49 protein-coding genes, 1 tRNA gene and 3 pseudogenes (2 of these 53 cut by a window edge) are annotated in these 57,671 nt (G+C 62.3%); 27 read left to right on the forward strand and 26 right to left on the reverse strand.

Going from position 1 to position 57,671, the window contains the following annotated elements; translation table 11 throughout:
* Window positions 1-952 carry the 3' portion of a transcription initiation factor IIB gene (locus AB7C87_RS02545; RefSeq protein ID WP_369727831.1) on the forward strand. Its footprint begins 26 nt before the window's first position, so the window shows 952 of its 978 coding nt (coding positions 27-978); its start codon lies beyond the left edge, outside the window; it ends in the stop codon at window positions 950-952.
* Window positions 953-1,131: 179 nt separating this feature from the next.
* Here AB7C87_RS02545 and citE read toward each other — a convergent pair whose 3' ends face one another.
* From citE to glmS, 5 genes are all read right to left on the reverse strand, one after another.
* Window positions 1,132-2,184, reverse strand: coding sequence for an L-malyl-CoA/beta-methylmalyl-CoA lyase (gene citE / locus AB7C87_RS02550; protein WP_369727832.1), 1,053 nt, complete (start codon window positions 2,182-2,184; stop codon window positions 1,132-1,134).
* Window positions 2,185-2,302: 118 nt separating this feature from the next.
* The gene (gene mch / locus AB7C87_RS02555) at window positions 2,303-3,499 is read right to left on the reverse strand and encodes a 2-methylfumaryl-CoA hydratase (RefSeq protein ID WP_369727833.1); all 1,197 of its coding nucleotides are present in this window, start codon (window positions 3,497-3,499) and stop codon (window positions 2,303-2,305) included.
* Complete coding sequence (locus AB7C87_RS02560; protein WP_369727834.1) at window positions 3,492-4,805, reverse strand: methylaspartate ammonia-lyase; 1,314 nt, start codon at window positions 4,803-4,805, stop codon at window positions 3,492-3,494. The genes mch and AB7C87_RS02560 overlap by 8 nt, the downstream gene beginning before the upstream one ends.
* Window positions 4,806-6,245 carry a methylaspartate mutase subunit E gene (locus tag AB7C87_RS02565; RefSeq protein WP_369727835.1) on the reverse strand — a complete coding sequence of 480 codons (1,440 nt, stop codon included), beginning with the start codon at window positions 6,243-6,245 and terminating at the stop codon, window positions 4,806-4,808.
* Entirely contained in the window at window positions 6,246-6,686 is a 441-nt protein-coding gene (gene glmS / locus AB7C87_RS02570) for a methylaspartate mutase subunit S (RefSeq protein WP_369727836.1), read from the reverse strand. It abuts the gene before it with no gap.
* Window positions 6,687-6,837: 151 nt separating this feature from the next.
* Here glmS and mct point away from each other — a divergent pair, with 151 nt between their 5' ends.
* Both mct and ric read left to right on the forward strand, forming a co-directional pair.
* Complete coding sequence (mct, locus tag AB7C87_RS02575) at window positions 6,838-8,016, forward strand: succinyl-CoA:mesaconate CoA-transferase (protein ID WP_369727837.1); 1,179 nt, start codon at window positions 6,838-6,840, stop codon at window positions 8,014-8,016.
* Window positions 8,017-8,348: 332 nt separating this feature from the next.
* Window positions 8,349-9,044, forward strand: a complete 696-nt coding sequence (ric, locus tag AB7C87_RS02580; RefSeq protein WP_369727838.1) for an iron-sulfur cluster repair di-iron protein — start codon at window positions 8,349-8,351, stop codon at window positions 9,042-9,044.
* 321 nt (window positions 9,045-9,365) lie between these two features.
* On the opposite strand, the gene AB7C87_RS02585 is transcribed toward ric, so the two are convergent.
* Together AB7C87_RS02585 and AB7C87_RS02590 are read right to left on the reverse strand one after the other, a co-directional pair.
* The gene (locus AB7C87_RS02585; protein WP_369727839.1) at window positions 9,366-9,791 is read right to left on the reverse strand and encodes an HVO_A0114 family putative DNA-binding protein; all 426 of its coding nucleotides are present in this window, start codon (window positions 9,789-9,791) and stop codon (window positions 9,366-9,368) included.
* Window positions 9,784-10,065 (reverse strand): toxin-antitoxin system TumE family protein, encoded by a 282-nt coding sequence (locus AB7C87_RS02590; RefSeq protein WP_369727840.1) that lies wholly within the window; start codon window positions 10,063-10,065, stop codon window positions 9,784-9,786. The genes AB7C87_RS02585 and AB7C87_RS02590 overlap by 8 nt, the downstream gene beginning before the upstream one ends.
* A 171-nt stretch (window positions 10,066-10,236) precedes the next feature.
* Between AB7C87_RS02590 and AB7C87_RS02595 the strand changes: the two genes are divergently transcribed.
* The 6 genes and pseudogenes from AB7C87_RS02595 to AB7C87_RS02620 all read left to right on the forward strand — a co-directional run bounded on the left by AB7C87_RS02595 (window position 10,237) and on the right by AB7C87_RS02620 (window position 18,957).
* The gene (locus tag AB7C87_RS02595) at window positions 10,237-10,626 is read left to right on the forward strand and encodes a hemerythrin domain-containing protein (protein ID WP_369727841.1); all 390 of its coding nucleotides are present in this window, start codon (window positions 10,237-10,239) and stop codon (window positions 10,624-10,626) included.
* A gap of 467 nt (window positions 10,627-11,093) precedes the next feature.
* A complete protein-coding gene (locus AB7C87_RS02600; RefSeq protein WP_369727842.1) occupies window positions 11,094-11,438 on the forward strand; it encodes a DUF7344 domain-containing protein in 345 nt (114 codons plus the stop codon).
* A 278-nt stretch (window positions 11,439-11,716) separates the two neighbouring features.
* Window positions 11,717-15,843: pseudogene (locus tag AB7C87_RS02605) on the forward strand (Eco57I restriction-modification methylase domain-containing protein).
* Between the two features lie 71 nt (window positions 15,844-15,914).
* The gene (locus AB7C87_RS02610) at window positions 15,915-16,073 is read left to right on the forward strand and encodes a hypothetical protein (protein WP_369727843.1); all 159 of its coding nucleotides are present in this window, start codon (window positions 15,915-15,917) and stop codon (window positions 16,071-16,073) included.
* 2,211 nt (window positions 16,074-18,284) lie between these two features.
* The gene (locus tag AB7C87_RS02615; RefSeq protein ID WP_369727844.1) at window positions 18,285-18,464 is read left to right on the forward strand and encodes a DUF7836 family putative zinc-binding protein; all 180 of its coding nucleotides are present in this window, start codon (window positions 18,285-18,287) and stop codon (window positions 18,462-18,464) included.
* Between the two features lie 256 nt (window positions 18,465-18,720).
* Complete coding sequence (locus AB7C87_RS02620; RefSeq protein ID WP_369727845.1) at window positions 18,721-18,957, forward strand: UPF0058 family protein; 237 nt, start codon at window positions 18,721-18,723, stop codon at window positions 18,955-18,957.
* Between the two features lie 190 nt (window positions 18,958-19,147).
* Here the strand turns inward: AB7C87_RS02620 and AB7C87_RS02625 are convergent, their stop codons facing one another.
* The gene (locus AB7C87_RS02625; protein ID WP_369727846.1) at window positions 19,148-19,702 is read right to left on the reverse strand and encodes a DUF555 domain-containing protein; all 555 of its coding nucleotides are present in this window, start codon (window positions 19,700-19,702) and stop codon (window positions 19,148-19,150) included.
* 94 nt (window positions 19,703-19,796) lie between these two features.
* Between AB7C87_RS02625 and purM the strand changes: the two genes are divergently transcribed.
* Both purM and AB7C87_RS02635 read left to right on the forward strand, forming a co-directional pair.
* Window positions 19,797-20,795, forward strand: a complete 999-nt coding sequence (gene purM / locus AB7C87_RS02630; RefSeq protein WP_369727847.1) for a phosphoribosylformylglycinamidine cyclo-ligase — start codon at window positions 19,797-19,799, stop codon at window positions 20,793-20,795.
* Window positions 20,796-21,031: 236 nt separating this feature from the next.
* On the forward strand, window positions 21,032-21,340 hold the full coding sequence (locus AB7C87_RS02635) for a hypothetical protein (protein WP_369727848.1): 309 nt from the start codon (window positions 21,032-21,034) through the stop codon (window positions 21,338-21,340).
* An 18-nt stretch (window positions 21,341-21,358) separates the two neighbouring features.
* Here AB7C87_RS02635 and AB7C87_RS02640 read toward each other — a convergent pair whose 3' ends face one another.
* The 5 genes from AB7C87_RS02640 to AB7C87_RS02660 form a co-directional block, all read right to left on the reverse strand.
* The gene (locus AB7C87_RS02640) at window positions 21,359-21,898 is read right to left on the reverse strand and encodes a macro domain-containing protein (RefSeq protein WP_369727849.1); all 540 of its coding nucleotides are present in this window, start codon (window positions 21,896-21,898) and stop codon (window positions 21,359-21,361) included.
* A 261-nt stretch (window positions 21,899-22,159) separates the two neighbouring features.
* A complete protein-coding gene (tmcA, locus tag AB7C87_RS02645; RefSeq protein WP_369728375.1) occupies window positions 22,160-24,532 on the reverse strand; it encodes a tRNA(Met) cytidine acetyltransferase TmcA in 2,373 nt (790 codons plus the stop codon).
* Window positions 24,533-24,662: 130 nt separating this feature from the next.
* Window positions 24,663-25,499 (reverse strand): ABC transporter permease, encoded by an 837-nt coding sequence (locus AB7C87_RS02650; protein ID WP_369727850.1) that lies wholly within the window; start codon window positions 25,497-25,499, stop codon window positions 24,663-24,665.
* Complete coding sequence (locus AB7C87_RS02655) at window positions 25,496-26,626, reverse strand: ATP-binding cassette domain-containing protein (protein ID WP_369727851.1); 1,131 nt, start codon at window positions 26,624-26,626, stop codon at window positions 25,496-25,498. The genes AB7C87_RS02650 and AB7C87_RS02655 overlap by 4 nt, the downstream gene beginning before the upstream one ends.
* A gap of 350 nt (window positions 26,627-26,976) precedes the next feature.
* Window positions 26,977-27,501, reverse strand: coding sequence for a hypothetical protein (locus tag AB7C87_RS02660; RefSeq protein WP_369727852.1), 525 nt, complete (start codon window positions 27,499-27,501; stop codon window positions 26,977-26,979).
* A gap of 144 nt (window positions 27,502-27,645) precedes the next feature.
* On the opposite strand from AB7C87_RS02660, the gene rpl7ae reads away from it, so the two are divergent.
* The 7 genes from rpl7ae (at window position 27,646) to AB7C87_RS02695 (ending at window position 34,182) form a co-directional block, all read left to right on the forward strand.
* A complete protein-coding gene (gene rpl7ae, locus AB7C87_RS02665) occupies window positions 27,646-28,008 on the forward strand; it encodes a 50S ribosomal protein L7Ae (protein WP_369727853.1) in 363 nt (120 codons plus the stop codon).
* Window positions 28,009-28,019: 11 nt separating this feature from the next.
* Window positions 28,020-28,244 carry a 30S ribosomal protein S28e gene (locus tag AB7C87_RS02670; RefSeq protein ID WP_008894573.1) on the forward strand — a complete coding sequence of 75 codons (225 nt, stop codon included), beginning with the start codon at window positions 28,020-28,022 and terminating at the stop codon, window positions 28,242-28,244.
* 3 nt (window positions 28,245-28,247) lie between these two features.
* Complete coding sequence (locus AB7C87_RS02675) at window positions 28,248-28,712, forward strand: 50S ribosomal protein L24e (protein WP_369727854.1); 465 nt, start codon at window positions 28,248-28,250, stop codon at window positions 28,710-28,712.
* Window positions 28,709-29,173: a nucleoside-diphosphate kinase gene (gene ndk / locus AB7C87_RS02680; RefSeq protein WP_369727855.1), complete on the forward strand. Its 465-nt coding sequence runs from the start codon at window positions 28,709-28,711 to the stop codon at window positions 29,171-29,173. The genes AB7C87_RS02675 and ndk overlap by 4 nt, the downstream gene beginning before the upstream one ends.
* A 408-nt stretch (window positions 29,174-29,581) precedes the next feature.
* The gene (locus tag AB7C87_RS02685; protein ID WP_369727856.1) at window positions 29,582-29,962 is read left to right on the forward strand and encodes a DUF7344 domain-containing protein; all 381 of its coding nucleotides are present in this window, start codon (window positions 29,582-29,584) and stop codon (window positions 29,960-29,962) included.
* 283 nt (window positions 29,963-30,245) lie between these two features.
* Complete coding sequence (gene sod, locus AB7C87_RS02690; RefSeq protein ID WP_369727858.1) at window positions 30,246-30,848, forward strand: superoxide dismutase [Mn]; 603 nt, start codon at window positions 30,246-30,248, stop codon at window positions 30,846-30,848.
* A 172-nt stretch (window positions 30,849-31,020) separates the two neighbouring features.
* Window positions 31,021-34,182: an FAD-binding and (Fe-S)-binding domain-containing protein gene (locus AB7C87_RS02695; protein WP_369727859.1), complete on the forward strand. Its 3,162-nt coding sequence runs from the start codon at window positions 31,021-31,023 to the stop codon at window positions 34,180-34,182.
* A 3-nt stretch (window positions 34,183-34,185) separates the two neighbouring features.
* On the opposite strand, the gene AB7C87_RS02700 is transcribed toward AB7C87_RS02695, so the two are convergent.
* Window positions 34,186-35,907 (reverse strand): sensor histidine kinase, encoded by a 1,722-nt coding sequence (locus tag AB7C87_RS02700; protein WP_369727860.1) that lies wholly within the window; start codon window positions 35,905-35,907, stop codon window positions 34,186-34,188.
* Between the two features lie 282 nt (window positions 35,908-36,189).
* Here AB7C87_RS02700 and AB7C87_RS02705 point away from each other — a divergent pair, with 282 nt between their 5' ends.
* The 5 genes and pseudogenes from AB7C87_RS02705 to AB7C87_RS02725 all read left to right on the forward strand — a co-directional run bounded on the left by AB7C87_RS02705 (window position 36,190) and on the right by AB7C87_RS02725 (window position 41,680).
* Window positions 36,190-36,498 (forward strand): DUF5827 family protein, encoded by a 309-nt coding sequence (locus AB7C87_RS02705; RefSeq protein ID WP_369727861.1) that lies wholly within the window; start codon window positions 36,190-36,192, stop codon window positions 36,496-36,498.
* Window positions 36,495-37,400: pseudogene (locus AB7C87_RS02710) on the forward strand (ATPase). Before AB7C87_RS02705 ends, AB7C87_RS02710 begins: the two are co-directional and overlap by 4 nt.
* Window positions 37,401-37,423: 23 nt before the next feature.
* Window positions 37,424-38,602: a thiamine ABC transporter substrate-binding protein gene (locus tag AB7C87_RS02715; protein WP_369727862.1), complete on the forward strand. Its 1,179-nt coding sequence runs from the start codon at window positions 37,424-37,426 to the stop codon at window positions 38,600-38,602.
* 133 nt (window positions 38,603-38,735) lie between these two features.
* Window positions 38,736-40,592, forward strand: coding sequence for an ABC transporter permease (locus AB7C87_RS02720; protein ID WP_369728376.1), 1,857 nt, complete (start codon window positions 38,736-38,738; stop codon window positions 40,590-40,592).
* Window positions 40,589-41,680, forward strand: a complete 1,092-nt coding sequence (locus tag AB7C87_RS02725) for an ABC transporter ATP-binding protein (RefSeq protein ID WP_369727863.1) — start codon at window positions 40,589-40,591, stop codon at window positions 41,678-41,680. Before AB7C87_RS02720 ends, AB7C87_RS02725 begins: the two co-directional genes overlap by 4 nt.
* Window positions 41,681-41,777: 97 nt before the next feature.
* On the opposite strand, the gene AB7C87_RS02730 is transcribed toward AB7C87_RS02725, so the two are convergent.
* Complete coding sequence (locus AB7C87_RS02730; protein ID WP_369727864.1) at window positions 41,778-42,356, reverse strand: MBL fold metallo-hydrolase; 579 nt, start codon at window positions 42,354-42,356, stop codon at window positions 41,778-41,780.
* A 120-nt stretch (window positions 42,357-42,476) separates the two neighbouring features.
* Here AB7C87_RS02730 and AB7C87_RS02735 point away from each other — a divergent pair, with 120 nt between their 5' ends.
* Together AB7C87_RS02735 and AB7C87_RS02740 are read left to right on the forward strand one after the other, a co-directional pair.
* Window positions 42,477-43,703, forward strand: a complete 1,227-nt coding sequence (locus tag AB7C87_RS02735) for a helix-turn-helix transcriptional regulator (RefSeq protein WP_369727865.1) — start codon at window positions 42,477-42,479, stop codon at window positions 43,701-43,703.
* A gap of 92 nt (window positions 43,704-43,795) precedes the next feature.
* A tRNA-Glu gene (locus tag AB7C87_RS02740) sits at window positions 43,796-43,870 on the forward strand.
* A 60-nt stretch (window positions 43,871-43,930) separates the two neighbouring features.
* Here AB7C87_RS02740 and AB7C87_RS02745 read toward each other — a convergent pair.
* The 5 genes and pseudogenes from AB7C87_RS02745 to AB7C87_RS02765 all read right to left on the reverse strand — a co-directional run bounded on the left by AB7C87_RS02745 (window position 43,931) and on the right by AB7C87_RS02765 (window position 48,266).
* On the reverse strand, window positions 43,931-44,395 hold the full coding sequence (locus tag AB7C87_RS02745) for a PIN domain-containing protein (RefSeq protein ID WP_369727866.1): 465 nt from the start codon (window positions 44,393-44,395) through the stop codon (window positions 43,931-43,933).
* Window positions 44,396-44,698, reverse strand: coding sequence for a hypothetical protein (locus AB7C87_RS02750; RefSeq protein WP_369727867.1), 303 nt, complete (start codon window positions 44,696-44,698; stop codon window positions 44,396-44,398).
* A gap of 177 nt (window positions 44,699-44,875) precedes the next feature.
* A pseudogene (locus tag AB7C87_RS02755) lies at window positions 44,876-45,875 on the reverse strand (IS630 family transposase).
* 338 nt (window positions 45,876-46,213) lie between these two features.
* Window positions 46,214-47,431 (reverse strand): Tm-1-like ATP-binding domain-containing protein, encoded by a 1,218-nt coding sequence (locus AB7C87_RS02760; RefSeq protein WP_369727868.1) that lies wholly within the window; start codon window positions 47,429-47,431, stop codon window positions 46,214-46,216.
* A 1-nt stretch (window position 47,432) separates the two neighbouring features.
* The gene (locus AB7C87_RS02765; protein WP_369727869.1) at window positions 47,433-48,266 is read right to left on the reverse strand and encodes a phosphoenolpyruvate hydrolase family protein; all 834 of its coding nucleotides are present in this window, start codon (window positions 48,264-48,266) and stop codon (window positions 47,433-47,435) included.
* A gap of 232 nt (window positions 48,267-48,498) precedes the next feature.
* Between AB7C87_RS02765 and AB7C87_RS02770 the strand changes: the two genes are divergently transcribed.
* Entirely contained in the window at window positions 48,499-48,912 is a 414-nt protein-coding gene (locus AB7C87_RS02770; RefSeq protein ID WP_369727870.1) for a cupin domain-containing protein, read from the forward strand.
* A gap of 66 nt (window positions 48,913-48,978) precedes the next feature.
* Here the strand turns inward: AB7C87_RS02770 and AB7C87_RS02775 are convergent, their stop codons facing one another.
* The 6 genes from AB7C87_RS02775 to AB7C87_RS02800 all read right to left on the reverse strand — a co-directional run bounded on the left by AB7C87_RS02775 (window position 48,979) and on the right by AB7C87_RS02800 (window position 55,447).
* Window positions 48,979-50,238 (reverse strand): outer membrane protein assembly factor BamB family protein, encoded by a 1,260-nt coding sequence (locus AB7C87_RS02775; RefSeq protein ID WP_369727871.1) that lies wholly within the window; start codon window positions 50,236-50,238, stop codon window positions 48,979-48,981.
* 117 nt (window positions 50,239-50,355) lie between these two features.
* Entirely contained in the window at window positions 50,356-51,105 is a 750-nt protein-coding gene (locus AB7C87_RS02780; RefSeq protein WP_369727872.1) for an ABC transporter ATP-binding protein, read from the reverse strand.
* Entirely contained in the window at window positions 51,102-51,860 is a 759-nt protein-coding gene (locus tag AB7C87_RS02785; RefSeq protein ID WP_369727873.1) for an ABC transporter ATP-binding protein, read from the reverse strand. Before AB7C87_RS02785 ends, AB7C87_RS02780 begins: the two co-directional genes overlap by 4 nt.
* Window positions 51,860-52,939: a branched-chain amino acid ABC transporter permease gene (locus tag AB7C87_RS02790; RefSeq protein WP_369727874.1), complete on the reverse strand. Its 1,080-nt coding sequence runs from the start codon at window positions 52,937-52,939 to the stop codon at window positions 51,860-51,862. Before AB7C87_RS02790 ends, AB7C87_RS02785 begins: the two co-directional genes overlap by 1 nt.
* Window positions 52,936-53,874, reverse strand: a complete 939-nt coding sequence (locus tag AB7C87_RS02795) for a branched-chain amino acid ABC transporter permease (RefSeq protein WP_369727875.1) — start codon at window positions 53,872-53,874, stop codon at window positions 52,936-52,938. Before AB7C87_RS02795 ends, AB7C87_RS02790 begins: the two co-directional genes overlap by 4 nt.
* Window positions 53,875-54,085: 211 nt before the next feature.
* Complete coding sequence (locus AB7C87_RS02800; protein WP_369727876.1) at window positions 54,086-55,447, reverse strand: substrate-binding protein; 1,362 nt, start codon at window positions 55,445-55,447, stop codon at window positions 54,086-54,088.
* A 2,177-nt stretch (window positions 55,448-57,624) separates the two neighbouring features.
* On the opposite strand from AB7C87_RS02800, the gene AB7C87_RS02810 reads away from it, so the two are divergent.
* Window positions 57,625-57,671, forward strand: partial view of a GAF domain-containing protein gene (locus AB7C87_RS02810; protein ID WP_369727877.1) — the beginning only. The gene runs 856 nt beyond the window's last position; 47 of the gene's 903 nt are visible here — the first part of the coding sequence; its start codon is at window positions 57,625-57,627; its stop codon lies beyond the right edge, outside the window.

The following is a 57,671-nucleotide window of genomic DNA, read 5'->3' on the forward strand; positions in this document are numbered from 1 at the left end:
TTCAAACGAACGGGAAGCAGAGGACGAAGAAACGACAACGCGATCGACGGAACGAGAACAGTGCCCGGAGTGTGGCGGACGACTCATCAGCGACACCGAACACGCCGAAACCGTCTGTGAAGACTGTGGTCTCGTCGTCGAGGAAGACGAGATCGACCGCGGCCCCGAATGGCGTGCGTTCGACGCCGCCGAGAAAGACGAGAAGAGCCGCGTCGGTGCGCCGACGACCAACATGATGCACGACCAGGGACTCAGCACGAACATCGGCTGGCAGAACAAAGACGCCTACGGCAAGGCCCTCTCGAGTCGCCAGCGCCAGAAGATGCAACGGCTTCGCACCTGGAACGAGCGCTTCCGAACGCGAGACAGCAAAGAGCGCAACTTAAAACAGGCACTCGGCGAGATCGATCGCATGGCCAGCGCGCTGGGCCTCCCCGAGAACGTCCGGGAAACTGCAAGCGTCATCTATCGGCGCGCACTCGAGGAGGATCTCCTGCCGGGGCGATCGATCGAGGGTGTCGCGACCTCGGCGCTGTACGCCGCCGCTCGCCAAGCGGGCACCCCGCGAAGCCTCGACGAGATATCGGCCGTCTCCCGCGTCGACAAGATGGAGCTGACCCGCACCTACCGGTACGTGATCCGGGAACTCGGCCTCGAGGTCCAGCCGGCCGACCCCGAGAGCTACGTCCCGCGGTTCGTCAGCGACCTCGACCTCTCGGACGAGACCGAGCGCATGGCCCGCGAACTGCTCGACTCGGCCCGCACGGAGGGAGTCCACAGCGGCAAGTCGCCGGTCGGCCTCGCCGCCGCCGGCGTCTACGCCGCCGCACTGCTGACCAACGAGAAGGTCACCCAAAACGAGGTCAGCGAGGTCGCCAGCATCTCCGAAGTGACGATCCGCAACCGCTACAAGGAACTGCTCGAGGCTTCGGATACGGCGGCACCCGCGTGAACCTCCGCTCTTTTCTCACCGGCCGCTCGTAACTGACGATTTCGTTTACCCCGCCTCGAGTTGGGTCGACGACGAACCGTCCGGCCGCGAGTCACTCGTACCTCGAGTTGGGTCGACGACGAACCGTCCGGCCGCGAGTCACTCGTACCTCGAGTCGACGCTTTCTTCCCTCGAGTCACTCACTCGTCGTAGCGTAGTTCGAGGTCGAGTGACCGACGGAGCAGTTCGTCGTCGTAGTAGTCGTCGGTCTGTTCTGGCCGCGTCCGGTGGATCGCACGCACCGTCCGGATCGTGTTCCGGAACACTTTGAACGTCGCCTCGTCGACCATCTGGCCGTCGATGGTGACCGCGCCGGTCCCCTCGCGTTTGGCCTCGTCGAACCGCTCGATTCGGTCCACGTCGCGTTCGAGTTCCGCGGGCGTCGGCATATGGATGGTGTTGGCCTGGACCGTCTGTTTCGGGTAGAGCGACCAGGAGCCGTCGAGGCCGAGTCGGGCTTCGTGTTCGACCTGGTCGGCGTAGCCCTCGGCGTTGTAGTAGGTCAACCCGGCACGTTCGGTGAACAGGTCGTCGAACGGGCCACCGATCGCGAGCAGGTCCGTGGCGCTGGCTTCGTTCGAGAGTGCCTCGAGCAGGCCGTTCCAGCGCGGCCGGCCGTCGCCGAGGTCGCGGCCGCCGAGTTCGGCGGTGTAGTCGACGGGGCCGAAGACGAGCGCGCCGAGTCGCGAGTTCTCGCCGAATCTCGCGATCTCGCGCAGATCCGAGCGGGCACGTCCCGTCTCGACGATCACCGCGAGTTCGATTTCGCCCTCGTCGTAGCCGTGGGTCGTCTCGGCCTCCGCGACGACCGCCGCGGCGCGTTCGACGTCCTCGAGTCGTCCCACTTTCGGGACGACGACGCCGTCGATCTCGTCGCCGAGCTCGCTCACGAGGCGGTCAATCTGGTGGCGTCCGTTCTCGCGGTACGTTCGATCGGCGTAACTCCACTCGACGCGGGGCCAGATCTCGCCCGCGAACTCCGCTTGCGGGACTTCCTCGAGGACGTTCTCGAGTCCCTCCGCCTTCGCGTCGGGTGCGGTGCCGTCCTCTAAGTCGGGGACGAGCCAGTCGGGGGCTTCGAACCCCTCGGACTCGAGGCCGGAGACGAGGTACTTCGCCGACTCCGCTCGGGGGACGGCGGCCGGTGCGGTCTGGAACGTTCGACAGATTCGTGGTTCGGGCGTTGGTGTCATCAGTTGGAGTTTTAGTTTCGTTCGTTTCGGTTATAGCCAACGGTTTTAGTCGTGGCGCCGTTCGTGCGATCCGCTGTCGACCGGCCCTCGAGAACGGAGTGGGTTCCGAGGTCGAAACTCACGACGTCCGCCTCCGTATCTCGGCCGTTCTCGTTCCCGAGTAGACCGGCTCGTGGCGCTGGTTGAACGCGACGTGCTGGAAGCGAACCGTTCCGGCCCGGTCGTCCGAGGCGTCGCCGTCGGCCTCGAGGACGCGGGTGAACGCGTAGACGGTGTCGCCGGGCGTCACGAAGTCGTGGAACGTCTCGTCGTCGAAGCCGACCTCGCGCCACGTTCGTTCGTCCGAGCGAGCGTGTCCCAGCGCGGTCGAACGGGTGACGTCGCCGTAGCTGACGACGTCGCCCGAAGGGGCATCCGCCATGACGTCCGCGTTGTGGTGCTGTCCTGCCGTGTTGAGCGTCGCAAGCGGCAACGCCGCGACGGTGACGTCGTCCTGGGTTCGCCCGCGTTCGTGTCGGTAGGCGACGGCGGCGTCGCGGCCGCTCGCCGCCTCGAGTGCCTCCACGAAGTCCTCGAAGAACCCGCCCTCGGGCGCGAGCAGGTCCGCGGGGAGGCCGTCTTCGTCGGCTGAGAGGCCGCCTTTGGATCCGGGTTCGTCGTCCGCGGCGGGCTCTCCTCCGTCGCCGTTCCTCGCGGATCCGTTCCCGTCGGCGTTCGTGGATCCGCTCCTGTCCGTCTCGACGGGGTCCCGGCGAGGGATCATGTTCGTCCGCTCGTACGTACAGAGAGGTTCGTCAGTCTCGGCGTCCATCCCCCGGGTCCGCCACGTGACGATCCCGTATTCGGGGCGAGAACTCGAGGTCGCAGTCGAGACGACCTCACTCTCGACGCGGAGTTCCGTCCCGGGATAGACGGGTGCTCCAGGAAATCGGAGACCTGTCCGACCGAGGAAGTAGCCGCCTTTCTCGCTCAAGTCCTCGACGGTGATCCCGAGCGTGGCCGCCGTGAGGTAGTCGGGGTGGATGGGCGGCTCGTCGAACCCGCGCGAAAGAGCGGCGTCGGTTCGCCAGTACGCGGGGTCGTGGTTGAGCGTCTGGCTCGTCCAGGCCTCGCTCCCCCACCGGGTGAGCGTCAGGCCGGGATCGTGCTCTAAGACGTCGCCCTCCGCGAACGCCTCGAAGGTGTTTCCCTTCGATCTAGTTTCGGCGCGTTCGAGGACTCGAGCGAACGTGTCGGGGTCGGTCCACTCGACGGACTCGCATCGGTTTCGGGCTCCGTGTTCGCCGTTGCCGTTCGAGCGCGGCCCCTCAGTCATCGGCGCTCACCTCGCCGGAGTCGCGGTCGGGTTCCGTGCCGGCCGTCCCATTGGCGTTCGTCCGGTCGGCCCCACGGTTGCGCCGTGCGACCGTTCGTCGCATCTCGTTTTCGACGATCATGTACCCCTCGTCGAACCCCATGCCGGGTTTCGCGAGCGTCTGGGCGGCGTCGGTCGCGAGCGCGAGGTGGGCACACGCTCGCGCCGAAGTCGCGGTCTCGTTGCAGGTTCCGCCGAGGTAGGCCTCCGTGTCGGTTCCCTCGCAGTAGCGGACGGCTCGTCCGCTTCGATGGATCCCGCCGAGGTCGGGCGTCTTCACCTGCACGAGGTCGGCCGCGCCGGCGTCGACGAACGCTTGCACGTCCGCGAGGGTGTTACACCACTCGTCGGCGACGATGGGGACGTCGACGCCGGCTTCGGAGAGTCCGTCCCGGAGTTCGGCCATCGCATCGATCTGTTCCTCGCGGCTCCCGGCGTCTATCGGCCCCTCGATCTGCATCGGGAACGGCGCCGCGGCCTCCTCGAGCGCGTAGAAGTAGTCGACCACCTCGGTTCGGTCGTACGGCGGCCCGAACAGGTCGCCGATCGTCCCGTAGACGTCGACGTGGAACCTGGGCTCGTAGCCTTCGGATCCGAGTTCCAGCGTCCGCCCGGCGAGCCAGCCGACGTACTCGAGCAGCCCCTCCCCGTCCGGGCCGAGCTTCTCGGCGCTGTTGATCAGGCCGTGGGGGAGGACCGGCACGCCCTTGACGATCATCTTCTCGGCGTTGGCGTAGCGGTCGTCGCCGGACTGGCCGAAGACCGGGATGGGATCGGTTGCGGGCTCGGTCTCGAGGGCGTCGGCGAGGACGTCCGTTTGGGTCGTCCCCTCGGCGCGGGCCGCGGCCGAAAGAAGTGCCTGCGAGACGCCGTAGCGGATGGCCGTGTGGAGTCGCCTCCCGTCGATCCGGAGGCGTTCGATCGCCTGGGCGTTCTCGAGGAACTGTCCCGCGTCGCGCCCGCGGAGCTCGTCGGCGACCGGCCCCCTCAGGACGGGTGCGTACTCGTCGGCCCGAAAGAGCGGATCGCGCCCGCCCGCGCCGGAGTACTGGACAGCGGCGCAGTCGCCCCGTGTGAGAGTGCCATCCGCAAGTTCGACGTCGACGATCAGCGCCTCGCCGGCCTGACGAATCGACTCGAAACCGTCGGTGACGGGCTCGCCGTCGTAGACGAAGCCGTCCGAGTTCGCGCCGCGTTTGATCGCCCGCTGGTCGTCCGCGAAGAAGCCGGCGTAACCCGGCGTCGCGTAGATCGCCTCGATCTCCATCTACGCGTCACCTCGCGGCTCCGGGCGGCCGATGAGCTTGCCCTCGCTGATCGCGTCGACGTCGTCGGCGACCATTCGGAACGACCGGTCGCGGCCCTCGGTGTCGGCGCGCTGGGAGAGGCGGGCCTGGTGGATCTCTTTGATCTCGTCGTCCATCGCTAGCTCGCCCCACTCGAGGATCCGAACGCGGCCGTCGTCGTCTCGCGCCGGGAGGACGGCCCCTTTCGCGCTGTCGCTCGGGGCGAAGGGGACGTCGAGGGCTCCGGAGTCGAACGCTTCGAGCGTTCCCCGGACGACGTCGCCGTTGCCCGCCTCGAGGACGGCCTCGAGGAGGTGGCGGGTCTCGCGTTCGATCAGGTCCTGTTCTCGGTCGATGCCGTCGATGTCGATGTCCTGTTCGATTGCCATATCGATAACCTGCCTCGTGGTGCGGAGCCCCGCGGCGTTGGCCTCCTTCGTGGGCACGCCCTGGAACTCCTGGGGGGATTTGGTGATCACCTTGTCGGGCTGTGCGATGGCGGCGGTCAGCCCGCCGAGGCCGATAACGCCGTTCGCGCGGGCCTCGTCCGGCGGGAAGCCGCCCATCCACTCGTGAAAGACCGTCGTGACGCAGACCTCGTCGGGGAGGTACTCCTCGCCCAGCTTCTTCAGGGCGTTCAGGGCGGCGACGTCCTGGACGACGTTGCCGACCTGTCCGTAGCCGAGCGTCAACGACCGCACGCCCTGCGTGGCCGCGAGTTTCCCCTCGATCAGCATGATCACGATGGCGATCGACGGGGGGACGAGCGTGCCGGTGAGGGGACCGAACGGCTCGCGGTTGATCCGGACGCCGCGTTCCGTGTACGCGCCCGCCAGCCGGTCGACGAACTGCCAGTTCTCGATCGTCTCCGCGAGGCCGTGACGGTTGGTGTAGGGAATGTTGTAGGAGATCGGCCCGCCCTCGAAGCTCTGGAAGCCGCCCGCGAAGGTGATCGCCGCGAGCAGGCGGGCGTCGGGCGTTCCGTGTCGAACCTCGATCGGTGCGTCGATCGCGTCGATCAGTTCGCGACAGCCGTCGACGCCGTGGTTCACCGCGGGAAACCCGTTGAGCGTATCCTCGTCGGTCTCGCGGGCGTTCTCGAGACCCTTCCGGGCTTTCTCGTAGGCGTTGTCGCGCGTGTAGGAGTCGATCGTGGTCGGAAGGAGGTCGGCTCCGCCCGACTCGTGGAGATACTCGAGGAGGTCGATCTGATCCTCGAGGCGCGGAACGCCGGCTCGAGGCTGGAGCAGTGGGATCTCCGCAGACTCGAGAACGTCGGCGAAGCGCTTGCGCCTCGGGAGCGATTCGTGGTAGGCCACGGCGTCTTCGAAGTCGACGGCGGCACCTGTCGGCCACTCGCCCCTGATCGTCTCGTCGAGACGCCGTAGCTCGTCGGACGGCAATCGTTGGTCCCGAATCATCTACGTGTTAGCCGTCACCCGGTCGGTTTCGGGCGGTGTGATCCGGAGGTCTCGACGAAGCGCTGCGATCGCCTCCTCGGGGTCGGTCTCGGAGTCGAAAACCCGATCGAAGCCGAGTTCCTCGAACGTCTCTCGGGTCCGCTCCCAGTCGTCCTGGCCGACCGCGAGGTTGCCGCCGATGTAGGTGACGGCGTCGACCTCGGCCGCCTCCAAGACGTCGTGAAAGCCCCGACAGTCCTGTTTGGCGTGGCCGTACAGCGAGGAGACCAGTACGGCCCCGGCGTCGTGTGCTACGGCTGCCTCGGCGAACTCCTCCTGGGAGGTCTGGACGCCGAGGTTGACGACGTCGAAGCCTGCTGTACTGAACGCCTGCTCTAGGATCGTGATCCCGACGACGTGCGCGTCGGAGCCGATCACGCCGAGAACGACCGTGTTCGACATGCATTTTCGACCCACGTGGAAGCGGGTGATAAACTTAATGATCTTCCATGATAATATTCTTTAATTGCGTTTAGCGAGCGGGTGTGGCATACAGCCACAAATATAATAATTAATCATAATAGTTTTGTAGCCACGTCGGGTGCCCCGAGCCATGGGTGCGCTCTCGAACCTGCGCGTGTTGGATCTGACACAGGTGCTCGCCGGCCCGTACTGTACGATGTTGCTCGCGGACATGGGCGCGGACGTCGTAAAGATCGAGCGACCCGGCGGGGACCTCATCCGGTCGAACCCGCCGTATGCCGTGGATGGTGACAGCGAAGCCTACGGCGGCTACTTCCAGAGCGTCAACCGCGGGAAGCGAAGCGTCGAACTCGACTTCGGCGACGACGCCGACCGCGAGGCGTTTCTCTCGCTGGTCGAGGCGGCCGACGTGGTCGTCGAGAACTACCGCGCGGGGACGATGGAGAAGTACGACCTCGACTACGAGACGCTCGTCGAGCGTAATCCGGGGCTCGTCTACTCGTCCATCCGCGGGTTCGGCGATCCGCGCACGGGCGAGACGGATCGGCAAGGACAGCCCTCCTTCGACCTCGTCGCACAGGCGCTCGGCGGCGTGATGGAGATCACCGGCCACCCGGACGGGCCGCCGACGAAAGTCGGCCCCGGCATCGGCGACCTCTTTACCGCGACGCTCAACTGCATCGGCATCCTCGCGGCGATCAACCACCGCGAGCGTACCGGCGAGGGCCAGTACGTCGACACCGGGATGTACGACGCGATGATCAGCCTCACCGAGCGGGCGATCTACCAACACTCCTACACGGGCGAGGCGCCAACCCGACGGGGCAACGCCCACCCCACGCTGTTTCCCTACGACGCCTTCGAAACCGCCGACGGCTACGCCGTGATCGCCGCCTTCGGCTCCAACCACTGGCGGGGCCTCTGTAGGGCGATGGACCGCCCGGACCTCGCCGCGGCCTACCCCACCGCGGCCGATCGCCTCGAGGCGCGCGAGCACCTCCGAGACGAGATCGCCGCGTGGGCCGAGGGCCTCGAGACCGATCGGCTGGTCGAGACGCTCGAGGGCGCGGTGCCGGTCGCACCGGTCCAGACGACCGACGATATTTTCGCGGACCCACACGTCCGCAAGCGAGAGATGCTCGTCGCCGTGGACCAGCCGGGTGCCGACCGCACGGTCGAGATCGCGGGCAACCCGATCAAGATGACCGAAACGCCGCCCGAACCGCGGGGACGGGCACCGTTGCTCGACGAACACCGCTCGGAAATCCTCGGCGAGCCCGAGAACGTCGAACGGGCGGCCGACGACTGATCCGTATTACTGTGACGGTTTAGCGGTGCAACGGCCGGCCGGGCCGCGGTCGTGCCGGAAACGACTGACAGTAAACCGCCTGGCTCGTCGGTTCCGAACCGATGGCGACGTCGGCGTTCGCTGTGCGGGCCGTACGGAACACGTTCGGGAGAACTGGCTTCCGCCGAGGGACGCTCGTTTCGAACGAGGGAGGCGAGGTTCCCGTCTCGGTGATTCGGTCTCGAGACGGTGCGACGCCACGCCTCGAGCCGCCGTGGTTCGAGGCGTATCGATTCCGCGCCGCGTATCCATTCCACGCCTACCGCGGACCCTCCCCAGGAGATTAGAGAGACATGTCGACAGCAATCGATCCAGAAACCCAGCTCGGAACGCTCGTCAGGGAGAACCCGCAGTTCGCGCCGGTGTTCGAATCGTTCGGCATCGACTACTGCTGTGGCGGGGACGCCGCCCTCTCGCAGGCGTGTACCGAACGCAACCTCGAGGTCGAAACCGTCCTCGAGGCGCTTTCGGCGGCCGAACCCGGCGACGGCGAGGCCGTCCCCGATACGCTCTCGGGGCTCGTCGACGACATCGTCGAGAACCACCACGACTACCTCCGGGCGGAACTCCCGTCACTCGAGCGGGTCGTCCGAAAGGTCACCCGCGTCCACGGAGATACCCACCCCGAACTCCACGGGATCGAATCCGATTTTCTCGACCTGAAAGCCGAGGTCGAAGCCCACATCGTCGACGAGGAGGAGAACGTCTTCCCCGTCGTCGTCGCCCTCGAGGAGGAGTCGTCGGCGGCCAGCTCCGCGGAATTGGTCGAGGCGTTCGACCACCTCGAGGACGAACACGAGGCCGCGGCGTCGCTGCTCGCGGACATTCGGGCGAAAAGCGACGATTACGCGATTCCCGAGGACGCGTGTACGAGCTATCGGAACGTGCTCGACCGACTCGAGATGCTCGAGGGGGACATGCACCGACACGTCCACACGGAGAACAACGTCCTCTTTCCGGAGGCCGAAGCGTTGCTCGAGACGCGGTGATCGGCGGTCCGACGGCGTCTCGAGGGTAGTACAGATTTTCAGAGGATTTCCCGTAAGATCGCCTCTAGCGGTCGTCGCTGAATCGAGACTCGCTGTTGTGCTCCTATAGTAACAACTGAAACGATTTACACACCGCTCGCAGTCATTGTCCGGAGACCGACCCGATTGGGCGGTCTCCGGACGGATTATCGCGAGCGAGTGTGCAATGACTTTCAGTGGCTACTATCTTTCTTTGTAGATGATTGCCGGGTAGGTGATTGTGGTTTCGGATCTCCAACGAGAAAGCGCGCGACAGCACCCTGTTCAACACGGGACTTGACCCTACGCTGATGCACCCCGTCGCTCGCCGTCTTTCGCGGGGGGAAACTGAATCGAGACGTCGATATTGTCGACACCGCCGCGAAGGATCGGCTTTTTGCTCCGGCCACTGGTTTCGAACTCGACGACACCTAACGACTCGAGTTCTTTGAGATTCCGGTGGACTTCCCGATAGTCGCGGTCAACGATCGACGCAGTATCCCGGATACTCTCGGGTTCGTGTTCGGCAATCGCCTCGACGAGTTCGAGATTCGACGTGCGCATAAGACGCTCGACGTCGCCGAACTCCTCGAAGTTCAGAATTCGGCGCACTTCCTGTTCGATTACCTCGCCGCTCTCGCCGGCTTCAGCACGACGCAATCGCTCTCGAGCGGTGTCGCGGTGTTCGTCGGCCTGGCGGAACGTAATTTTGAGCGTGTTTTCAGTCATGGTGTTCGACCTCCTCGATGAACCGGTCCCGGAGTTCCATCATCCCCAGAAACTCGATTTCTTCGACTCCGTCAGGAGTGTGGCGTTCGTGCCGTCCGACCGTCCGATTCTCGTTGTCGTAGCGAAGGATGGTGCCACGGCCATCGACATATCCGTAGTGCAACGAGTAGCGGTATCCGCTCGGATACTGCTCGTCGTCCGTCTCGATGATTTTTCGCCGGATAACCCGGTCTTCGACGCGGTCCTCGGCGTCTTCGATGACCGTGTGGCCCATCCCTGTCCTATGGTATGAATCCCATCAATATAAGTATGGGGTTTGCCCCATAGATGGAGGAGACTATTCGCTCCAGTGTTTGTGTCGGCTTCCTCGAGCCGACTGGCTCCTTCATACGCTTTACTGTCGGTCAGTTCCGGCGCACCCGCGGCCCGGACGGCGGTTGCGACGGTGGACTCGCTGCACTCTTCCACCGAGACTCGTCTCACACGGTTCGACTCACTGCCGGTACATCGGCACAGTAATCCGTGTCAGTCCCACCCGCGGTACTCACAGGTCATTCTCCCCGCTCGCGCCCTCGAGGACGACCCGTCGACGGTCGATTCCGGGGCGCTCTCGGGGGCGTTCGAGCACCTCGAGGACGAACACGAGGCCGCGGCGTCGCTGCTCGCGGACATTCGGGCGAACAGCGACGATTACGCGATTCCCGAGGACGCGTGTACGAGCTATCGGAACGTGCTCGACCGACTCGAGATACTCGAGGGGGACATGCACCGACACGTCCACACGGAGAACAACGTCCTCTTTCCGGAGGCCGAAGCGTTGCTCGAGACGCGGTGATCGGCGGTCCGACGGCGTCTCGAGGGTAGTACGGTCGAGGCGTCTGCTTGGAAGCCAGATCGACAGCGCCGGAGACTCGCATTCGCTTACGGTCCAGTACTCTGTTACCGATGATCAGTTGGACCAGATCGACGAGTATCGGTCAAACGCCACGACGTTCCGTATGAGACGCCGAATCGACACCCAGCGCATCCCTTCATACGGTTGAGCGTGCCATAGAATCGTTCGCAACGATCAGTCGAGATGATGCAGTGGCCGATAGAGAACGTCTCTTTTCATTGGGGTTACACTTATCCGTCTATGGCTCGATGTTCTATTACAGAACCAGTCCACTCACTGTGCCCGGCCCCGATTATGGAGGGGGCGCTTGAACCGGTTTCCGCCGGTCGATCACTAACACCTTGTTCACTTCGCGTGGCAGTCACGCGGGACACACAGTAGATTCCCCAACACGAGCCACGCTACTAATGATTCCTAAAACAACCGAAATCGAACCAGACACCGCCCTTGATGAACTGCTCGAAGTCCTCAGTCACCCATCCCGACGACGCATCCTCTCGACACTCGCCAACCAGAACCCTCGTGACGAAGAAGAGTTTCAGACGGAGGAATTTACGTCCGATAATGACGATCTTGAACAGTTTCTTCTCCAACTTTCCCATCTGCATCTGCCGAAACTGGCTGAAGCAGAGTTCATCGATTGGGATCGTGAGACGAATACCATCACACGTGGATCACGCTTCGAGGAGATTCAGCCCCTTATCACATTGATGCAAGAGCATCAAGATGAGCTACCTGACGGTTGGCCATAACGCTTCCATTGATCCGTTCGCATCTGTACTGATCATTTCGAGATCGGTGTGAAGCTTTCTATGACACGCTATACGGTTTGCTGTAACGATTTACCGGTGCGACCGCAGGATGGGCCGTGGTCGCACCGGAAATGACTGACAGCAGACCGTATCACTCAGCAATTCGAGTTCGAAACGCCACCAGCACCGTTTTGCGCGTCGGCTGTCGGATCGAATCAGACCACACCGCCGAATCGACCAGAGGTTTCTTATCCTGACAATTCGAGGAACCGTGTATCATGAGTCAGGCGACGCTGTCGGATCGACCGTACGCGAACTCGAATCTCTTCTCCGGGCACTATCTCGACGAGCGCGTACAGGATCGCGACGAGTGGGACTGCGACGACGCGGCGCGGGAGGCCATGTCGGAACTGCAGTCGCTTTACGAACTCGAGTCCGGTCTCGTCGACGGTTACAAGGAAGATCCGCTGGTCGACAACTGGATCGACGAAGTGCTCGACGTCCTCGGGTTCGGGACGAACGTCGAGACGACGCTTCCCGGTGGGGGCGGCTACGTCGACGTTTTGCTGTTCGAAGACACCGAAGCACGACGGGACGCGGCCGAGGTCTACCTGAGTAGCGAGGACACGACCGACCTGTTCGACCGCGGGATCGGCCTCGTCGAGGCCAAGCAGTGGGACGCCGATTTTACGACCCGCTTTAGCGAGCGACGGCCCTACCGGAACGCCTCCCACCAGATCAAACACTACCTCGAGCGAACGCCCGAGTCGATCCAGTGGGGCGTGCTCACCAACGGCCGGAAGTGGCGACTCTACGGGACGAAAGACTACGAAACGCAGACGTACTTCGAGGTCGACCTACCCGAATTGCTCGAGCGGGGGAACCTCGAGGCGTTCAAGTACTTCTACGTCTTCTTCCGGCCGGAGGCGTTTCGTGAACGCGGCGGGACGACGTTTCTCGATTCGGTCTGGTCCGAAAGCGAGACGGTCGCACAGGAACTCGGCGAGGACCTCCAGGACAACGTCTTCACCGCCGTCCGCGTCCTCGGGCGCGGGTTCGTCGAGACGAACGACCTCGAGATCGATCCCGACGACGACGCGGCCCTCGAGGAGTTAAAAGAGCAATCGCTGGTACTGTTGTATCGTCTCATGTTCGTCCTCTACGCCGAATCGCGGGGGTTGATCCACCCCGAGGGCGAGGGCCAGAACGCGATCACGGAGTACGAGGAGAACTTCAGCCTCGACGAGCTCCGTCTGGAGATTCACGACGAGATCGGCGAGGTTGACGACGGCTTCACCGACGCCTACAGCGAGTACTCGACGACGATGTGGAGTCGACTCGAGGACCTGTTCCGGTTGATCGACGAGGGTGAGGAAACGCTTGGGATTCCGCCGTACAACGGCGGGTTGTTCAACCGCGAGCGCCACGAGTTTTTGACCGACCACGAGGTGAGCAACCGGTATCTCGCGGAGGTGCTCTACCGGATTTCGACGACCGAAAACGACGAGGGGCGGTACGTGCTGGCCGACTACGCCGACCTGGATACGCGCCACCTCGGGAGCGTCTACGAGGGACTGCTCGAACACCAGTTCCGGATCGCACCCGAGGAGTACGCGGCGGTCGCGGACGACGGCGGGCAGGTCTGGAAGCCCGCGACGGAGGTGACGGTCGCGGAGGCCGTCGAGCGAGTCGACGAGGGCGGGCTGTACGTCGTCAACGACGAGGGTGAGCGCAAGGCGACGGGGGCGTACTACACGCCGGATTACGTGGTCACGTACATCGTCGAGGAGACCGTCGGGCCGCTGGTCGCCGAGATCAAAGCCGACCTCGAGGAGCAGGGATTCGAGCCGGGAACCCACGAGTACCTGGGGGCGTTTTACCGCCGGGTAACGGACCTGAAGATCCTCGATCCGGCGATGGGGAGTGGACACTTCCTGACGCGGGCGACGGAGTACCTCGCCGAGGAGGTGATGACCGAGGTGCGCGAACTCGAGGAGGCGACGGCGTTCGACGAACAGCGGGTGCGCCGTGACGTCGCGAAGGAGTGTATCTACGGCGTCGACTTGAACGGGATGGCGGTCGAACTCGCGAAGCTGTCGATGTGGCTCGAGACGCTGGCGGCGGATCAGCCGCTTGCGTTTCTGGACCACCACCTGAAAGCGGGCAACTCGCTGGTCGGCTCGGACGTGACGGACGTGCTCTCGAGTGAATCTGAAAACGGCGACGGGCAGTTGACGCTCCAGCAGGCGCTTGCGCGAGTGCGCCAGGATACGCTCGAGCACGTCATGGAGCGCATGCAGGAACTCCTCGAGATCGACAACGAGACGCTCGACGACGTCAAGTCGATGGAGGAGATCTACGCCGAGGTTCGGAGCGATCCGTTCTATCAGCGCCTCTTCGAGTTGACGAACGTCCACACGGCCGAACGGTTCGACCTCGACGTTCCCGAAGGGGCCTACGAGCGGATGGCTCGAGCGATCGACGACGAGGACGAGTGGCTCGAGGTGCAAGGCGAAGACTGGTTCCAGACTGCGCAGGTGATGTGCGACGAGGAGGCGTTTTTCCACTGGGAACTCGAGTATCCGGAGGTCTTCTTCGACGACGACGGGGAGAAGCGGGCGGATGCTGGATTCGATGCGGTGGTTGGGAATCCGCCGTATGTTGGTACCAGTTCTCTTGCAGCAACTGAACAGGGTTATTTCGAAACAGAATACGAGTCAGCCACCGGTCGTTGGGATCTGTACCTCTTGTTCACTGAAAAAGGTGTGGAAATATCTTCGGGATATCTATCTTATATACAACCGATAATGTTTATGAGGCGACCATATGGAAAAGGACTACGTACATTCCTATCTGAGAACTCCACGGTTACATCTATTGTAGACTTGTCAGAGATACAGGTTTTTGATGGAGCTACCAATTATACTTGTATTTTCACCGCATATCCACACACAACACAAAGCAAATCATTTCTAGTCAATACACCGTCTTCAGAGAATTTGCCAGACTTGTCTGTGGAAACTATGGAGAGTTATAAACTCAATAACGAAGAGCTTGGGTCAGGACCATGGGATATTATACCACCGCATATTTTACAGCTTATTGAAACCATTCCCGATCATTTTTGTAACTTGGGTGAAATAACAGAAACGATCTCGGAAGGCGTACACACTGGTTGCAATGAGGCGTTCTTCGTCCAAGAAGATGAAGTAGAACGTAAAAGCCTTGAAATGGATTTGATACAACCAGTACTTAAAGGAAAAGACGTAAAACGTTATTCAAGCGTCAAATCTGACTTGTATTGTATCTACCCATATGACGATGATGGAGATGTCTATTCCGAAGAGAGTCTCAAATCCTTGTATCCGAATATATGGCAGCATCTCTGTGAACATCAAGATATGCTGAAAGACAGGACCTACTTGATGGATTCTGATAAAGAATGGTATGAAATCTGGTGTGAGCGTAATCCAGACATATATAAGAACCCCAAAATCTTAACCCCTGATATCGCTGATAGAAATCAGTTCACCATCGATATAGGTAACACAGAACACTATTTTAACACAAAAGTGAAAAGTATACGTCTATCTACAGACTCTGATGAAGAATATTTCGGATTATTAGGTATTCTAAATTCAAGTCTCCTTGAAGTCATTTACCGAGGAATAGCGCCCCCAAAACAAGGAGGATTCCGGTCCTATAAACCAGGGTTTGTTTCACAACTCCGAATTCCCCCCGATATACCCAATAGCGTCATGGAAATGTCTGGGAAATGACAGAGTTGGAACTAAAACGGCAAAATCTAAATCTCTCATTACTTGATTACTTCGGGAAGTATTCTGAGAAGCAATCCCTCTCCGAGATCGGCCTCGCCCAACCCCCAACGGGAGCCGCCGACTCCATCCTCACCGACACCGCCGAGGACCGCGAGAACCTCCGCGTCGGCTCCGTCGAGGTCGTCCGCGAGTCCGACTCGAGTCTCGAGATCCAACTGACCGCACGCTACAAGCCCGAAAACGAAGACGAGTTCGAGACCGACCGCTGGGGGTACACCGAAACCGAGTTCGAACCCGCACTCCGGATTTCGGACCTCACCGAAACCGAAGCCGACCTGATCGAAGCCTTCGTCCCCGTCGCCGTCGAGGAAGCCGGCGGCTTCGCGAACTTCCGCGAGACCGCCACCAAGACCAACTCGCTGGTCGACCGCCTTCGGAAGCTCACCCTCCCCGCCGTCGCAGACGTCGAAGACGGCCTCGAGAGCTACCTCGAAACGAAGGCTCGAGCCGAGGAACTCGAGGAGAAAATCGAGAAGACCGACGACCTAATCGATGAGATCGTGTACGAACTGTACGGGCTGACCGACGAGGAAATCGAGATCGTCGAAGAGGCAGTCGGAGAGTAGCACCCGCGAGCGAGGAACGGAGTGACGAGTGAGCGGCCCTTTTTTGCTCTCTCGCTGAACGAAGTGAAGCGATGGTCAGCGAGAGCGGAGCTCTCGCCGGACAGATTTTTTGCGTGAGCGGTGAGCGAAGCGAACCCGAGCGGAAAAAAGGTGGGACTGAGATCGTGTACGAACTGTACGGGCTGACCGACGAGGAAATCGAGATCGTCGAGGACGCCCTCGAGGACTGACAGCCGCGAGCGACCGAGGGAGGACCGTCTCCGGCTCGCCTCGAGTGATCTCGAACGGGGTCCCCCACTGAGGACGACTCGTGACGATAATCCCAACCGCGAGACGGGTGTCCAACACACCGAAAGCCCCCGGTCGCCTCGAGTCGGGAGCCTCGCTGTGCGCTTCGCTCACTGCGTTCGCTCCAGTGCTTGCGTCGGCTTCCGTCCTCGAGGCGACCGGCCCCTTTCAGTCCCACCCGCGCGCCGCGGCCGGGAACGCGGCTCCGCGCAACGCGCGCGGAGTCGCCTGACTCGGGGGAGGGCAGGCGGCGGAACGGTCCTGGCGGACTGAAAGGGCGAGAGGTGCGTGGCGGCGGAGCCGCCACCCAGCTCGCGCCGTCGGGGAGTCGCTCCGGCGGCCCTATCCGACCGAAGGGAGGATATCCGTCGGAGCGGCCGCGAGCCGCTCGAGGGCTTTCGAAACGTGAGTCACTGCGAGCGAGTCATCTCGAGCAGATGATTCGTATGAAAGTTATTTGAACGGGTTCTTCGAGCAACCGATTCGTCCGATTGGTGGACTCTCGAGACGCGTTTACGGGCCGGACCCGCGTGTGCGATCGAGAGGGTGGGTGGTTTCGAGCGCGAGGTGGTCCCGATCACACCCGGACCCGGCTGGCCGCCGCGACTCGAGTCCGTTACTCGAGTCCCGTCGGGTTATCCAGTCGTCTCAGCCACTCGAGTCGCCACGTCGTGTCGATCGCGCGAGTCCCCCGTCGCACTGATGGCTCGAGTCTCCGTCGCACCGATCGCTCGAGCAATGTTGTCGCACCGATCGCTCGAGCAACGCCCATCGCCGACCCCCAACCGAATCCGTCCTCTCGAGTGAGTCCGAATTCATACCGCGGCCTCGCTCCCGACCGCCGGGACTGGCGAGACGCGCGGACACCCCTACACCGCAGGTTCGGCGACAGTCGCGGCTCATTGGCGAAACAACGGCTCACACCGACACCGAAACCGCTCGTTGTCGCGACGAACCCGACGGCTCACCGCCGCGGGCCGGTTCGGGTCCGACGGCGCATACGGCGATCCGCCGTCGACACGCGTGGCTCCTCGAGGCGGGCGATTCTCCGGTCGTGCGGGACGTTTATATCCCGGTAGAATGTACGCAATCATTGCTTTCAAATCCCTGGTGTGGGATTTTGGAAGCATCGTCTCGGGTGTCCTAGCACCCGGGGCATTTCCATGCCCGTTCGGAACGGTGCTTCCGTTCTAGTTGTTGACGCGTGGTGACTTATATCTACTGCTAATATCGTGTATCGAGACCGGAGATGCCGGCCCGAAGACTGCATCGGTCCCACTCGACCACCGTGTCCGACCGACTCGAGCACCAAAGAATCGAACACTACAGACGACTCGAGAACCGGAGACCCGAACACCGAAAACTCGAGCACCGGAGACCCGAATACCGCAAACTCGAGGACCGGAGACTCGAGGAACGAACGCACCGACCCGGATATCGAGCGACGAGAGGGGACAAGCCCCCATCCCCCTCTCGAGGATCGAATTCGTCTCGGCGGCGAGGTCACGGGTCAACCGTTCGAGCGGATACCGTCGACGCCACCGGTCGGCAGTCGGCCGAATCCACGACAGACCGGCCGGCCGGCGTCGCGACGGAATCGGTTCAGGTGTGGCAACGACTGTCCGCCCGTCCTCGCCAGCGTGACCATATCCCGCCGCGAGGATATACCTATCGGCCACCTGGGAAGTCTGCTACTCCACCAACCAGTCAACCGAAGAATACGGGGGTTTCGAACACCACCGCAGTGAAATATTGCGAATAGAAATCCAACAGACGTATTCACCACATCTGAAAATACCATTTTAATTTCTGATAACGGACTCGAGTCTCCCTGTAACGCCCGTCGGCTCGAGGCTACACACGATGGCCCAGAATAAGCACGATGGCCCAGAACGACGTGCTCGAGCCCAACAATCGTCCGCGGCCACTGCCTCAGCCAAACAATCGCCCGCGGCCACTGCATCCGCCTGCCAGTCGTCCACAGGGATCGTAACGACTGAAACGGGTTACACACCGATCGACGATTCGTCTGGAAATTAGGTGCACAACGACGTTCTGTGGCTCCGATAGCCACTCGAGCCCATCCAATCTTTCGTCTCCGGCCGGCCATCGTGTTGGCAAGGTTTTTCACGAGTGGTGTGTAATCACATGCCATGGACGAAACGAGCGTTCGATTGTTGTGTCCAGAATGTGCAAAAGATTGGCAGGTTTCTCCGGGGGACCTTCCGGCCTCGAGCGATATGTTTCACTGTCCGAACTGTCACGCCTCCCGTCGAACGGCGGAGTTTATGCGAACCGATCGAGACCTTCAGACGCTGAAACAACTCGGGTAGCCTGAACGTACCGCCGCCGTGACTCCGAATGCGGCGGTCCTCGCTTTGGCGGCGTTCGACGACGAATTCGGAAAAGAAAGGAGAGATTTCCCGGGCGTCACGACGGATAACGACGCCTTGGACGACGGTTTCACTCGGTTAGGTATCGTTTCGAATTAGCTCAAATTCCCGACAATCACGGCGGCACGGTATAGGATATATGGTAACGCGACTCAAGATAATAATATAACCCTGCAGTGGGTAGGACTGGATGGTTATGAAGAAGCAGGAGCTCATTCACCTTCACGGCCTTCTCGCGGAGGTATCGAACCAGTGTGCGGAGTGGAACAACTGTCAGATCGACCTCGAGGAGTACGAATCCCGCGGTATTCGACCGACGTCGATTCATAAGTCGAAAACAGACCACAAAGCAGCCGTCTTCGCGCTCGCCGGCGGAATCACGACCAATATGCGTGGGGACGAACAGGAAGTCGTCGCCCCAACCGCTGACTGAAACTTCGCGTCGTATTCTCGAGCGAACGATCGACTACTGGAGAGACTGTCTCCATCCGTCTCGTCGACGTATCGTCGAGCGGGTCACACCCAGCGAGAACTCTCACTCGCCCAGAGTTAGCGCACGTAAACTCTCACTCGCCCAGAGTTAGCGACCGTGAACCCCGACTCGAGCCGTCAGAAACGACGGCTTACTCGACGAGGTCCTCGAACTCGGGGAGAATTTCGTCCGAGTCGTCGTCTTCCGGTTCCGAACCGCCATCGGACGACCGCGTGTCGTCGTCACCCACTGATTCTTCGTCTCCAGCCGCAGATTCCTCGTCCTCGCCCGCCGATTCCTCGTCGTCGGCCGATCGATCGTCTGCCTCCGTATCGTCTTCCGCATCCGCATCGTCGTCACCCTCGTCTTCGTCTTCGATCGTCTCGATCGTCGTGACCTCGAGTGGGATGTTCTCGAGGCGTTGACCGATCTCCTTTCTGGCGATACGCGAGGCGTGTTCCTCGCGCTCGACGTTGAAAACGGTCATCTCGAGTTCGAGGGCGACCAGGGCCTCGTCGGCCGCGATGAACGCGGGCGGGAGCTCTTCTCCCGACGGGGAGGTCCGTTCGCCCATGTTGATCTCGACGTAGTTTAAGTCAGGGTTCAGCATCTCGCCCGTCTTCGAGATGGCGATCCGGATCGCCTCGTCTTCCGTCTCCACGTCGAACACCGGCACAGCAGCTTCGACGACAACCCTGCAGTCCATACCCAAACGTTGTGTCGCCTACAGTATGAAGGTTCGCCCCATACCCCTCCGGCGGACCGGTGATCTTTTGCTCGACCCACGCGGTCGTTCGCACATGACCGAGACAGCCGACGACGAGCGCGAGGAGGGCGAGAGACTCACGTACGCCGAAACCGGCGTCGACATCGAGGCGAGTGAGGACGCGACCGCCGCGTTGCTCGAGGCCTTTGGCAGCGATCTCCGGACCGAGTACGCCGGCTTACTCGAGATCGGCGACCGGTATCTCGCACTCGCGACCGACGGCGTGGGTACCAAACTCCTGGTCGCCGAGGCGATCGAGGAGTTCTCGACGATCGGGATCGACTGCATCGCGATGAACGTCAACGACCTCGTCGCCGCGGGCGTTCGGCCCGTCGCGTTCGTCGACTACCTCGCGATCGACGACCCCGACGAGGAACTCACCAACCAGATCGGCGAAGGGCTGGCCGTCGGCCTCGAGACGGCCGACCTGACGATGCTCGGGGGCGAGACGGCCGTCATGCCCGACGTCGTCACCGGGTTCGACCTCGCGGGAACCTGCCTCGGCGTGGCCGAAACAGACGACGTCATAGAGGGTGAAGCCGCCGTCGGCGACGTGCTCGTCGGCGTTCCCTCGAGTGGCATCCACTCGAACGGGCTCACGCTCGCCCGCGAGGCCGTCACGCGAAACCACGAGTACACCGACCCGTTCCCCCACGACGAGAGCCGGACGATCGGCGAGGAACTGCTCCGCCCGACGCGGATCTACACCGACCTGCTCGAGCCAATGGGCGACCACGGCGTTCGGGCGGCGGCCCACGTCACGGGCGGCGGCTGGACCAACCTCCTTCGGATGGGCAAGCGCCGCTACGTGATCGACGATCCCCTCCCCGCTCAGCCGATCTTCGAGTTCGTCCAGACGGAAGGCAACGTCACCGAGGAGGAGATGCACCGCACGTTCAACATGGGGACCGGCTTCGTCGTTGCACTCCCCGAAGACCGGGCCGCGGCGTTCGTCGACGACACTGACGGGGAGGTCATCGGTCGCGTCGAAGCCGGCGAGTCGGTCGAGATTCGTGGACTCTCCCTCGAGTAGGCACGCGGAACGGACCGGCGAGGAACGAATCAGCTCGGAACGGATCGGTGCGAAACAGACCGGCGCGAAACAGACCGGCGCAGAACGGACCAGCGCGGAACGGACCGGCTTGGAGTGGATCGGTCCCTCGATCGATATCCGAGATGTTTTGTATCGAGTTCGAGAGTAAATACAATATTCCCAGCGACCACCCGTATCCGCCGATCGACCGACGACGATTCCTCGGGCTCTCAGTTATGGCCGCGGTAGGAACGACCGCCGGCTGTCTCGGCGCGGACGACGACGTTATTCTGTCGACGGAAGTGTTCAGAGACGAGAGCGAAACGTTCGAAACCGGAACGGGAACCGAGTACGAGGTGACGGCTGTACCGGAAAGTGACCGACCGCGATTTCAGAGACGAGAGGACGCATTCCCCTCCCCATCGCCGGTGTTTCGGGAAACGGTCGACAGCGAAACGACGTTCGACCTCGAGTTGAAAGCCAAAGCGGAGTACGAACTCAGGGCCCTCGGCGACACGACCGACGTCACGATCCGCGAACGATAGCGTTCGGCCGCCTCGGCTTCACCGATCCGCTTCGCCAGCGTCCGTCATCTCGGACGTCTCCGCACGTCCCGTCGCGGCGCGGATCTCGTCGTACTCCTCGTCGCTGTAGGCGATGAGTCGGACGTCCTCGAGCGTCTCAGGCTCGTAATCGTCGATCACCTCGGCGATAATCGCCGCGCCCTCGGCGACGTCGAAGCCGGCGACCCCACAGCCAAGCGCCGGCAAGACGAGCGACCGACAATCGAGGTCGTCTGCCGTCTCGAATGCGTTCCGGGTCGCCTCCCGGACGCTCTCCGCGGTTGCCTGTCCGTCTCCGTAGTGGGGCATCGCGGCGGCGTGAATCACGTACTCGGCGTCGAGGTCGTAGGCGTCGGTGACGGCGGCCTCCCCGAGATCGACGGGGCCCTTCTCCATCGCCTCTCGGTTGATCTCCTCGCCGGCTTCCCGTCGGAGCGCACCCGCGACGCCGGAGCCCATCTCGAGGCTCGTTCCGGCGGCGTTGACGAGCGCGTCGGCGGACTGTGCGGCGATGTCTCCCTGGACGACGTCGAACTCCATACGTGCCGGTACGCACTCGAGGAGGTTGAAACTGAGGCCGACACGACGGTGGTTCGGAGATCGATCGACGCCCGTTAGGCAGTCGTTTGGGTCACCTGTCGATAGTCGATACGGCTGTGGTGAGCGAGGATCGGCGCCCGCCACGGCGGTATCCTGCCCCGCCACCGTTCAGCCGCCCACCACGACAGTATCCAGCCCCGCCACCGTTCAGCCGCCCGCCACGGTGACAGGCGACTCGTCTCCGCCGGATCGCACTCCGCCTCACTCCTCGAGAAAACGCTCGCGTACCGAAAGCGCCGCGTCGGTGCCGTATCGATCGACCAGGGGTTGGAACGTCTCCCCGAGCGCCTGCATGCACTGTCTCGTCGAGTGGTACTCGAGGCGGTCGGCGACGGCCGCCCACGGTCGACCCTGGAGCACCCGCAGGACGAGCAGGCGCTCCTGGCGGCTCTCGAGTGCGACGGGATCGGGGTCCTCGAGCAGGTATCGGACGGCCAGCGCGCGAAACGGACCCGGGTCGACGTCGAACAGCCCGGGGCCGTATGCCGCCCCGGCGACGACTCGCCACTCGTGATCGGAGAGTTCGAGCGGAGAGAGTACACGCTCGTCGACGCTTCGCAGAACTGCGCGGACGGTATCCGGCTCGAGGTCGGCGAGAGCGTCGGTCGCGAGTGGGACGATTCGTCGGGCGAACCACGTCGCGTGTCGATCGTGAAGCGCCCGGCCGGCCTCGCTCGTCGGTCGAAGCATGAGCGCCGAGTGTTCCCCGCTGGCGTCGTTTCGAGTGCTCGAAACGTGGACCGTCCGGTACCCGTTTTCACGCCAAAACGAGACCAATCCCGGGGTCGCGCCGAAGCCGGTGCCGAGCCAGTCGACGGTTTCGTCCCCGTCCGCGAACTCCGCGGCGCTGTCGTGTTCACCCGCGAACTCCACGTTGGGGCCGTCCGCGTCGGTAAACTCCGCCTCGACGAACTCGAGTAGCCGCGAACCGAGACCCCGCCCACGCGCGTCGTGGTGTGTCGCGATCCGGACGATCCTGATTCCGCGAGGGCGCCCCGCCTCCTCGTCTCGAAGCTGGCTCGTGAACACGTCGGGAAGCATGTTCCCGCGTACGCGCCCGCCCCCGTACATCTCCGTCCGCGTCTCCGCCGAAAGCCCGCCTTCGCGTGCGAGCAGGGCGACGCTCGTGACGTGGCCGTCGGAGACCAGCGCCCGAGTCTCGAGGTTCGGCGCGTCGAGCAAGCGCGCGAGATCGTTGGGCTCGGTTCGATAGTGTGCGAGGACGAGCAGGCCAAAGGCCTCCCGGAGGAGCGACTCGTCGGCGAGCAGGTCGTCGGGCTCGAGGCGGCGGTACTCGACGGTTTCCGGCTGTGCGCCCGCGACGAGGGGAGCCACCGGCGGCCGGGCGTCGAGCAACAGCGCTCGAAAACCCCAGACCTCGAGCGGATCGCCCGCGGCGTAGCGGATCGGCTCGACGAGCGTTCGATCGACGACCTCGTGGTCGCTGTCGGCGAGTCGGTCGCGAAAGCGCACCGAGAACCCTCGGCCGGCTCCCTCGTAGCCGTGGATCGTCGTCGCGAACGCGACCCGATCGGCCTCGAGAAAATCCTCGAGGCGGGAAACGGGGAGCGCCGCGGCCTCGTCGACGATCACGACGTCGGCGGAGCCGAGTCCCGAGACGGCATCGGCGGGATCGAGGTATCGAACGCACCCGCCGGAGTTCGTCTCGATCCGCCGCGTGTCGACGACCGTCGCCGCCTCGAGGCGCTCACAGAGTTCGCCGGCGCGGTCGAACACCTCCCGTGCGTTTCGCCGGTCGGGTGCGGTGACGAGGACGTCCGCACCCTCGGCGGCGAACGCCCCCGCCGCCAGCCCGGCGGCGCTCGACTTTCCGCGGCCGCGGTCGGCCTCGAGGACGACCGCTCGCTTCGACTGCTCGCCGCCCGATCCGCCTGCGTCCCCGCGGCCGTCGCTCGCCGGAAGCACCGACTCGAGCGCCGAGACGGCGTCCGCCTGATCGACCGTGTGACACGCCTCGTACGCGTCGGCGGGGAACCGGGCGTCGGGCGGAACCTCGATCCCCTCGCGGGCGTCGCTCCGCGTCGGGGCCGGACGCGTCAACCCGTCGGCCTCGATCCGCCCGCCATCGAGGTCGACGATGGCGATCCCGCGGTGTGCCCGGAGCGTCTCCACGAGTCGCCGCCGAAAGCGGCCGGTGACGTCCGCGAGTTCGAACGGCGGAACGGCCAGCGACTCGTCGAACGCGCCGCGGCGGTCCGGCCAGTCCTCGAGGGACGGCGTAAGCAAAACGAACAGACCGCCGCCGTCGACGGTGCCGAGGATGCTCCCGAGCGCGTTCGGACGGAGGCCACGGTGAGCGTCCAACGCGACCGCGGTTCGCGTCGTCCCGAGGAGTTCGCCTGCCCTCGACTGTGAAACGCGCTCACAGCGCAGTCGATCCTCGGGGCCGACGAGCGTCGTGTCGGTGATCGGAATCGCAAGCGCCTCGAGGACCGACTCGAGGGCGTCGTACCCTCGCTCCCGGTCGCCCGAAAGCACCAGCGATCGCCGCTCGTTCGTTCGCCGCGCTTCCTCGAACAGCGACTCCGCGAGGGCAACGGCGTCCGTGTGCATGTCCTCGAGTTGGTGTCTCGAGAGTAATAGCCACCGGGACACGTCACTCGATTCGCCTCACCACGACGCGCCCCTCGATTCGCCTCACCACGACGCGCCCCTCGATTCGCCACACCGCCACGACGAGATTCTACGTCTCGCGACGGAAGAGAAACATCGTCACGGGTCCGAACACCGCGACGAAGACCGCGGACATGAACAGGACCACGCCGATCTCGCCGGCGGTCGCGCTCCCGTGCATCAGCCCGCGCATCGCCGTCACGAGGTGGCTGAAGGGGTTGACGGCGACGAACGCCTCGAGCCAGCCGGGCATCGTCTCCGGATCGACGAAGACGTTGCTGACGAACGTCAGCGGGAACAGGACCAGCATGCTCGCGCCCATGAGCGACTCGGGGGTTCGCATCACGAAGCCGAGTGCGGTCCAGATCCACGAGAGACTGAAGGCGAACACCAACAGGAGCGCGACCGCCGCGAGTACGCCGATCGCGCCGCCATCCGGCCGGAAGCCGAGTAACAATCCGAGGACGATGACGATCGTCGAGGCGATCGCGTACCGGACGGCGTCGCCCAGCAACGCGCCGACGATCACCGAGGGTTGCCAGACCGGAAGCGTCCGGAACCGGTCGAAGACGCCCTCGTCGATGTCGTCGTTGAGCGTCACGCCGGTGTAGATGGTGATGAACACCACCGTCATGGCGAGAATGCCCGGCAGGAGTTCCTGTAGGTACGCGCTCGTCGACCCCGCCAGCGCGCCGCCGAACAGGTAGGTAAACAATAACAGGAACATGATCGGAAACGCCGTCACGTCGAACAACTGCTCGGGGACGTGCTTGATCTTCAACAGCGCTCGCCAGCCGAAGGTGAGCGACGCCGACAATGCACTGGCTCGCGGCGGCCGCGGCTGGTCCGTAACCACCGATTGCAGGAGGTCGGTGTCGGGCTCGGTGCCGTTCTCGTCGGTACTCATCGGGACACCTCCGCGCCCGTCTCGTCAGCCCCATCGGCTCGAGGCGGCCGCTCGGTCAGCGCGAGGAACACCTCGTCGAGACTCGGCTGGCCGAGTGCGAACTCCGAAACCGCGATCTCGGATCGGGAGAGTTCGACGAACGCGTGTGCGACGCGATCGGTCTCCGAAATCCGAGCCGACAGCGCGGACGGATCGGACTCGAGCGCCACGGGCGTGTCGAGTACCCGCATCAGAGCCCGTCTCGCCTCCTCGCGCCGGTCGGGATCGCGAACGCGAACGTTCAACAACCCAGAACCGGTCGAGGACTTGAGCTCGCCGGGGGTCCCCTCGGCGACGATCCGTCCGTCGTCGATGACGGCGATCCGATCCGCGAGCTGATCGGCCTCTTCTAGGTACTGCGTCGTCAGCAACACCGTCGTCCCGTTCGCGACGAGCGCCCGGATGATCTCCCAGACCTGCGTTCGGTTCCGGGGGTCGAGACCGGTCGTCGGCTCGTCGAGAAACAGCAGATCCGGCGTGACGACGATGCTCGCCGCGATGTCGAGTCGGCGGGCCATTCCGCCCGAGTACGTCTTCACCTGTCGGGACGCCGCCTCGAGCAGTCCGAACCCCTCGAGGAGTTCGTCGGCCCGAGCTTTCGCCTGTGCCCGCGAGTAACCGAGCAACCGCGCTAGCAGGACGAGGTTCTCGCGGCCGGTGAGGTCCTCGTCGACCGACGCGAACTGGCCGGTCATGCTCACCCGGCTCCGGACGGCGTCGGCGTCGTCCGTCACGTCGCGTCCGAACACGCGGGCCGTCCCCGAGTCGGGGGCCAACAGCGTCGCGAGCATCCGAATGATGGTCGTCTTGCCGGCGCCGTTCGGGCCGAGCAGGCCGTAGATCCCGCCCGTGGGGACGGACAGATCGACGCCGTCGACGGCCGTCGTCTCCCCGAAACGCTTGACGAGGCCGGTCGTCTCGATGGCGAGCGGGTCGCCATCGGTCTCCCCGGCGTGTGTGGTATCGGTTCGCCCCTGGTGGGCTCGTATCGGCGCCGGCCCAGCGGGATCCGATCCCCGCGTGGTCGGTTCGACGCTCGAGGCGTCGGCGACCGCGCCGCCGTCGTTTCGCGGTCGACGGTCGCTCATCGGCTCGCCCTCACGGATTCGTCTCGGTGCTCGTCGCGGACGTCTCGACGTACCGTCGTCTCGTCTATGATGGTGTTCGACATGAATCTCCCCTCGAGAATCCGTACGCGTCTCGAGGGTATAGCCCTGCGCCAAGCGTACGGCGAAAGTAGTCGAGCGGTGTCTCGAGAGCCCCGAATTTCGGGAGTACGACGCTCGAGAATTTACTTTCACCGGCGCCGCTCGAGACCGCGCCGTCGAACGAGCGGCGTTCGTTTCGTCGGGCGAACGTGGTCCGCATCGTCGAATGGAATCCACGTTGTCGAACGTGGGCCACGCTGTCGACCGAAGGCCGCGGCGACGACGATCGGTCACTCCCGGGGATGAAAGAGGCGTCGCCGTGCGAGCAGGTACCCACACACCAATAGCGAACAGTAGACGGCGACGAGTGCGGGGATCGTGACGATACCGGCGATGACGGCCCAGACCAGTAGCGCGAGCGCGATGGCGCCCGCGCCGAGCCATCCGATCGGTCGTCGCTGGAAGAACGCGGTCGCGACTGCGAGCAGGAACACCCCAACGGCGACGTACGTCACACCGGCGCGAACCTGCGGTGGAACGCCGCCGTCGACGACCGGGCCGGCGAACTGCGCGAGGACGGCGAGCCAGAACGCACCGCCCGCGACGCCGACGAGAGCGAGCGAGACGACGATAACGTCGAGCGGCGGCGTTCCGTCGTCTGCTCGCGCGAACAGCCGTTCGATCCGGTACTGTTCTAAATATGACAGTAAGGACGACGACGTTCGTCGAGGACATAAAAGTCGGTGGTGACGAGCGCCACCGTGTGTGGGGGTCTCACGGCTCCGATAGTTTGAACACGCTTTTAAGGGGGGCAACGCTACTCGATACTACACCCTACGCGGGGTTGATGATGCTCCTAGCCTCACAGGACTTCCGCCGGCTATCGCGCCGGCACGGGATGCCCAGCGTCCCGGACGGCAGGGGAGCGCGAGCCCACGCGTAGGAGAGGTGAACAACCAATGTCAGTCTACGTAACCACCGACATCCCAGCCGACCTCGCAGACGACGCCCTCGAGGCGCTCGAGGTCGCTCGAGACACCGGACGAGTAAAGAAAGGAACCAACGAAACGACGAAGGCGATCGAGCGCGGCAACGCCGATCTCGTCTACGTCGCCGAGGACGTCTCCCCCGAAGAGATCGTGATGCATCTCCCCGAACTCGCAGACGAGAAGGGGATCGCGGTCGTCTTCATCGAGACTCAGGACGACGTCGGCCACGCCGCCGGCCTCGAGGTCGGCTCGGCCGCTGCGGCGATCGTCGACGCTGGCGAGGCCGACGGCGACGTCGAGGACATCGCCGACAAGGTCGAGGATCTCGACTGAGGTGACCGAAGATGAGTGCTGAAGAGGAAGAAACCGGATCCACGCCCGCCGAGGTCATCGAGATCGTCGGCAAAACTGGAATGCACGGCGAGGCCATGCAGGTCAAGTGCCGCATTCAGGAGGGCGAGAACCAGGGACGAATCATCACCCGAAACTGCCTCGGGCCGGTCCGCGAAGGGGACGTACTCCAGCTTCGCGAGACCGCCCGCGAGGCCGACTCCATCGGAGGTCAGTAACCAATGGTCGAGAAACGCACGTGCGACTATACGGGCGAGGAGATCGAGCCCGGCACGGGCATCATGTACGTCCGCAACGACGGCACCGTGCTCCACTTCGTCGACTCGAAGGCGGAGAAAAACTACAAGCTCGGTCGCGAGCCCCGCGATCTCGAGTGGACCGCCGAAGGCCGCGCCGGCAAGGGCCCCGCCGAAGCCGAGACCCCTGCCGACGAGACGGCCGACCAGGAGGAAGTCGTCGAAGACGACGACGAGGACGCCGAAGACGCCGAGGACGACGATCTCGAGGCCGAAGAGGAAGCTGTCGCCGAGGACGAAGCCGACGACGCCGGTGACGACGCCTCAGAGGAAGAGCCCGAGGACGTCGAAGGCGAAAGCGAAGACGCCGACGACGAGTCCGACGCCGCTGAAGCGGCTGACGACGAGGAGTCCGACACCGACGAGGAGTCCGAGGAGGAGGACAAATGAGCGATCACGAACGCACGTTCGTGATGGTCAAACCCGACGCCTTCGCGCGCGGCCTCGTGGGCGAAGTGATCTCCCGACTCGAGGAACGCGGGCTCAAACTCGTCGCGATCAAGGTCGAGAACATGCCCCGTGAGCGGGCCGAAGAACACTACGGCGAACACGAGGACAAGCCGTTCTACGACGGCCTCGTCGACTTCATCACCTCGGGTCCGGTCGTCCCGATGGTCTGGGAGGGACAGGACGCGACCCGTCAGGTCCGCCAGATGATCGGTGAGACCGATCCGCTCGAGGCCGAGCCCGGAACGATTCGCGGCGACTACGCACTCGACCTCGGTCGGAACGTCGTCCACGCGGCCGACCACGAGGACGAGGGAGCGAACGAACGCGAGATTTCGATCCACTTCGACGACGACGAGCTGATCGACTACGATCAGCACGACGCCGGGTGGCTCTACGAGTAATCCAGTTCGCTGGATCGACTCTCACAGAGACGCTTATAAGTCGTTACCGGTGAAACCACAGGCGGATCGTGGTTTCGCCGGTAAATCGTTTCAAGAGCGATAGTAGCCACTGCAGGTCTTGTACACCCGATCGCCAGACGGATCGGTGACCAGTGTGTGATACGGTTTGCTGTACCGATTTACCGGTGTAACCGCAGGACGGGTCACGGTCGCACCGGAAATGACTGACAGCAGACCGTATGAATCGTTTCAGTTGTTACGATACGATATCAGCCGCTATTCTACTCGCTGTCGAAAACTACAGATATAATACAGGTATCCGTTTCGGTAGACGTAACATCTAATGTGGCGGCTGAAGAACGGGGTGTTGGTGGTTTCGAATGGTAACTTACGGTAGGTGGTCCGTGAATGCGTGAAACAGAGCGGGAGTCGACGCGACTATCGACCGATACGTCACCGTCACTCGATCTCGTTTTCGACCTCCTTTCGAATCGCCGCCGCCGTTACGTACTGTACTTTCTGTACGACCAACCCGACGGTGTCGCAACGCTCGACGACGTCACGGACAACGTCGTCGCCCTCGAGAGTCGAGCGGAAGATCCCGAGTCGATGTCCGAGATCGACGAACAGAAACTGCAAGTTCGAACGGAACTCCAACACGTTCACGTCCCAAAACTCGAGGATTCGGGGATCCTCGAGCACGACCGCCGGAGCGAAACGGTCAGATACTGGACGCAGCCGACGCTCGAGGAGTGGCTCGAGCACGCCTACCACAAGGAGTTCGCCTGAGAGACTGTGAGAGGCCCGGTGTACCGACGTGTCGGTGAACGTAACGACCCGCGACGCGCCTGCGGGTGTGACGGGAAATCGAGTACAGTCGCCCATCGGAACGACCGGTGATCATCGAGACGCGCATTTGCGGCCCGAATCGGTTGAAAGGTTTAACTTCGCGTTCGTAGTGGCTCCGTACGGAGTCGCCCAACCACCACGACGGCAATTATGAGGTGTGGTATCGTTTCACTCCTCAACACTTAACAGGAGAGATAGCAATACAACGAACAGGTGTTTACCAATGACTGACCACGAACTTCCACCACTACCGTACGACTACGATGCGCTCGAACCGTCGATCTCGGAGCAGGTCGTGACCTGGCATCACGACACGCACCACCAGGGCTACGTCAACGGACTCAACTCCGCTGAAGAGACCCTCGAGGAGAACCGCGAATCCGGCGACTTTGGTTCGTCGGCCGGAGCGATGGGCGGTGTCACCCACAACGGCTGTGGACACTATCTCCACACGCTGTTCTGGGAGAACATGGCACCGAACGGCGGCGGCGAACCCGACGGCGAACTCGCGGACCGAATCGAGGAAGATTTCGGCTCCTACGACGCCTGGAAAGGCGAGTTCGAGGCCGCGGCGGGCGCCGCCGGCGGCTGGGCACTGCTCGTCTACGACCCGGTAGCGAAACAGCTGCGTAACCTGGCGGTCGACAAGCACGACCAGGGCGCACTGTGGGGCGCACACCCGATCCTCGCACTGGACGTCTGGGAGCACTCGTACTACCACGACTACGGGCCGGACCGCGGCTCGTTCATCGACGGCTTCTTCGACGTCGTCAACTGGGATTCGGTCGCCGAAGAGTACGGCAAGTGCGTCGACCACTTCGAGTAAGCGACGACTACGTCGATCTCGATTTTTCTTGAACCGTTCGGAAAGCGACTGCCACACCGACGATCCGTGTGCGGCGGCGAACTGAAACAGAACGTCGGTATCGATTCACACGCACTCGATAGCTGGTAACTACTCACATGATTTATTGTTGGGGACGACGAGAGGGCGTGATATGGCTGTCGAGGGCGGCGACACGATTGGGACGGATCGGCCCGGACGAGATCAGGACGGAGCGTCCGGCGACGTCGGCACACGACTGGCCGCGGATCTCTCGTCGACCTGTCGCGGCGACGTTCGGTTCGACGAGTACACGCGCGTGCTGTACGCGACCGACGGGAGCATCTACGGTGCCCAGCCCGCAGGCGTCGTCTTCCCCGTCGACGTCGACGACGTTCGCGCGGCAGTCCGCGTCGCGGCCGACCACGGCGCGCCCGTCCTTCCTCGAGGCGCGGGCTCGTCACTGGCTGGGCAGACGGTCGGCCCGGGCTGTGTCGTTCTCGATCTGTCCCGACACATGAACGACGTCCGCGAGATCGATGCGGACGCAAAGCGGGCCGTCGTCCAGCCGGGGGTGGTCCAGGACGACCTCGACGCCGCCCTCGCGCCGGACGGACTCAAGTTCGCCCCCGATCCCGCCTCGTCGAACCGCGCGACGATCGGCGGCGGAATCGGCAACAACTCGACGGGGGCACACTCGGTCCGGTACGGGATTACGGACGCCTACGTCGACGAGTGCGAGGTCGTCCTGGCCGACGGCTCGGTAATCCGCACCCGCGACGTGGCGATCGACAGCGACGAGTGGGATCGAATCCTCGAGAGAGACGACCGCGAGGCGAAGCTGTACCGGACGGTTCGCGGCCTCGTCGAGGAACACGGAGACGAGATCGAAAAGCGGTATCCGACCCTCGAGCGAAGCGTCAGCGGCTACAACCTCCAGAAGGTAATCCGGACGACCGACGACGGCGAGCGGGTGATCAACCTCTCGAAACTGATCGTCGGCTCGGAGGGCACCCTCGGCGTCGTCACCGAGGCGACGCTGTCGCTCGTGACCCGACCCGAGGAGACCGTCCTCGCGCTCTGTTGGTACGACGACTTACTCGAGGCACTGTCTGCCGTTCCCGCGGCGCTCGACCTCGAGGCCGGTGCGGTCGAACTGATCGACGACGAGGTGTTCCGGCTCGCCTCGGAGTCGGCGGAGTACGCCGAGTACGCACAGGTCGTCCCCGACGGCACCGAGGCGGCGCTGATGCTCGAGTTCGACTCGGAGCTGTTCGACGACTTCGACGAGGCCCTGGCGGGCGCGCGGACGCACCTCGTCGCGGATGGGGACGCCTTCGGGATGCTCGAGGCACGATCCTCGGCGGAGCAGGATCGGCTCTGGAAGCTCAGAAAGGCCGCCATCCCGCTTTTGATGGGGATGGACGGCGATCCGAAACCGTACCCATTCGTCGAAGACGCGTCGGTGCCGCCCGAGGAACTCGCCGCGTACGTCGACGGCTTTCGGGAGATCCTCGCGGACCACGAGACGACCGCCGCCTACTTCGCACACGCGGGCGCCGGGACGCTTCACATTCGGCCGATTTTAAATCTCAAAGACGGCGAAGGCGTCGAGAAGATGCGCTCGATCGCCGAGGACGTCACCGACCTCGCACTCGAGTACGGTGGCTCGTTTTCGGGCGAGCACGGCGACGGCCTCGCGCGAACGGAGTTCAACCCGAAGCTGTACGGTCCCGACCTCTGGGCGGCGTTCAAAGACGTGAAGTCGGCGTTCGATCCGGATTGGCGGCTAAACCCCGGCACGGTCGTCTACCGGGACGAAGCCCCCGCAGACGGGGGGTCGTCACGGGCCCGTGGCGGTGGTCCAACGGACATCCGCGAGCACCTGCGGTACGGCCCCGACTACGCCTCACTCGAGCCGCGGACGAGTCTCGACTTTTCGGACGACGGCGGCTTCTCCCACCTCGTCGAACTCTGTAACGGCTGTGGCACCTGCCGGCAGACCGACGGCGACGTGATGTGTCCAACCTACCGGGCGACGGAAGAAGAGATCGCGACGACTCGCGGGCGAGCGAACCTGCTCCGTGCGGCGATCAGCGGCGAGATCGACCCCGAGGAGCTGTACACCGAACGGTTCCAGAAGGAGGTTCTCGAGCACTGTATCGGCTGTAAGGGCTGTCAGAGCGACTGTCCGACCGGCGTCGACCTCGCGAAGCTCAAAGCCGAGGTGAGCCACCGGTACAACGAGCGAGCGGGAATCGGCGTTCGAAAGCGGCTGTTCGCGAACGTCGACCGGCTCGCCGCCCTCGGCAGTTCGCTCGCGCCGATTGCCAACCGGTCTACGGACCTGCCGGGCGCCAGAGCGACCCTCGAGCGAACCGTCGGAATCGCCGCCGATCGGACGCTCCCGACGTTTCGCCGCGAGAGCCTGGTCTCGTGGTTCGAGGAACGCGGCCCCGCGGTCGACGCCGACGAAGGGGCGGGCGGCGTCGTCCTCTTTCCCGACACGTACACGAACTACTCGAACCCGCAACCGGGGAAAGCGGCCGTCCGCGTCCTCGAGGCGGCGGGGATCCGCGTTCGAATCCCCGATCTCGGACCCACGGGCCGGGCGGCGTACTCCCAGGGAATGCTCGAGGAAGCCCGAGCCCGCGGGACCCTGTTACTCGAGGACGTAGAGCCGTTTCTCGAGCGAGGGTGGGGGGTCGTCTTCGTCGAACCCTCTGACGCCTCGATGGTCGTCGACGAGTACCGGTCGCTCCTGTCGGGGACGGTCGACGAAGAGCGCCTCGAACGGTTCGCGACGAACGCCTACGACGTCTGCGAGTACGTCGATCGCCATCACCTCGACGCCGAACTCTCGTTCGCAGACGGCGGCGACCACGGCACCGCTCGACTCGCCTACCACGGCCACTGCCACCAGAAGGCCCGCGGGACGGACCACCACCCGGTCGGCGTCTTGCGCAGGGCGGGGTACGCCGTCGATCCGATCGACTCGGGCTGTTGTGGGATGGCGGGAAGCTTCGGCTACGAGGCCGACCACTACGACCTCTCGCAAGCGATCGGCTCGTTGCTTCGCGAGCAACTCGAGGAGGTGTCGGAGGCTGGCTTCGACGAACCGGAACCCGATCGCTCCGGGAGAGCGCCGACGACGGCCGGCGATCGGGTCCCCGCCCGAGTCGACGGTGGAACGACCACCGCCGAGGAGCAGACCACCGACGATGGGACGACGATCGTCGCGCCGGGAGTCTCCTGTCGGACCCAGATCGGCGATTTCGAGGGCTACGATCGACCGATACATCCGATCGAGTTGGTCGACAGCGCACTGGATCACTGACCGCTATCCCGATTCCGCCACCCGTTCGTCGTCACTCGAGTTCGGCGTCGCCGGCTCCACACCGGAAAACTCGAATCGCGCACCGCCGTCGTCGCTTTCGGTCACGGAGACGGTCCAGCCGTGTGCGGCCGCGATCTGACGAACGATGCTCAGACCGAGCCCTGTTCCCGCGCCGGTCACCGTATACCCCTCCTCGAGCACCCGGTCTCGATTGTCCGGATCGATGCCGATGCCATCGTCGGCGACGTAGAATCCCGTCTTCGGGCCGGCCTCTTCGAGGCTCCCGACGCAGATCCTGATCGTTCCGTCGCCCGTCCCGTGTTCGACGGCGTTTCGAATCAGGTTCTCGAACAGGCGTACCGTCCGGGATGGGTCCGCACGGATCCTGACGTCCGAGGCGAACGTAATCGACGCCGCATCGGTTTCGACGTTCTCCCACGCTCGTTCGGCGAGGGTCGATACGGACACTGACTGTCGCTTCGTATCGCCGTCGCCATCTCGTGCGAGCGCGAGGACGTCATCGATGATCTCTTGCATCCGTTCGTGGGCACGGTCGACCTCCTCGAGGTGGGAAACGTCGCCGCTGTCTCTCGTGAGACCGACGTAGCCGTCGGCGACGTTCAACGGATTCCGTAGGTCGTGGCTGACGAGGCTGGCGAACTCGTCGAGTCGCTCGTTCTGGCGCGTTAGTTCCCGCTCACGGTGTGTTCGGTCGGTGACGTCCGTCACGATGAGCAGCCAGCCGACGTGACGGTCCCGTCCGTCGTCGATCGGCGTGGCACGAACCGTGTAATACGAATCGGCATCCTCGAGTTCGGCACTCGACTCTTCGGTCGTCGCCGTCAACTCGGTGAACAGGTCGGTGATTGCGGACGAAGGAGAACTGAAGGAGTCGATTCGCCGACCGACGATCGAGGCGTCGTCGTCGACGCCGAGGAGACGACGGCCGGCGGGATTGACGGCGGTGAGTCGATCGTCGCGGTCGACGACGAAGACGCCGTCGGAAATCGTATCGAGGACGCGTCGATGTGCAATCGGTGTGACGTCGATCAGCCGATATCGAACGATCGCGATCGCGTACAGCGCGCCCGCAACGACGAATCCGATCGGCGTAATGTCTGCCTCGAGCCCGCCAAAGACGTAGATCGCGTTCATTGCCAGCGGAACGATCGACGCGCCGAGGAGCGAAGCGGCCTGTCCGCGATACAGCGAACGCGACGAATAGAGGAACTCGAGGATCATCGCGGCGGCAACGAACAACAGCAGATAGGAATAGACGAGGTGGAAGCCGAACGCGATTCCGAACTCGATACCGACGCCCGTCACCGCCGCCGAATCCGGCTCGAGCGTCTCGAAGAAGACGTTCTCGGGGTTCCAAAACGCCAGCGCGACGACCGCGACGGGTTCGACCGAAAGCAACGCGACAGTGCGTCGACTGACGAGACGTTCACGACCCGTATACTCGAGTGCGAACACGACCGTTCCGAGCACGCTCATACCGACGCCGACGTACAGAAATCGGGTCATAAACGCCGAGGTCGCGTACCCGTCGGCGACCGTGGCGACGAACAGCGGACCTGCCCAGAAGACGGCCGCAAACAGGACGACGGCGAGTGGAATCGCGCCGGTCTTCTCTCGGTGACGCCAGACGACGGCCGAAAGCGTCGTCCCCAAAAGGGTTGCCACGAGATAGACGAGCAAAATCACGTCGTGGCTGATCGCCATCGGATAGTATCGGCCACGCCAACTATATAATGCTATGGCCACTCATTCGGTCCACTGTACGTCATTCTCGGTACAACCGCTGTCGGAGTCACGGTTGTACCGGTACATCGGTACACCAAACCGTATCAGTCGTTACTATCGTACCGGTCGTGTCGGCCGCAGATTCGCGAGTGAGAGCGCAACGACCGAACGGGACGACGATAGCCCGCAGGCGGTGTCGATACCGCGAACCGAACGTCTCGGATCGGTGTGGTCTTGAGTCAGGCGACTGTAGTGTCCGCTATGCCAGTCCCGAAATCCGAGTTCGACCAGTTACCGCCCTGTGACTTCTACACGCCGGAAGAACTGTTCGAGGACGATCAGATGTACACCGTCTACGAGATCGCTCGCTTGCTTCAGGGCCTCGAGGCCGACGCCGACATCGACCGCCAGACCGAGGATATCCTGCTCGACTGGGCGATCCCCTGGGTGATGGTCAACGCCAACGACCTCGTCGTCGCCGAGCCGCGAAGCGACGACGAGCCGGGATACTACGGATTGAAACCGGCGGCCACGACGGCCGATGGGGAGGGCAACGACGAAGACGAATAATCGTACTGGTCGTCGGTTCCGACCGCGTCGACGCCGGGAAAACGACGTTCTCCGTCGGCCTGCTCGAGCGAACCGGCGCCGCCGGCTACAAGCCCCGCGCGGGCAACGACTTCTGGTTCGACCACGACGTACTGCCGGCACGCGCTCGCCAGCGGGCGGTTGTACGGCACGGACGCGAGCCGGCTCGCGAGCGCAGACGGGTGCACCCGCGAACCCGAGTCGCTCAACCCCGTCCACCGGCTGTGGCGGCCCAAACCCGGTGGCGGGAACGGATTATTCGGCCGCACAGATCGGGAGTTCCTCGTCGACAGGGTGGGTCGATCCGCCGACGACGACGTGACCATCGTCAGAAACGCGACCGCCGATATCCCGGCGGCCGTCGCCGACGCCCTCGACCTCGAGGAGGCGATTCCGATCGAGACCGTTGAGGAGTTCGACGAACTCGCGAGGCAGTCGTACGTCCCCGAGTTCGACCGGCTGGCGACGGAGATCGAAGCCGCAGATATGACGGTCGTCGAATCCTACGGCGACGTCGCACGGCCCTGCAGGTGCTCGAGCCGGCGTCGATCGCCGCCGTCGCCGCCGTCGAATCTGGACGCACGAGGATCTACCGGGGCGACCGCTACTGTCGCGCCTGTGAGGTCGCCAGTTCGAGTCCGATCGACGGCCGCCTCGAGAAACGCGTTTCCGACGTCCTCGAGTATCTCGACCCGATCGAGCGCGTTCGTCTGCCTGCGCTCGAGAGTGACCGACGAAGCGACCCCGAACGGGTCGCTCGAGCCGACGGCGACGCGTACGACGCGTTGCTCGAGGCGACTCGAGTGACCGTCTCGACCGCCGGCTACCCCTGTTCGTTTCTATTTTTCCCGATCGATAACCGGAACGGATCACAGGCGTTATGACTACTCGGTGGAACAACCGAGTAATGAGACGGCGAACGCTTCTCGGTAGCGTCGGCGGTGGAATCACGCTCGGACTGGCAGGCTGTCTGACGCAGGACGACGAAACCGGCGGAACTGAAACCGACTCCACGACCGGCGATGCAGACGAGTCCACGACGGACGACGGAGCCGACACCGACGACGGGACGACAACCGATGACTCCGACGACGGGCAATCGGGGACGCTCCAGGTCGTTACTTACGAGTCGATGATCGACGGGGAGAACCCCGCGGGCCCGTGGCTGAAAGACGCATTCGAAGAGGCGTATCCGGGCGTCGAACTCGAGTGGATCCAGCTTCCCGACCAGGGGATCAACCACTACGTCAACCGCGCCGACGAGGGCGTCGAGATCGAGCCGGACGTCTACTTCGGCCTCAATATCGACGACCTCGTGACGGTCGACGACAACCTCGAAGACGGCGGCCTCTTCCGGGAACTCGACACCGGAGAGATCGATCGGGCCGACCGGATCCGCGACGGCCTCGATATGGGTGACCCCCACGGTCGCGTTCTTGCCTACGATACGGGGTACATCAGCCTCGTCTACGACGAGAGCGAGGTCGACGAACCCCAGACGTTCGAGGATCTCACTGACTCCGCGTACGAGGACGCCCTGCTCGCCCAGAACGCCCAGACGTCCGACCCCGGACAGGCGTTCTTGTTGTGGACGATCGACGCCTTCGGCGAGGACGGCTATCTCGACTACTGGGCCGACCTCCGGGAAAACGGCGTCCGCGTCCTCGACGACTGGTCGGAGTCGTACTACGGCGCATATATCGAAGAGGAGCGGCCGATGGTCGTCTCCTACTCGACCGACCAGGTGTTCGCCGTCGCGGAGGGCAACGACCTCACCCGCCATCAGGTCGGCTTCCTGAACGACCAGGGGTACGCCAATCCCGAGGGGATGGCGATCTTCGAAGGAGGCGACGCCGACCTCGCGTCCGCCTTCTTCGATTTCGTCCTCTCCGGCGACGCCCAAGCCGAAATCGCCGAACGGAACGTCCAGTTCCCCGCCGTCGAAGAGGAGTACGTCGACTTAGACGAGGAGTTCGACGAGTACGCCTACGTCCCGCCGGAGGCCGTAACGGTCGGCTACGACGACCTCCGGGGCAACGTCGACGAGTGGGTCGACGACTGGGCTCGCGAGTTCGCGACGCACTGAACGGACACCAGCCGTGTCACCCCCAGGACGATCCGACGTCGCCGACCGCACTCGAGGCTTGCTCGGGCAACTTTCTCGCCGACTCGAGCCAGTCCGACGTGGACTTTCACCGCTTTCCCGCCGGCTCGAGCCGATTCGAGGCCGACTCGAACGCCGAGCGCTGTGGCTGACCGCGATCGTCACGGCGGGCGTTCTCGCGGTGATGCTGTACCTTCCCGTGGGAGTCGTCTTCGTCGAGGCCGTCCTCGTCGACGGAACGCCGACGCTCGCACACTTCGTCGACGTCCTCACCGATCCCTTCTACTTCGGGTTCCTCGCGAACGTCATCGCGGATCCCCTCGCGGTCGGAACGCACCTCGGCGCGCTCGTGGGCTGGCTCGCCGGGGTATCGATCTCGTTTTCGCTCGAGTACTCCCTCCCCATCGTCGACGTCCCGATCCCGTGGCTCGTCCTCGAGACGCCGGGTGTCCGGATGGGGCTGTTCGGCTTTACCGCCTACCAGGCGGCGCTCTCGACGGTCGCGAGCGTCGCCCTCGGCCTTCCCGCGGCGTACGTCCTCGCGAACTACGAGTTTCGCGGCCGTCGAACGCTTCGCTCGCTGACGATCTTGCCTTTCGTCCTGCCGGGGATCATGGTGGCCGTCGGCTTCTACGCGATGTTCGGGCGGGCGGGAACGCTCAACTCGATTCTCGGGCTCGCGGGACTCGGGCCGTTCGCGTTCGTCGAGGCGAACCCGCTCGCGATCGTGATCCTGGCTCACGCGTTCTACAACGCGCCGCTGGTCGCCCGGATCACCGTCGCCGCCTGGGAGTCCGTCGACCGCCGGGCCGTCGAGACCGCCCGAAGCCTCGGCGCCAGCGAGCGCCGCGCGTTCCGTGACGTCGTCGTCCCGCAACTCACACCGGCGGTGCTCACCGGCGCGCTACTGACGTTCATCTTCACGTTCATGACGTTCCCGATCGTGCTCGCGCTGGGCGGCCTCCAGCTCGCGACCGTCGAGGTCTGGATCTACGATCGCGTCCAGCGACTGGACTACGCCGAGGCCGCGACGCTCGCGATCCTCGAGACGATCCTCTCGCTCGGGCTCACCTACGCCTACCTGCGATACGAGTCCGCCAAGGCAGGGTTCGCGAGGTCGGGGTCGTCGCCGCCACGGGAGCCGCTGTTCCCCAACCTCCGGACGGCGCTCGCGCCGAAACGACTCGGCGTCCTCGCCTACGGGCTCGTCGCGCTGGTCGTCTTCGTCGGCCCCATGGCGAGTCTCGTCGTCGGGAGCGTCACCGACGGCGGCGGTTTCACCCTCCGGAACTACGCCTTTCTCCTCGAGCGCCAACTCGAGGGGGCCACCTTCCAGACGCGACCGCTTCCGGCGATCAGGAACTCGCTTCTGTTCGGTCTGGCAACGCTCCTGATCGCGGTTCCGATGGGCGTCGTCGTCTCGGTGCTGACGGCGCGGGCCGGCCGCGCTGGGACGGTCGTCGATGCGCTCGCGATGCTCCCCCTTGCGGTCAGCGGCATCGTCTTCGGGATCGGCCTCCTGCAAGGGCTCGTGTTCGGGATTTCGCTCCCCGGCGGATGGCGGTTTCAGGTGACGGGTGCGATCGCGATCGTCGTCGCCCACGCGGTGGCGGCCTACCCGTTCGTGACGCGAAACGTCTCGCCGTTGCTCTCGAGTCTCGATCCCGCACTGGTCGACTCCGCCCGCGCACTCGGCGCCTCGCGCTCCCGCGCGCTGATCGACGTCGAACTGCCGTTGATCGCGAGCGGGGTCGTCGCCGGCGCGGCGTTCGCCTTCGCCATCTCGATCGGCGAGTTCTCTTCGACGGTGATTTTGGCGAGCGGAAGCGAGAGCTACACCATGCCCGTCGCCGTCGAACGCTACCTCGGGCGCAGATCCGGGCCCGCGCTCGCGATGGGGACGCTGTTGCTCCTCGTGACCGCGGCCAGCTTCGTCGTCGTCGACCGCGTCGGCGGGAGGTACGAGCCGTGACCGAACTCCGCCTCGAGGGGGTCTCGAAGCGTTACGGCTCGAACGAGGACGGGGCAACGGCGCTTTCCGAGGTCGACCTGACCGTCCGCGACGGCGAGTTCTTCACGCTGGTCGGTCCCTCCGGCTGTGGCAAGACCACCACGCTCCGGACGATCGCCGGCTTCGAGGAGCCGACCGAGGGAACCGTCTCGTTCGACGACGAGCCGATGACCGACGTTCCGCCAGAACGCCGCGACGTTGGCGTCGTCTTCCAGAGCTACGCGCTCTTTCCGCACATGTCCGTCGCCGATAACGTCGGCTACGGCCTTCGGTTTCGCGAACCGCCAACGGGGACGACCGCCGACGAACGCGTCTCCGCGTTGCTCGAACTGGTCGACCTCGAAGGGATGGGCGAGCGCTCGCCCGACCAGCTCTCGGGCGGCCAGCGCCAGCGCGTCGCGCTCGCTCGAGCGCTCGCACCGGAGCCGGAACTCCTCTTGCTCGACGAGCCGATGAGCGCCCTCGACGCCCGCTTGCGGGAGTCGCTTCGCCTCCAGCTCAAACGAATCCAGTCCGACCTCGAGATCACGACCGTCTACGTCACCCACGATCAGGAAGAAGCACTCGCCATCTCGGATCGGCTGGCCGTGATGCGAGACGGCGAACTCGAGCAGGTGGGCCGACCCCAGGAGATCTACCGCGAACCGGCGACGCGGTTCGTCGCCGAGTTCGTCGGCGACAACAACGTCTTCGCCGGCGTGGTTCGCGACCACGACGGCACGACGTCCGGCGAGGGGCGAACGCGAGTCGGCGTGGGCGACGCGTCGTTCGAACTCGAGGCCGTTTCCGAGAACGCGAGCGACTCCCGAAGCGGTCCCGAAGCCCCGCGACGAGTGACGTTCTGCGTTCGCCCCGATTCACTCTCGCGAAATGCGGACGTCAACCGATTTACCGTCGACGTCGATACCTGCGAGTTTCTCGGCCAGAGCGTCCGCGTCCACGGGCGCTGGAACGGCGTCCCCGTCGTCTTGCGGCTCGAAGAGGTCCCCGACGACACCGTGGTGGTCGGCTTCGACCCTGGCGACGTCCACGTCGTCGAGACCTCGTAGCCCTCGAGCCACGAGACGACGGGGGAGAGACGGTGATCGAACGACGCGTGAGATTCGAGAGAGCGAGCGACGGGAGGGGACAAGAACCGACCGCAGGCTACATCTGTCGGGCCATCTGCCCGGCCAGTTCGACGTGTTCCGCGGGGTCGGTCGTCACGCTCGGCCCGTGGCCGGTGTGCATCTCCGTGAGATCGTCGGCGATCCGCTCGGCCAGTCGGTCGATACTCTCGATCAGCGTCTCGCGATCGCCCTCCTCGAGGTCGGTCCGACCGAAACTACCGTTCTGGAAGACGAGATCGCCCGCGAACAACACGCCCGCCTCGGGCGAGTACAGACAGAGGTGATCGTCCTTGTGACCCGGCGTGTGGAGTGCGACGTACTCGTGGTCGCCGAGTCGAACCGTCTGGCCGTCCTCGATTCCGTGATCGACGCCGGGATGGGAGGGATCGAACCCCCAGACGTCGACGTCGAACGCCTCTGTCACCGCCTCGAGGTTGCCGACGTGGTCGGGGTGGGTGTGTGTGAGGACGACTGCATCCAGGTTCTCGACATCCGACTGGAGACGGTCGACGACGTCGAAGTTCGCGCCGGTGTCGACCAGGACGGTCCGATCGCCGTCGACGAGGAAGGCGTTACTGGTAAACGCCCGAACGCCACCTGCGAGGTTCGTGATCATAGCGTCCGATACGGCGGCGGTCGGTTTGTGCGTATCGACACGTGCCAGGCCCGAACAGTTGCGAGGGTTCCATGCCGCTATTCACAAGGATTTTTAGCTCCGGCACGTAGTGATAGACGAATGAGCCGGTCGGTTTCCGTCGGGTTCGTCGTCTTCGTCGTCGTCGTCTCTCTGGTCGGGGTCCCGGGATCGGCGGCGGCCAGTGGTGTACACGACCACGCCGCCAGCGCGAACCCGACGACAGGGGACGGAGCTGTGGTCACGTCCGTAGCGACGGCGAGTCAGTCCGAAATCGACTCCCGGGATTTCGACACCACGACGTTCGAAATCGTCGTTCACGAGAACGGGAGCGCGACGTGGACGTTCCGCCACGAGCAACGGCTAGACGGCGGCGAGGACACGAGCGAAATGGTTGCGCGCGAGAACTTCCGCGAGTTCGCCGAGGAGTTCGAGTCCGACGGTGAGGACTTCGGGCTGTACGAACGGTTTCAGGACCAGGCCCAGGCGATGACCGAAACGGGCGCCAGCGCGACCGACCGAGAGATGGAAGCGACGAACTTCAACCGGACGGCGGGCATCGACGAACAGCTCAACCCGGTCGGCATCGTGGAGATGTCGTTCCTCTGGGACGGGTTCGCGGCGACCGACAACGGAACCGTCGTCGTCGGCGACGTTTTCCAGGATCTCTACATCACGGACGACCAGTCGATCGTCGTCGTCGCGGACGACGAGCTGACGTTCGAAAGCGCCGAACCCGAACCGGAGTACGTCGGTACCTCACTCGAGAACGCCGATTCGGTCACCTGGAGCGGGGAACAGGAGTTTCTAGACGGTCATCCCCGTGCCGTCCTCGAGCAATCCGGAAGCGAAACCGGAAGCGCCGGCGGCGGCGGTGGCCCCGTCTCCGGAATGGGTGACGACGGCGCCGACGGACCGCCCTGGAATCTCCTGGCGATTGCACTCGTCGTTTCGCTCGCGGCCGTGATCGCCGTCGTCCTGTATCGTCGCCGTTCCACCGACACCACCCCCGAGATGACCGCGCCGGTCGATTCTCGGTCCCCCGACGACCAACCGATCGAGCCGACCGCCGATCCGACCGACTCGTTCCCAGAAGAGGAACTGCTCAGCGACGAGGACCGCGTCGTCAACCTCATCCGGGACAACGGCGGGCGGATGAAACAGGTCAACATCGTCGACGAAACCGGCTGGTCGAAGTCGAAAGTGAGCATGCTCCTCTCGGATATGGAAGACGAGGGTACCATCAGCAAACTTCGCGTCGGCCGCGAGAACATCATCAGCCTCGAGGGATTCGAACCCGAAGCGACGAAATCCCCCTTCGACGAGTGACCAACTACGATCGTGTCAGAACTCCCCACCCCCGGGTCGAAACGGAATCCTTAAACACAAACCCGCATTACGAACGAATGCGTACCAGACGCGCTCCGATGGTGTAGTCCGGCCAATCATATTGCCCTCTCACGGCAATGACCAGGGTTCGAATCCCTGTCGGAGCACTATATTTACGGGAAAATCACTTAAATATCGATTTTGCCCGTACGTTTCACGCCTTTCTATCAGTAGTCCACCGTGAACTGAGTGTCATCGAGAAGCGTCAGCGCGTCACCCGGGGATAATTGATCAGTCCGAACGAAGATCGAAAGGAGCGTTGGAGTCGTGACGAGGCGCGTATTTGCGAGGGAAGCGTGGATAAGTCCGAGTTGGTTGAACTCATCGCAGAGGAATAACGATACATCGGACTCGTTAGCGAGTGTGACAGCGGCATTTTCGCCGTCGTCGAGTGGGAATGTTGAATCGAGATCAACGGCCTCTGTGGTGAGCGTATTGCGGCGGTCGAGAACTACTGTTGCGGCCTGACCGTAATTGTCGTCATACGAAGCGATATCTCGGAGTTCTTCGACAACTTCCGGTGGAACGACTACATCGTAATTGGTGAGGAATATCGAGAGCGGGTCGGGGTGAGACTCACCAACGACACCGAGACTGACGAGTGCTGAGGAGTCTGCAACTGCTAGTGACATCTATAGCTCGGCGGCTTCGTCGACGAAGTCTTCGTTGAGTTGCTGTTTGAGCACCCGGAAATTGGCTGCCTTTTCAGCGCCGACGAGTGATTTGAGTTGGTCGAAGGTAATTTCACCGTCGTAGTACGCGGCTGCGATCTGTTGAACGAGTGCATCGTCGTGTGTGGCTTCCTGAAGGTACTCACGAAGTGCAGTGACGAGAATGTCTGTCCGGTCCTCGCCGAGGACATCTGCGAGCGCATCAGTCCGATCAATAAGCCGGTGAGGCGCACGAAACTGGACTCGTTTTTTATCGCTACTCATCATGTGTATACTGTGAGCGTGGCTACTGAGCCGTTGTCGTGTGTACACTGTGAGCCAAGTAACAACTGAAACGGTGTACACACATTCGAAGCGAAACGGCACAGAACGACAGTTCGACGGCCCTGAGTCGATAAATCGCGAGGTGTGTACAATGACTTTCAGTGGCGATAGTGGGGATTAGAAATAATTGCTCACTGTTGGTATAGAGAGTTGGTCAAGAGCTGTATCAATCGCCGTTGTAAGATCGTCGAGTGACTCAAAGAAGCGGTTGCTGAGAGCGGCTTGGAGTTGTCTCCAGCACTCCTCAACAGGATTTAACTCTGGCGAGTACGCCGGTAACGTGACGAAGGCGAGGTCGTCACGGGCCGCCAGGTCCGTGACGGCAGATGCCTGAAAATACGGCGCTCCATCCAGTACAATGAGCAAATCATCTTCGAACTCTCTACATAATTCAAAAGTGAAATATTTGGCGTGTTCGGCGGTTACGTACTCTTCGAATCGAGCGAAAAAGCGATCACCGTCTTCGGTGATCGCGCCCAAGAGACACGTCCAGTCGCGTTGACCGGATAATTCAAGAGACGGCCGCGTGCCGCGAGGAAACCACGCGGCACGCGGCTCGACTTACACGGATTTCTTGGTTTGATCGATACAGACTACTGTGGCGTCCATCTCCCGCCGCTTTTTTTGAACTCTTCGCGGAACGTTTCTTGCTCGTCAGCATCGGATTCAGCAGCTGTGCGGCGTGGTTTTTGATAGCTCAATCCCGCTTCGTTGAGCAATCGCCGGCAACTCGGGATTGAGTATTCGACATCGTACGTCTCGTCAAGATACTGCTGGACGAGCGCCGGCGTCCATGCCGGCGCGTCGAGCCCAACTTTCTCAGGAGGTTCGTGGACAGTTGCTTCGAACTGTTCTTGCTGTTTTTCGGAGAGCTTTTGATTCCTCCCAGATCGGTGATCATCAGACACAGCCTGTACAAGCGACTCATCAGTATCGAGTCGCTTGAGCCAACTATAGATCGTCCGTCGCTCCACGCCGTACCACTCGGCGAGTTCAGTCTGCTGAACGCCATTTTTGTACGCTATTGCGGCTAAGAGCCGTTGTGTCGGCTTTTTTCGTTTCCGTTGTCGAGAGCATCTTGCAACTCTTCGACTGAGATTTCGTCGAGGTGATCCACTGTCTGTTGTCTGTCTTCACGAGCAAATAATTCTAACGGATACCATAGTTTTTCCGCTTTGGAGTCTTGTTTTGGCGGATGATGGCTATCACTCTATAATCGTAATTAAGATGGTGGGTTGTCTATTATGTCATCTAAACTTGAGGTTCGGTAGCGTTTCTATCTGTTTCGGCTCGGTTTCAGTAGTCGATCACGCATCGACGATATGAAATATAGTAGCCACTGCAAGTCATTGCACACCTGATCGCCAGACGTGTCGGCGGCCAGTGTGTAAATAGTTGCAGTTGTTACTATAGCTCAACCACGCAAGGAGCGCTTGGAACCGTCGTAATCATACGTCAGACCGTGTTAGTAGTACTCATATACTCGTCGAGTCGTTTTGCCATCGCTACAGCAAACCGTTCGTCGTTGATCTCGGTTTCGTACTCGACTAATTCGACGGTATCATCGATCGTTTCGCGAAGGGTTTCGAACAGGGCCGTATCGGCCTCCGGATCGTGAAATACCTCGCCTTCGACGTCGAGCATCGAAACGCCCTCGAGCGGTAGATAGAGCGCAGTCGCCCCCCTCGATCTGGAGAGTTTCTCGCTGATGATACGGCCGAGCTCTTCGGTTTCCGTGGCGGTCGTTCGCATCAACGTGACCGCCGGATTGTGTTCGTGGAACGTACGCCCTTCGAACGTCCCAGGCACCGACTCCCGCGGACCGAAGTTCACCATATCGAGGGCGCCCACCGAGACGACCTGTGGCGTCCCCGTTTCGGCCGCGGCGTCGAGACGGTCCGGTCCCGCACTCAGGACGCCGCCAACGAGTTCATCGGCCCACTCGGTGGTCGTCACGTCTAACACACCGTCGATAATTCCCTGGCGGACGAGATCCTCTAACGCCCGTCCACCGGCACCGGTTGCGTGAAATACGATGGTTTCGTACCCTTGCTCTTCGAGATAGTCACGGGCGGCCTGAACGCACGGGGTCGTAACCCCGAACATCGAGATGGCGACCGTCGGTTCGTCCTCGATGTCGACGGCGGGGTCGTTTCGTACCATCCCGACCATCGCGAGGACGCTGTTCGCGATAACCCGCTGAGTAAGTCGGTTGATCCCCTCGATATCCGCGACGGAATGGACCATCATCACGTCTTTCCCGCCGACGTACGGTTCGACGTCCCCCGATGCCACCGTCGACACCATCACCTTGGGCACGCCGACTGGAAGTGCACGCATCGCCGTCGTCGCGACGGACGTATTCCCCGACCCCCCCAGTCCCAGTACGCCCTCGAGCCGTCCCTCGTCGTGGAGTCGCCGTGCGATCGTCGCGGCGCCGTCCCCCATCGATTCCATCGCTTCGCCGCGGTCGGCCGCTTCGCGAAGGTGCTGGAGGGTCGTGTCGGCGGCTTCGGCAACCTCGGACGCACTCGTATCGGGATCGTGTTCCGGATCGCCCACGACACCGACGTCGACGACGTGTACATCGACGCCGTGGGACTCGAGGATGTCCGTCGCGAACCCGATCTCCTCACCTTTCGTGTCGAGCGTCCCTACGATGACGACGGCCATATCATATCGGAATCTCCTTGAATTCACGCGTCTGGTTCTGGATCGCCTCCTCTGTCGGGAGCCGTTCGATGCTGGACGCACCGAAGAAGCCGACGACTCCCTCCGTGTTCTGGAGGACGTACTTCGCATCGTCGGGCCAGGCGATCGGTCCGCCGTGACAGATCACCATGACGTCCTCGTTGACCGCTTTGGCCGCATCGTGATGTGCCTGGACGCGCTCGGCGGCGTCTTCGAGGTCGAGTGCCGTTTCGGCGCCGATGTCACCGGAGGTCGTCAGACCCATGTGTGAGACGATGACGTCGGCGCCCGCTTCGGTCATTTCGCGGGCTTGCTCTTCGGTAAACACGTAGGGACAGGTCAGCATACCCTGTTCGGCGGCTTCCTGGATCATGTTGATCTCTTTGTCGTAGCCCATACCGGTCTCCTCGATATTTCGGCGGAACCGAGAGTCTTCCTCGAAGAGCCCGACAGTCGGGAAGTTCTGGACGCCCGAGAAGCCACGACGCTTGAGTTCCGTCACGAAGACCTCCATTTCGCGGAACGGGTCGGTTCCGTTGACGCCGGCTAGTACCGGCGTCTCATCGACGACAGGGAGCACTTCCTGTCCCATCTCGAGAACGATTTCGTTGGCGTCCCCATAGGGGAGCAATCCCGCCAGCGATCCTCGTCCGTTCATCCGATAGCGACCGGAGTTGTAAATGATGAGCAGGTCGACCCCGCCGCGCTCGGCGAACTTCGCCGAGATTCCCGTTCCGGCCCCGGCACCGATGACGGGGTTACCGTTTGCGACAACCCCTCGAAGCCGCGAAAGGGATTTCTCTCTATCCACATGCATGATTAGCAAGCAAATAGTATAGACGATACATAATCAAGCTTTGCATCGTAGAAGCGTCGCTTCTCCCGTTCTTCGCACCGCATCGTAACGACGGCAACGACGTACATACTGATCGCGATGAAACACGGAGACGTGACGATCGGTGTTCCACAGGGGTTCGGTACGGAGCTCGGTTGGTTCCGTTGTGTCGTCGGTACAGTTAAGCCACTGTGTGTCACACCCACATTTGTCAATGTCCGAGAAGCACTTCGTCCGTAGCGAGAACGTATCGACACAGCAACTCGACTGGGGGACCATCAAGTGGATGTCGAAGCCTGGGGTGACTGACGCGGAGCGATTCAGTGCTGGTGTCGTGTTCCTCCAGCCCGGAAAGGGCCACGACCTCCACACACACCCCGACAGCGAGGAAGTGCTGTACATAATTAGCGGAGAGGGTGAGCAAACCGTCGCCGGCGATACCCGCGAGGTCGGTCAGGGAGACATGATACACATTCCCGCAGACGTCGAACACGGGACCCAGAACACCGGCTGGGAACCGCTGAAGTTCCTGGCGATCTACTCGCCGCCAGGTCCCGAGGAAGAGGTCGGTGCGTTGCCAGAATGCGAGATCCTCCCGCCCGGCGAGCTTCCGGTTCGAGAGGAGTAGAAAATCACCGACTGTTTTTCGCACAAGCGACACGAGACGGCTGTCGCCCCATCGCTCGGACGGGACCTATCCGACCGCGTATATTCGACCGTCGGTGCCACCGAAGTAGAGAGAGCCGTCGACGAGAGCCGGGCTGGACCCGACGCCCCGCCCGCCGACCTCCAGAAACCATTCTTCTTCTCCCTCCGTGGAGAGTGCGTGGACGCCGACGCCGTCGTCCTCGGACTGTCGGTGAGTGCCGATGTACAGACGATCGTCCGTGACGACCGGACTGCTACCGATTTCCAGGGCGGACGTCTCGAAGCGCCACTCCGTCTCGCCGTTCGTTCGGTCCAATCGGAACACCTCCCCGTAGTTCGTCGTCGGATCGTCGGCCGGGTTGTAGGGCGTGTGTCCGACGTATACGGCTTCCTCGTCGACGGCGACCGAGCCGGAGACGTAGTCGCCGTGCGTATTGGCCGTCCACTCGGTCTCACCGTCGGTCGCGTCGACGGCGTGTATCTCGCCGGTCCAGTCCCCGAAATACACCGTCCCGAAAGCCACCGCCGGGCTCGACCAGATCATGCTGTGTGTTTCGTAGGTCCACACCACGTCTCCCGACCCCACCTCGAGTGCATAGAGGACGCCGTCCGATCCCCCGATATAGACGGTGTCGCCGCGGATCGCCGGAGCACCCACGACCTCGTCGCCGACGTCGTACCGCCAGTTCGTCTCCCCCGTCGCCGCGTCCAGGGAGTACACCCACCCGTCTTCGGAGACCTCGGCCTCTTCGGCGTACCAGGAACACGCGAGATTGTGACAGCCGACGCCGACGACGACCGCGTCTTCGTGAAGCGTCGGACTCCCACGGACCAAGCCCGCGAACTCGCGCTCCCAGCGTCGATCACCCGTCTCCGCCTCGATGGCGTACAGGTGTTTGTCGTACGATCCGACGTACACGGTCTCGTCACCGTACGCAGGGGTTCCTTCAACCCGGTGCTCCGTCGGGAAGGTCCACCGAGTGTCCCCCGTCTCGGCGTCGACTGCGTACACCGAGTGGTCCGCACTGCCAATATACACGGTCCCGTCTACAACCGCCGGGCTTCCCCAGACGGGACCGTCGGTTTCGACGGTCCACTCGATCGACGGATTGGAACCGATCGGCGAAACGCCCTTAGCGAAGCCGGTGTTGAAGCGATCGCCACGAAACGACGGCCACGCGCCAACCGGTTCGTCGACGGGATGTTCCCCCGGCTCACTCGCGGCCGGGTCCAAACAGCCGCCGCCAAGGGTGACCGTCGACGCGGCAACAATCCCGAGAAATCGCCGTCGGTTCGTCTTCGTCATACCCGTCTATCGTTTGCGTCCTGGCAAATAACTGTTGTCCCGAGAGATCGATCGCACATCGTGATCGGATGGACACCGGAAACCACCAGAATGAGAGAGCCGTCGGCTCTCGATCGATCAGACGACGAGGTATTCGTCGAGATCCTCGTCCTCGAGGCTGGATACCGTTCCCTCGTGGACGATTTCACCCTGATCCAGCACGTAGCCGCGGTCCGCAAGCGTCAGTGCTTCGCGGACGTTCTGTTCGATGAGCAGGACCGTCATTCCCTGGTCGGCGATAGCTTCGATCGATTCCGAAACCCCCTGGACGATCTGTGGGGCCAGCCCCTCCGTCGGTTCGTCGAGAAGGAGCAACTCGATATTCGGCAGCCGAAGCGTCCGAGCGATCGACAACATCTGTTGTTCGCCGCCCGACAACGTCCCCGACTCCTGATCCCGGCGTTCTTCCAGTACGGGGAAGAGTTCGTACAGTTCCTCAAGGCTCATCGTCCCCGCACTACCTGCAGTACCGCGTATTCTGCGTCGGATCGTGTTCCACGGACTCCGGGTGATCGCCGACAGCCGAAGGTTCTCTTCGACTGTCAGTTCGGAGAACAGGCGACGTTCTTCGGGAACGACGCCGACCCCGGCCATCGAGATATCGTCGGCCGGCCAATCGGTGATCTCGGTGTCGTCGAACCGGATCGATCCCGACCGGACCTCCGGTGGCTCGGTCCCCGCGATGCTCCGGACCGTCGTCGTCTTGCCAGCACCATTTCGGCCGAGCAACGTGACGATTTCTCCCTCTTCGATCTCGAGGGAGACTCCTCTGAGGATGTGGCTGGCCCCGTAATAGGAGTGTACGTCGTCGATCTCGAGGAGGGTCACGCGTTTTCACCCCCGAGGTAGGCCTCACGAACCCGCGGATCGTCCCTGATCTCCGCGGGAGTTCCGTCGGCGATCAGCCGTCCCTGGTGGAGCGTAAAGATCCGGTCGGAGACGTCGAAGACGATGTCCATGTCGTGTTCGACGAGGAAGATCGTCGTCCCCCACTCGGCGAGGAGGTCGTGAATCAACTCGACGGCCATCTCCGTTTCGCTCGGCGACATCCCCGCTGTCGGTTCGTCCATGAACATCAGGTCCGGATCCGTCGCCAGCCCGATAGCGATTTCGAGACGTCGTTTGTCCCCGTACGGGAGCGACTCCGCAGCTAACTCGGCCTCTTCCTCGAGTCCGATGGTCGCGAGGATATCGTCGGTACGGTTGTGAACGTCGTCGTAGGAATCACGGCGACGGAAGAAGTTGAGGCTGAACGATCCGTGTTCCGTTGCGAACGCGGCGACCGTGACGTTTTCTCGGACCGTCAGCTCCGGAAAGATCGATGCGGTCTGGAACGACCGGCCGACGCCGAGATGTGCGATCTCGAACGGATCCATCCCCACGAGGTCGGTCTCGTCGTAGTAGATCTCGCCTCGAGTCGGCGACAACCGGCCCGTAATCACGTTGATCAACGTCGACTTGCCCGCACCGTTCGGTCCGATGAGCGAGACGAGTTCGCCGCTCTCGACGTCAATAGTTACGTCGTCGAGCGCTCTGATGCCACCAAATTCTTTCGTCAGGTCGTGTGTTTCGAGTAGCGCCATTATCGATCACCTCCGATCGTTCGGAGTTTCGAGCCGATTTGCTGGAGCATTCCCCACAGTCCGTCGGGATACTTCCAGACGACTGCGGTGAACGCGATCGCGAGCAGTAGGAGCCAGTACCGGCCGACGTAGGCGAACCCGTCGACGACGCCCTCGAAGTAGAAGAAGACGATCGCGCCGAGGACCGGTCCGACCAGCGTGCCGAGGCCGCCCAGTACGGTCATCACGACGACGTCTCCGCTCGTCTCCCAGAAGAGCCTGTTGACGCCGGTGAATCCGGTCTCCACCGTATAGAGTGCACCTGCAATCCCGGCGATAGTGCCGGAGAGGAGATATGCAGCGAACTTGTACCGCCAGACGTCGAGTCCGACGAACGACGCACGCGTCTCGTTTTCTCGAACGGCCTTGAAGATCAGGCCGTACGGCGATTTTCGGATCCGAGTGATGAACACCACGACACCGATGAAGAACGCGCCGATAAACAGGTACATCTGATCGACCCACAGCGTCCCGAGGACGCCAGGAAGCAGCTGGCGAAGCGAGACCACGCCGAGAACCGCATCCGGCGACGCCGAGAGCCCGTTGATCCCGTTGGTCCACGGCTCGAGGGGCTCTCTCACCAGATAATACAGCATCTGTGCGATCGCCAGCGTCACGATCGCGAAGTAGACCGTGTGCAATCGGAGCAAAATGAACGCCGAGACGAACGCCAGGATCATCGCAAAGAGCGTACCCACGATGATCATGAAGAGCGGATCGCTGTGGATGTACACGGCAAAGAGCGCGGCGGCGTACGCCGCGCCCCCCCAGAACATGGCGTGGCCAAACGACAGGAGTCCCGTCTGGCCTAACAACAGATTGAACGCCAGGGCGAAGATCGCCCAGACGAGCATCGTCCGAGCGAGGCCGTGATACCCCTGGAGAAGCGGCGCGGCCCTGAAGAAATACGAGAACAGCGCGACGAACGTGGTCGCGGCGGCAAACACGAACCACTCCGTGTGCTTGATTCGATCCCAGGTCTCCCAACTGACCAGCGATGACTCCCCGTCGACGACCTCCCGTAGCGTATCCGTACTCATTGTCCAACCTCCGCCGTGGGGTAGATTCCGCTCGGACGGATCGTCAGGACGACGATCGCCAGCGCGTAGATACTCGCCCGCGCCATATCGGGCTGGATCTGCGTCACCGCCGCGAAGACGAACCCCGCGAGGAACGCGGCGACGACGGTCCCTTTGATGCTCCCGACGCCGCCCATGATGACGATGACCAACGCGGGAATGATGATCTCGATTCCGATCTGTGGTGTCACGTTAAACAGCGATCCGCCGAGGACGCCGGCTAACCCCGCGTATCCCGCTCCGATGGCGAAGATCAACAGAAACGGGCGACCGATCCTGATCCCGAGCATCTCGGTCATCTCCGCGTCCTCGGTACCGGCACGAACCGCGAGCCCGTAATCGGTGTACCTGTAGAACGCGAAGATGAGTAACAGAAACAGGAGAGTCAAGACGACGACGAAGACCCGGATGGTCGAGGCCGTAGCCATCCCAGGTGGTGTGCCGACGAGCGGAAGCGATATTACTCCCGTCGCCCAGTCTGGGCGAGAATAGATGTGTCCCGTCCGACCGAAGAGGATGGCAAACACTTCCTGAAAGATGATCAGGATGCCGAACGTGACGAGAAGCTGGTCCAGCATGTCCCGCTCGTAGAACGGTTTCGCCATCAGTCGTTCCATGGCGACACCGATGACGAACACGATCAGCGGCGTCAGGATCAGCGCTGCTCCGAATCCGAGTCCCAGGCCGATCGACGAGTCGATGGCACCGCCGTACGAACGGTCGTATCCGATGAGAAGACCGATGTAGGCCCCGGCGAGATACAGCACGCCGTGTGCCATATTCACGTACTTGAGGGAGCCGAAGACGATCGAGAGGCCGATCGCGACGAGGAGGTAGATCGACGCGACGCTCAGCGCGACGAACAAGAATCCGATTGCATCCGATAGCAGGCTCATCGATCCATCCACCCGGTAGAATACGCTATTGTCCAGTGCATGCGTCGGTTACCGGTACTGTGTTTGTTACTGGTTTCCCCATTATTATCTCTCCAGACAATATCCAACTGTCCACGACAGGAACGGAAACCGCTCGAAAACGGGTGCCACGGCTACGCGCAGAGCGGACCGCCCTCCGGGACAGACTGCCGAACTCGTTCATTTTCGAGTGCTATTCATCGCCGTACTCGTTGTTATCCATGGTACACTCGTTGGCGGGATACTCCTCGCAGTCGTAGATGAGCGGATCGGTCGTCTCGATGACTTCGGTCCGGATACCGAGTTCGTCCGCCCTGTCATCGTCGACACCTTCGACGAGATACCACGGCCGCTCCACCTGGTGATCACATTCCCGGAACTGCGACTCGCCCCACGCCTGATTCCACGAGAACTCCTCGAGCGTCCGGACGACAGTCGGGGGGTGGAACGTCTCGGCTTCCTCGACGGCCGCCGCATAGACGAGTACGGATTCGTAGGTGTGCAACGAACTTTGATTCGGCGTTTCGTCGTACTCGTCCTGATACGCCTCGACGAAGATTTCGCTCGCTTCGTTATCCGCATTGGGGTTCCAGGGTTCCATGCCGTAGACCCCTTCCGCGTCGGCTCCGAGCGGATCGAGCGTAAAGGCGCTGACGTGTGGGATAATCACGTCGACGTCGTCCGTGAGCCCCGCATCCCGCATCTGTGCGAGGCCGCTCGCAGCGAGATCCCCGAAGCTGGAGAAGTAGAGGGTGTCTGCGTCAGACTCTTCGAGATCTGAAATCTGCGAACTGTGATCCGTCTCGTCCTCGGCGATCGCGGATTCGCCGCCGTCCTCCCACGGCCCCTCTTCTACGAGGTACTTCGTGGCGGAATCGCGGTTCGATTGACCGTACGAGTAGTCCATGTAGATGTGGAACAGGGATCGATCTTCGCCGAGGACGCTCGGTAATAAATCTCCGGCGGCCATCCCGATAATCTCTGCATGGAACGTCGGATGGAAGTAGTATCGCGAGCAGTTCTCGCCACTGATCGCCGAGGACGTCGAGTTCCCACCCATGAACGGGACTCGTTCTCGCTGTGCGATCTCCTGCATCCGCATCGTCACCGTACTATTCATGCCGCCGGTCCAGAACTGGATGTCGTCGCGGTCGATCATCCGCTCGATGTTGTCTGCCGCGGTGTCAGGATCTCCGGCGGTGTCGGCGGTGACGGATTCCACGCTGTAATCGAGAACGCCGTCACCGCTCAACTGATCGAAGTTGTCGACCAGCCCGCCGCCTTCGTTTAGATGCTGGATGGCGAGATCGTAGCCGAGTCGCTGATCCTGACCGTCCGGTCCTAACGCGCCGGACTCCGGGCCGTTGAATCCGAACACGACCTCGTCGCCGTCGGGCGGGAAATTCCCGATAGCCTCTTCCTGGTCTTCACCACCCAGACAGCCTGCGATACCTGCGACTGCACCCGCTGCACCGACGTGTTTCAGTACCTCACGTCGTCGAACGTTGTTGCCACTCGAGACTTTCCCCTGACTGCGGACTCCGTCTGGGTCCATGCTAGCTAACAGCACCCAATCATATAAAAAACTATGGGGAATGACAGGAGATGGTCTCGCTCTCACGATAGTAGCCACAGAACGTCAGTGTGTACCCGATCACAGAGTGCGGTTCGGAGCGAGCGCGGTTCGGAGCGAACGAAGTCGTTCGAACGACCAGCGGTCGTTCGTGATGACGAACATCTTCGATTTTCGAACCATGAGCGAGAACCGCGCAACGGCGAACGGGGAACCCAGTGACCCGTGAGCGAAAACCGCGACGTACAATCGGTGTGTGAGCTGTTTCAGTTGTTACGATAGAGTCGTGGTCTGTACAGCGCGTGACGGGATTCTCCTCCAACAGATGTCATCGATAACGTTCGACGAGAGTATTAGGAAGAAACTGATTGGTAGCGATCGGGTTCGTTGGCCCCAATAAGCGGTAACTTCGCCGTCTCGAGGTAATATTCAGCTGACTGCCCACTGGAATTCGCATTATGTGAATGCCCTTTACTTCGATATTCATTTCTCGCTCGTGTGGGTGTTTTGTACGGCTTTAGATCGCTCATCGTGTGCCACACCGGAAGCAACATTCGCAAAATGTGAATGAGGATATCGTTATAGGTGAGCTCCGTCTGGTTACAGCTGAGACATTGAACCGATCGTTGGCGGCTCTCTCCTGTAGATTACCCAGGGATCGCGATCGACTGGCGCGATCAGCGACTCACCCGCAGATTGAACACATCGTACTCGCCGATTCGGTATTTCAGGTCCGTTCAACGAGGTGACGCACGCAATAAATTACACCCATACGCATGTAATTCGGGAGTCGGAGGTGAGATATTGGATACGAACGTACCGCCGGTGGATCACTGAGTTTTCTCGTTCGTACGAGAGTCGCGACAGGAAACATTCACATAATGAGAACGTGGTCTGATTCGTTCGACTATCTCCTGATCTACTCACCGACGATGCATTCGAATATATGATGTTTTGGCAGCATGAACTGTTGTTAAGTGGATCACACTCCAAATAGAAAATACTAATCGAAGAATTGATATGACTGACAACACTTAATCAGATAAGCCCGCTCGCGATTAGGCACGGAAAGCCAATATACAGCCAGCCGCTCCTAGGAACCCGAATCACATTGTACGCTGGGAAACCGTGGTTCCGATTGACGGTCAGCAGTACTGGCTGTACGAAGGGTTCGTCAAAATCTAATAAATCACCATACACAGCTGTTGCCGACGAATCTGGCCACATTAGCTGAATACGCCCTCCGAAAACTGACTGAAACATACGATGGTGGAGACGCTGTGGTTGTCGTTCGTAGGGCACAGTATCTCCCGACAGCACTCCACCGATGCGAGATCTGCTTTGCTACCAGAACAGGAGAATACAATATATTTGATTATATAAGTATTATGCTATAATGTAGAATATACTGCTTAATTACTATTTTCAAACGAGGGAGATCAACCACAAAATTGTGATATCGAGCTTTCACTGTCTGAGACGATACGACAAACGACACGCGGTTCCTCGGTAGTGGGTGAGACTACAACTGGTAGTGTTCGGGATTATTCAAGGAACGAGGGGTTCGGTTTCAACGTGTTCTGTACTCGAGGATGTACGACTTACTCGTCGTATCGCCAGTTCGACTTGGATTTTGTAGGGCGAGGGGTAACACCGCGGCTGTTGATAACGCTCAGTATACGGTTCCATCATACTGGACGATCTCTTTCATATACTGTTCGAGTTCTCGAGATACCAGACGTTGAACGGGCTCGGTTGACTGTACGCCGTTGTCGATCCTGGCTCGTACGAACTACTCCACACGAGGATTGAGACGACTGAAAACGAGATCGTAGCCGGTGAATTCTTCACGGAGTTACGCGAGAAACACGGCGTTGTCGACGTCGTGGTTTTCGTCAATAGCGATGGCACTGAACGATGCCTACGACGACACGGTCTCGGTTTCGTATACGAACGAGAGAGGCATCAGAACAGTGCCAAACGTATTTTCTGTGAGATAACACATCGAACCTCACTATTCTCGAACTGGTTTAGCAGTACATACGCAGAAACCGCCGATCAGTGGCGCAGATCTTTCGCGTTCGTGTAAAACCAGCGTATCTGTACACGATGGTGAAACGGGACCAAGAATATAAGTGGAGGTGGGATAAGAATTGTCTATGAATAAAAATTATGTACATGACCAATCTGAATATCAGTATCCCGA

The organism is Natrarchaeobius versutus (genome assembly GCF_041205745.1).
In the GTDB taxonomy this organism is placed as follows: domain Archaea; phylum Halobacteriota; class Halobacteria; order Halobacteriales; family Natrialbaceae; genus Natrarchaeobius; species Natrarchaeobius versutus.

Coding starts and splice junctions, on each gene's coding strand:
- citE (WP_369727832.1), bottom strand. CDS start 2,184: ATGACACCAACGCCCGAACCACGAATCTGTCGAACGTTCCAGACCGCA.
- mch (WP_369727833.1), bottom strand. CDS start 3,499: ATGACTGAGGGGCCGCGCTCGAACGGCAACGGCGAACACGGAGCCCGA.
- AB7C87_RS02560 (WP_369727834.1), bottom strand. CDS start 4,805: ATGGAGATCGAGGCGATCTACGCGACGCCGGGTTACGCCGGCTTCTTC.
- AB7C87_RS02565 (WP_369727835.1), bottom strand. CDS start 6,245: ATGATTCGGGACCAACGATTGCCGTCCGACGAGCTACGGCGTCTCGAC.
- glmS (WP_369727836.1), bottom strand. CDS start 6,686: ATGTCGAACACGGTCGTTCTCGGCGTGATCGGCTCCGACGCGCACGTC.
- mct (WP_369727837.1), top strand. CDS start 6,838: ATGGGTGCGCTCTCGAACCTGCGCGTGTTGGATCTGACACAGGTGCTC.
- ric (WP_369727838.1), top strand. CDS start 8,349: ATGTCGACAGCAATCGATCCAGAAACCCAGCTCGGAACGCTCGTCAGG.
- AB7C87_RS02585 (WP_369727839.1), bottom strand. CDS start 9,791: ATGACTGAAAACACGCTCAAAATTACGTTCCGCCAGGCCGACGAACAC.
- AB7C87_RS02590 (WP_369727840.1), bottom strand. CDS start 10,065: ATGGGCCACACGGTCATCGAAGACGCCGAGGACCGCGTCGAAGACCGG.
- AB7C87_RS02600 (WP_369727842.1), top strand. CDS start 11,094: ATGATTCCTAAAACAACCGAAATCGAACCAGACACCGCCCTTGATGAA.
- AB7C87_RS02610 (WP_369727843.1), top strand. CDS start 15,915: ATGGTCAGCGAGAGCGGAGCTCTCGCCGGACAGATTTTTTGCGTGAGC.
- AB7C87_RS02615 (WP_369727844.1), top strand. CDS start 18,285: ATGGACGAAACGAGCGTTCGATTGTTGTGTCCAGAATGTGCAAAAGAT.
- AB7C87_RS02620 (WP_369727845.1), top strand. CDS start 18,721: ATGAAGAAGCAGGAGCTCATTCACCTTCACGGCCTTCTCGCGGAGGTA.
- AB7C87_RS02625 (WP_369727846.1), bottom strand. CDS start 19,702: ATGGACTGCAGGGTTGTCGTCGAAGCTGCTGTGCCGGTGTTCGACGTG.
- purM (WP_369727847.1), top strand. CDS start 19,797: ATGACCGAGACAGCCGACGACGAGCGCGAGGAGGGCGAGAGACTCACG.
- AB7C87_RS02635 (WP_369727848.1), top strand. CDS start 21,032: ATGGCCGCGGTAGGAACGACCGCCGGCTGTCTCGGCGCGGACGACGAC.
- AB7C87_RS02640 (WP_369727849.1), bottom strand. CDS start 21,898: ATGGAGTTCGACGTCGTCCAGGGAGACATCGCCGCACAGTCCGCCGAC.
- tmcA (WP_369728375.1), bottom strand. CDS start 24,532: ATGCACACGGACGCCGTTGCCCTCGCGGAGTCGCTGTTCGAGGAAGCG.
- AB7C87_RS02650 (WP_369727850.1), bottom strand. CDS start 25,499: ATGAGTACCGACGAGAACGGCACCGAGCCCGACACCGACCTCCTGCAA.
- AB7C87_RS02655 (WP_369727851.1), bottom strand. CDS start 26,626: ATGAGCGACCGTCGACCGCGAAACGACGGCGGCGCGGTCGCCGACGCC.
- rpl7ae (WP_369727853.1), top strand. CDS start 27,646: ATGTCAGTCTACGTAACCACCGACATCCCAGCCGACCTCGCAGACGAC.
- AB7C87_RS02670 (WP_008894573.1), top strand. CDS start 28,020: ATGAGTGCTGAAGAGGAAGAAACCGGATCCACGCCCGCCGAGGTCATC.
- AB7C87_RS02675 (WP_369727854.1), top strand. CDS start 28,248: ATGGTCGAGAAACGCACGTGCGACTATACGGGCGAGGAGATCGAGCCC.
- ndk (WP_369727855.1), top strand. CDS start 28,709: ATGAGCGATCACGAACGCACGTTCGTGATGGTCAAACCCGACGCCTTC.
- AB7C87_RS02685 (WP_369727856.1), top strand. CDS start 29,582: ATGCGTGAAACAGAGCGGGAGTCGACGCGACTATCGACCGATACGTCA.
- sod (WP_369727858.1), top strand. CDS start 30,246: ATGACTGACCACGAACTTCCACCACTACCGTACGACTACGATGCGCTC.
- AB7C87_RS02695 (WP_369727859.1), top strand. CDS start 31,021: ATGGCTGTCGAGGGCGGCGACACGATTGGGACGGATCGGCCCGGACGA.
- AB7C87_RS02700 (WP_369727860.1), bottom strand. CDS start 35,907: ATGGCGATCAGCCACGACGTGATTTTGCTCGTCTATCTCGTGGCAACC.
- AB7C87_RS02705 (WP_369727861.1), top strand. CDS start 36,190: ATGCCAGTCCCGAAATCCGAGTTCGACCAGTTACCGCCCTGTGACTTC.
- AB7C87_RS02715 (WP_369727862.1), top strand. CDS start 37,424: ATGAGACGGCGAACGCTTCTCGGTAGCGTCGGCGGTGGAATCACGCTC.
- AB7C87_RS02730 (WP_369727864.1), bottom strand. CDS start 42,356: ATGATCACGAACCTCGCAGGTGGCGTTCGGGCGTTTACCAGTAACGCC.
- AB7C87_RS02735 (WP_369727865.1), top strand. CDS start 42,477: ATGAGCCGGTCGGTTTCCGTCGGGTTCGTCGTCTTCGTCGTCGTCGTC.
- AB7C87_RS02745 (WP_369727866.1), bottom strand. CDS start 44,395: ATGTCACTAGCAGTTGCAGACTCCTCAGCACTCGTCAGTCTCGGTGTC.
- AB7C87_RS02750 (WP_369727867.1), bottom strand. CDS start 44,698: ATGAGTAGCGATAAAAAACGAGTCCAGTTTCGTGCGCCTCACCGGCTT.
- AB7C87_RS02760 (WP_369727868.1), bottom strand. CDS start 47,431: ATGGCCGTCGTCATCGTAGGGACGCTCGACACGAAAGGTGAGGAGATC.
- AB7C87_RS02765 (WP_369727869.1), bottom strand. CDS start 48,266: ATGCATGTGGATAGAGAGAAATCCCTTTCGCGGCTTCGAGGGGTTGTC.
- AB7C87_RS02770 (WP_369727870.1), top strand. CDS start 48,499: ATGTCCGAGAAGCACTTCGTCCGTAGCGAGAACGTATCGACACAGCAA.
- AB7C87_RS02775 (WP_369727871.1), bottom strand. CDS start 50,238: ATGACGAAGACGAACCGACGGCGATTTCTCGGGATTGTTGCCGCGTCG.
- AB7C87_RS02785 (WP_369727873.1), bottom strand. CDS start 51,860: ATGGCGCTACTCGAAACACACGACCTGACGAAAGAATTTGGTGGCATC.
- AB7C87_RS02790 (WP_369727874.1), bottom strand. CDS start 52,939: ATGAGTACGGATACGCTACGGGAGGTCGTCGACGGGGAGTCATCGCTG.
- AB7C87_RS02795 (WP_369727875.1), bottom strand. CDS start 53,874: ATGAGCCTGCTATCGGATGCAATCGGATTCTTGTTCGTCGCGCTGAGC.
- AB7C87_RS02800 (WP_369727876.1), bottom strand. CDS start 55,447: ATGGACCCAGACGGAGTCCGCAGTCAGGGGAAAGTCTCGAGTGGCAAC.